The organism is Pannonibacter sp. I15F10I1 (assembly GCF_900185665.1).
Lineage (GTDB): Bacteria > Pseudomonadota > Alphaproteobacteria > Rhizobiales > Stappiaceae > Pannonibacter > Pannonibacter indicus.
In genome coordinates this window covers 1-56115 of record NZ_FYAN01000017.1, presented here as the reverse complement: position 1 = coordinate 56115, position 56115 = coordinate 1, and the positions used below count along the sequence as shown (strand labels likewise).

Annotated in this window: 53 protein-coding genes (1 of these 53 only partly in view); 28 read left to right on the top strand and 25 right to left on the bottom strand. The window is 64.0% G+C overall.

The genetic code is table 11. The annotated features are described in order from the left end of the window. The 6 genes from IF10I1_RS12000 to IF10I1_RS11975 form a co-directional block, all read left to right on the top strand. A protein-coding gene (locus IF10I1_RS12000; RefSeq protein ID WP_186424514.1) for a DNA translocase FtsK crosses the window boundary here: on the top strand, window positions 1–1890 show its 3' portion. The gene continues 993 nt to the left of window position 1, outside the view; only the last 1890 of its 2883 coding nucleotides appear in the window; the start codon falls outside the window, past its left edge; it ends in the stop codon at window positions 1888–1890. Between the two features lie 163 nt (window positions 1891–2053). Beyond that, entirely contained in the window at window positions 2054–2659 is a 606-nt protein-coding gene (locus IF10I1_RS11995; protein ID WP_208994275.1) for an outer-membrane lipoprotein carrier protein LolA, read from the top strand. Window positions 2660–2704: 45 nt separating this feature from the next. Beyond that, window positions 2705–3760 (top strand): ATP-dependent carboxylate-amine ligase, encoded by a 1056-nt coding sequence (locus IF10I1_RS11990; RefSeq protein ID WP_186393135.1) that lies wholly within the window; start codon window positions 2705–2707, stop codon window positions 3758–3760. Then, on the top strand, window positions 3757–4401 hold the full coding sequence (locus IF10I1_RS11985; protein ID WP_186393134.1) for a DNA-3-methyladenine glycosylase: 645 nt from the start codon (window positions 3757–3759) through the stop codon (window positions 4399–4401). Before IF10I1_RS11990 ends, IF10I1_RS11985 begins: the two co-directional genes overlap by 4 nt. 83 nt (window positions 4402–4484) lie before the next feature. Beyond that, entirely contained in the window at window positions 4485–5255 is a 771-nt protein-coding gene (locus IF10I1_RS11980) for an energy-coupling factor ABC transporter ATP-binding protein (protein ID WP_186415060.1), read from the top strand. A gap of 7 nt (window positions 5256–5262) precedes the next feature. Further along, a complete protein-coding gene (locus IF10I1_RS11975; RefSeq protein WP_186424512.1) occupies window positions 5263–5895 on the top strand; it encodes an energy-coupling factor transporter transmembrane protein EcfT in 633 nt (210 codons plus the stop codon). A gap of 225 nt (window positions 5896–6120) precedes the next feature. Here IF10I1_RS11975 and queF read toward each other — a convergent pair whose 3' ends face one another. From queF to queC, 4 genes are read right to left on the bottom strand one after another with little or no spacing between them, the layout of a single operon-like run. Further along, on the bottom strand, window positions 6121–6588 hold the full coding sequence (gene queF, locus IF10I1_RS11970) for a preQ(1) synthase (RefSeq protein WP_186415058.1): 468 nt from the start codon (window positions 6586–6588) through the stop codon (window positions 6121–6123). Between the two features lie 2 nt (window positions 6589–6590). Next, window positions 6591–7319: a 7-carboxy-7-deazaguanine synthase QueE gene (gene queE, locus IF10I1_RS11965; protein ID WP_186415057.1), complete on the bottom strand. Its 729-nt coding sequence runs from the start codon at window positions 7317–7319 to the stop codon at window positions 6591–6593. Next, window positions 7316–7702 (bottom strand): 6-carboxytetrahydropterin synthase QueD, encoded by a 387-nt coding sequence (gene queD, locus IF10I1_RS11960; protein WP_186393129.1) that lies wholly within the window; start codon window positions 7700–7702, stop codon window positions 7316–7318. Before queD ends, queE begins: the two co-directional genes overlap by 4 nt. Continuing rightward, the gene (gene queC / locus IF10I1_RS11955) at window positions 7695–8384 is read right to left on the bottom strand and encodes a 7-cyano-7-deazaguanine synthase QueC (RefSeq protein ID WP_186393128.1); all 690 of its coding nucleotides are present in this window, start codon (window positions 8382–8384) and stop codon (window positions 7695–7697) included. The genes queD and queC overlap by 8 nt, the downstream gene beginning before the upstream one ends. Window positions 8385–8639: 255 nt before the next feature. Here queC and IF10I1_RS11950 point away from each other — a divergent pair, with 255 nt between their 5' ends. Then, window positions 8640–9086: a hypothetical protein gene (locus tag IF10I1_RS11950; protein WP_186393127.1), complete on the top strand. Its 447-nt coding sequence runs from the start codon at window positions 8640–8642 to the stop codon at window positions 9084–9086. Window positions 9087–9460: 374 nt separating this feature from the next. On the opposite strand, the gene ftsY is transcribed toward IF10I1_RS11950, so the two are convergent. The 4 genes from ftsY to IF10I1_RS11930 all read right to left on the bottom strand — a co-directional run bounded on the left by ftsY (window position 9461) and on the right by IF10I1_RS11930 (window position 13610). Further along, window positions 9461–10702, bottom strand: coding sequence for a signal recognition particle-docking protein FtsY (gene ftsY / locus IF10I1_RS11945; protein ID WP_186393126.1), 1242 nt, complete (start codon window positions 10700–10702; stop codon window positions 9461–9463). Window positions 10703–10735: 33 nt separating this feature from the next. Next, window positions 10736–12004 carry a tRNA (N(6)-L-threonylcarbamoyladenosine(37)-C(2))-methylthiotransferase MtaB gene (gene mtaB, locus IF10I1_RS11940; protein WP_186393125.1) on the bottom strand — a complete coding sequence of 423 codons (1269 nt, stop codon included), beginning with the start codon at window positions 12002–12004 and terminating at the stop codon, window positions 10736–10738. Next, a complete protein-coding gene (gene dapF / locus IF10I1_RS11935) occupies window positions 12001–12921 on the bottom strand; it encodes a diaminopimelate epimerase (protein ID WP_186393124.1) in 921 nt (306 codons plus the stop codon). Before dapF ends, mtaB begins: the two co-directional genes overlap by 4 nt. Before the next feature lie 146 nt (window positions 12922–13067). Next, window positions 13068–13610 carry a L,D-transpeptidase gene (locus IF10I1_RS11930; protein WP_208977204.1) on the bottom strand — a complete coding sequence of 181 codons (543 nt, stop codon included), beginning with the start codon at window positions 13608–13610 and terminating at the stop codon, window positions 13068–13070. Between the two features lie 192 nt (window positions 13611–13802). Here IF10I1_RS11930 and IF10I1_RS11925 point away from each other — a divergent pair, with 192 nt between their 5' ends. After that, the gene (locus IF10I1_RS11925) at window positions 13803–14486 is read left to right on the top strand and encodes a response regulator transcription factor (protein WP_050474100.1); all 684 of its coding nucleotides are present in this window, start codon (window positions 13803–13805) and stop codon (window positions 14484–14486) included. A gap of 67 nt (window positions 14487–14553) precedes the next feature. Further along, a complete protein-coding gene (locus IF10I1_RS11920) occupies window positions 14554–15012 on the top strand; it encodes a Crp/Fnr family transcriptional regulator (RefSeq protein WP_208977203.1) in 459 nt (152 codons plus the stop codon). Window positions 15013–15015: 3 nt separating this feature from the next. Here IF10I1_RS11920 and IF10I1_RS11915 read toward each other — a convergent pair whose 3' ends face one another. From IF10I1_RS11915 to IF10I1_RS11900, 4 genes are all read right to left on the bottom strand, one after another. Beyond that, window positions 15016–15906: a sulfite oxidase heme-binding subunit YedZ gene (locus IF10I1_RS11915; protein WP_186393121.1), complete on the bottom strand. Its 891-nt coding sequence runs from the start codon at window positions 15904–15906 to the stop codon at window positions 15016–15018. A gap of 161 nt (window positions 15907–16067) precedes the next feature. Then, window positions 16068–16673: a 3-isopropylmalate dehydratase small subunit gene (gene leuD / locus IF10I1_RS11910; protein WP_186393120.1), complete on the bottom strand. Its 606-nt coding sequence runs from the start codon at window positions 16671–16673 to the stop codon at window positions 16068–16070. A gap of 55 nt (window positions 16674–16728) precedes the next feature. Then, window positions 16729–17679: an N-acetyl-gamma-glutamyl-phosphate reductase gene (gene argC, locus IF10I1_RS11905; RefSeq protein ID WP_186393119.1), complete on the bottom strand. Its 951-nt coding sequence runs from the start codon at window positions 17677–17679 to the stop codon at window positions 16729–16731. 103 nt (window positions 17680–17782) lie between these two features. Next, window positions 17783–18352, bottom strand: a complete 570-nt coding sequence (locus tag IF10I1_RS11900; RefSeq protein ID WP_122522624.1) for a peroxidase-related enzyme — start codon at window positions 18350–18352, stop codon at window positions 17783–17785. 86 nt (window positions 18353–18438) lie between these two features. On the opposite strand from IF10I1_RS11900, the gene IF10I1_RS11895 reads away from it, so the two are divergent. Continuing rightward, window positions 18439–23256: an NAD-glutamate dehydrogenase gene (locus IF10I1_RS11895; protein WP_122522626.1), complete on the top strand. Its 4818-nt coding sequence runs from the start codon at window positions 18439–18441 to the stop codon at window positions 23254–23256. A gap of 73 nt (window positions 23257–23329) precedes the next feature. Beyond that, window positions 23330–24196, top strand: coding sequence for a tRNA glutamyl-Q(34) synthetase GluQRS (gene gluQRS / locus IF10I1_RS11890; protein WP_186393118.1), 867 nt, complete (start codon window positions 23330–23332; stop codon window positions 24194–24196). A 2-nt stretch (window positions 24197–24198) separates the two neighbouring features. Here gluQRS and IF10I1_RS11885 read toward each other — a convergent pair whose 3' ends face one another. Further along, on the bottom strand, window positions 24199–25164 hold the full coding sequence (locus IF10I1_RS11885; protein ID WP_058898480.1) for an AEC family transporter: 966 nt from the start codon (window positions 25162–25164) through the stop codon (window positions 24199–24201). Window positions 25165–25400: 236 nt separating this feature from the next. Here IF10I1_RS11885 and IF10I1_RS11880 point away from each other — a divergent pair, with 236 nt between their 5' ends. Continuing rightward, the gene (locus IF10I1_RS11880; RefSeq protein WP_186393117.1) at window positions 25401–26546 is read left to right on the top strand and encodes a hybrid sensor histidine kinase/response regulator; all 1146 of its coding nucleotides are present in this window, start codon (window positions 25401–25403) and stop codon (window positions 26544–26546) included. A gap of 272 nt (window positions 26547–26818) precedes the next feature. Here IF10I1_RS11880 and acnA read toward each other — a convergent pair whose 3' ends face one another. After that, a complete protein-coding gene (acnA, locus tag IF10I1_RS11875; protein ID WP_186393116.1) occupies window positions 26819–29497 on the bottom strand; it encodes an aconitate hydratase AcnA in 2679 nt (892 codons plus the stop codon). 517 nt (window positions 29498–30014) lie between these two features. Between acnA and IF10I1_RS11870 the strand changes: the two genes are divergently transcribed. From IF10I1_RS11870 to IF10I1_RS11845, 6 genes are all read left to right on the top strand, one after another. Beyond that, window positions 30015–32807: a bifunctional aconitate hydratase 2/2-methylisocitrate dehydratase gene (locus tag IF10I1_RS11870; protein WP_186393115.1), complete on the top strand. Its 2793-nt coding sequence runs from the start codon at window positions 30015–30017 to the stop codon at window positions 32805–32807. A gap of 199 nt (window positions 32808–33006) precedes the next feature. Beyond that, complete coding sequence (gene ccmA, locus IF10I1_RS11865; protein WP_186393143.1) at window positions 33007–33672, top strand: heme ABC exporter ATP-binding protein CcmA; 666 nt, start codon at window positions 33007–33009, stop codon at window positions 33670–33672. After that, complete coding sequence (ccmB, locus tag IF10I1_RS11860) at window positions 33669–34340, top strand: heme exporter protein CcmB (protein ID WP_058898483.1); 672 nt, start codon at window positions 33669–33671, stop codon at window positions 34338–34340. Before ccmA ends, ccmB begins: the two co-directional genes overlap by 4 nt. 143 nt (window positions 34341–34483) lie before the next feature. Next, complete coding sequence (locus IF10I1_RS11855) at window positions 34484–35251, top strand: heme ABC transporter permease (RefSeq protein WP_050474115.1); 768 nt, start codon at window positions 34484–34486, stop codon at window positions 35249–35251. A 7-nt stretch (window positions 35252–35258) separates the two neighbouring features. After that, on the top strand, window positions 35259–35444 hold the full coding sequence (ccmD, locus tag IF10I1_RS11850) for a heme exporter protein CcmD (RefSeq protein ID WP_186393114.1): 186 nt from the start codon (window positions 35259–35261) through the stop codon (window positions 35442–35444). Continuing rightward, a complete protein-coding gene (locus IF10I1_RS11845; RefSeq protein ID WP_186393113.1) occupies window positions 35441–36058 on the top strand; it encodes a DsbE family thiol:disulfide interchange protein in 618 nt (205 codons plus the stop codon). The genes ccmD and IF10I1_RS11845 overlap by 4 nt, the downstream gene beginning before the upstream one ends. A 98-nt stretch (window positions 36059–36156) precedes the next feature. Here IF10I1_RS11845 and IF10I1_RS11840 read toward each other — a convergent pair whose 3' ends face one another. The 8 genes from IF10I1_RS11840 to IF10I1_RS11805 all read right to left on the bottom strand — a co-directional run bounded on the left by IF10I1_RS11840 (window position 36157) and on the right by IF10I1_RS11805 (window position 44352). Next, complete coding sequence (locus tag IF10I1_RS11840) at window positions 36157–37131, bottom strand: 2-hydroxyacid dehydrogenase (RefSeq protein ID WP_186393112.1); 975 nt, start codon at window positions 37129–37131, stop codon at window positions 36157–36159. A gap of 44 nt (window positions 37132–37175) precedes the next feature. Next, window positions 37176–38216 (bottom strand): L-idonate 5-dehydrogenase, encoded by a 1041-nt coding sequence (locus tag IF10I1_RS11835; protein ID WP_186393111.1) that lies wholly within the window; start codon window positions 38214–38216, stop codon window positions 37176–37178. A 16-nt stretch (window positions 38217–38232) separates the two neighbouring features. Further along, entirely contained in the window at window positions 38233–38994 is a 762-nt protein-coding gene (locus tag IF10I1_RS11830) for an SDR family oxidoreductase (protein ID WP_186415056.1), read from the bottom strand. Window positions 38995–39028: 34 nt separating this feature from the next. Continuing rightward, complete coding sequence (locus tag IF10I1_RS11825) at window positions 39029–40228, bottom strand: mandelate racemase/muconate lactonizing enzyme family protein (RefSeq protein ID WP_186415055.1); 1200 nt, start codon at window positions 40226–40228, stop codon at window positions 39029–39031. A gap of 19 nt (window positions 40229–40247) precedes the next feature. Continuing rightward, window positions 40248–41555 carry a TRAP transporter large permease subunit gene (locus tag IF10I1_RS11820; RefSeq protein WP_186415054.1) on the bottom strand — a complete coding sequence of 436 codons (1308 nt, stop codon included), beginning with the start codon at window positions 41553–41555 and terminating at the stop codon, window positions 40248–40250. A 7-nt stretch (window positions 41556–41562) separates the two neighbouring features. Further along, the gene (locus IF10I1_RS11815) at window positions 41563–42072 is read right to left on the bottom strand and encodes a TRAP transporter small permease subunit (RefSeq protein WP_058898492.1); all 510 of its coding nucleotides are present in this window, start codon (window positions 42070–42072) and stop codon (window positions 41563–41565) included. Between the two features lie 143 nt (window positions 42073–42215). Continuing rightward, entirely contained in the window at window positions 42216–43244 is a 1029-nt protein-coding gene (locus tag IF10I1_RS11810; RefSeq protein WP_094462516.1) for a TRAP transporter substrate-binding protein, read from the bottom strand. Window positions 43245–43590: 346 nt separating this feature from the next. Next, entirely contained in the window at window positions 43591–44352 is a 762-nt protein-coding gene (locus IF10I1_RS11805) for a GntR family transcriptional regulator (RefSeq protein WP_050474124.1), read from the bottom strand. Window positions 44353–44633: 281 nt separating this feature from the next. On the opposite strand from IF10I1_RS11805, the gene IF10I1_RS11800 reads away from it, so the two are divergent. Beyond that, the gene (locus IF10I1_RS11800; RefSeq protein ID WP_186415064.1) at window positions 44634–45377 is read left to right on the top strand and encodes a thioredoxin family protein; all 744 of its coding nucleotides are present in this window, start codon (window positions 44634–44636) and stop codon (window positions 45375–45377) included. A gap of 135 nt (window positions 45378–45512) precedes the next feature. Continuing rightward, the gene (locus tag IF10I1_RS11795; protein ID WP_050474126.1) at window positions 45513–46400 is read left to right on the top strand and encodes a cation diffusion facilitator family transporter; all 888 of its coding nucleotides are present in this window, start codon (window positions 45513–45515) and stop codon (window positions 46398–46400) included. Window positions 46401–46403: 3 nt separating this feature from the next. Here the strand turns inward: IF10I1_RS11795 and IF10I1_RS11790 are convergent, their stop codons facing one another. Further along, window positions 46404–47015 carry a 2-hydroxychromene-2-carboxylate isomerase gene (locus tag IF10I1_RS11790; RefSeq protein WP_186415053.1) on the bottom strand — a complete coding sequence of 204 codons (612 nt, stop codon included), beginning with the start codon at window positions 47013–47015 and terminating at the stop codon, window positions 46404–46406. A 193-nt stretch (window positions 47016–47208) separates the two neighbouring features. On the opposite strand from IF10I1_RS11790, the gene IF10I1_RS11785 reads away from it, so the two are divergent. Beyond that, window positions 47209–48066: a phosphatase PAP2 family protein gene (locus IF10I1_RS11785; RefSeq protein ID WP_186393106.1), complete on the top strand. Its 858-nt coding sequence runs from the start codon at window positions 47209–47211 to the stop codon at window positions 48064–48066. 6 nt (window positions 48067–48072) lie between these two features. Here IF10I1_RS11785 and IF10I1_RS11780 read toward each other — a convergent pair whose 3' ends face one another. After that, window positions 48073–48537, bottom strand: a complete 465-nt coding sequence (locus IF10I1_RS11780; RefSeq protein WP_186393105.1) for a low molecular weight protein-tyrosine-phosphatase — start codon at window positions 48535–48537, stop codon at window positions 48073–48075. 181 nt (window positions 48538–48718) lie between these two features. Between IF10I1_RS11780 and IF10I1_RS11775 the strand changes: the two genes are divergently transcribed. Next, window positions 48719–49018 (top strand): 4a-hydroxytetrahydrobiopterin dehydratase, encoded by a 300-nt coding sequence (locus IF10I1_RS11775; RefSeq protein WP_163001444.1) that lies wholly within the window; start codon window positions 48719–48721, stop codon window positions 49016–49018. On the opposite strand, the gene IF10I1_RS11770 is transcribed toward IF10I1_RS11775, so the two are convergent. Continuing rightward, a complete protein-coding gene (locus IF10I1_RS11770; RefSeq protein ID WP_186393104.1) occupies window positions 49019–49282 on the bottom strand; it encodes a sulfurtransferase TusA family protein in 264 nt (87 codons plus the stop codon). 141 nt (window positions 49283–49423) lie between these two features. On the opposite strand from IF10I1_RS11770, the gene IF10I1_RS11765 reads away from it, so the two are divergent. The 6 genes from IF10I1_RS11765 (at window position 49424) to IF10I1_RS11740 (ending at window position 55498) form a co-directional block, all read left to right on the top strand. Further along, complete coding sequence (locus IF10I1_RS11765; protein ID WP_186393103.1) at window positions 49424–49996, top strand: DUF924 family protein; 573 nt, start codon at window positions 49424–49426, stop codon at window positions 49994–49996. 401 nt (window positions 49997–50397) lie between these two features. Further along, window positions 50398–50736, top strand: a complete 339-nt coding sequence (locus IF10I1_RS11760) for a P-II family nitrogen regulator (RefSeq protein ID WP_026355689.1) — start codon at window positions 50398–50400, stop codon at window positions 50734–50736. 12 nt (window positions 50737–50748) lie between these two features. Next, a complete protein-coding gene (locus tag IF10I1_RS11755; RefSeq protein ID WP_050474132.1) occupies window positions 50749–52125 on the top strand; it encodes an ammonium transporter in 1377 nt (458 codons plus the stop codon). A 205-nt stretch (window positions 52126–52330) separates the two neighbouring features. Then, a complete protein-coding gene (locus IF10I1_RS11750) occupies window positions 52331–52891 on the top strand; it encodes a biotin transporter BioY (RefSeq protein WP_050474133.1) in 561 nt (186 codons plus the stop codon). Next, window positions 52888–54327 (top strand): AMP-binding protein, encoded by a 1440-nt coding sequence (locus IF10I1_RS11745; RefSeq protein ID WP_186393102.1) that lies wholly within the window; start codon window positions 52888–52890, stop codon window positions 54325–54327. The genes IF10I1_RS11750 and IF10I1_RS11745 overlap by 4 nt, the downstream gene beginning before the upstream one ends. Before the next feature lie 4 nt (window positions 54328–54331). After that, window positions 54332–55498, top strand: a complete 1167-nt coding sequence (locus IF10I1_RS11740; protein WP_186393101.1) for a thiolase family protein — start codon at window positions 54332–54334, stop codon at window positions 55496–55498. Window positions 55499–56115: the final 617 nt, after the last annotated feature.

Sequence of the window (56115 nt, the reverse complement as noted above, 5' to 3'; positions counted from 1 at the left end):
GAGGCACCGCGCCGCGTGACCTCGCGCGGGCCCGTGATGGGCCGTGCGCCGGAAATGGAAGAGGAAGAGGACTATTACGACGGCGAAGAGGAAGCTTCTGCCTATGACGAGCCGCCGTTCGACATGGACGATGACGGCTACGGCATGGAAGAGGCTGTGCCTGTTGCGCCGCGTGGCCGTGGCCGGGCGCGGGAAGAGGCGCCGCTGGACCGCCCGCCGCTGGGCCGTCCCGTTGGCATCGCCAGTCCCGATCAGGGCCGCGCCGTCCCGGGTGCCCCCGCTCAGGGTGCTGCCCGTGTCGTGCCGCAGGCTCCGCGTCCGCAGCCGGGCCGCCGGGTTCAGGCCGAGGCTCAGCCTTCGCTGCTGGAAGCGCCCGATGTCTATGAACTGCCGCCGCTGCGGCTTCTGGCCGAGCCCAAGCCGGCCGGCAAGACGCCGGGCCTGTCCGCCGATGCACTGGAGCAGAATGCCCGCATTCTCGAAGGCGTGCTGGAAGACTTCGGCGTGCGCGGCGAGATCATCGAAGTGCGCCCCGGTCCGGTGGTGACACTTTATGAGCTGGAGCCCGCTCCCGGCATCAAGTCCTCGCGTGTCATCGGCCTTGCCGATGATATCGCCCGCTCGATGAGCGCGATTTCCGCCCGCGTTGCCGTGATCCCCGGCAAGAATGCCATCGGCATCGAACTGCCAAACCAGAAGCGCGAGACGGTCTATCTGCGCGAGCTGCTGGCGGCGGAGGATTTCGAGAAGTCGAAGGCGAAGCTCGCCATGGCGCTGGGCAAGACGATCAACGGCGAAAGCGTGATCGCCGATCTTGCCCGCATGCCGCATCTGCTCGTTGCCGGTACCACCGGTTCGGGCAAGTCGGTGTCGATCAACACCATGATCCTGTCGCTGCTGTACCGGATGACGCCGGACCAGTGCAAGATGATCATGATCGACCCGAAAATGCTGGAACTGTCGATCTATGACGGCATCCCGCATCTTCTTACCCCGGTGGTGACCGACCCGAAGAAGGCGGTCGTGGCGCTCAAGTGGACCGTCCGCGAGATGGAAGAGCGCTACAAGAAGATGTCGAAGATGGGCGTGCGCAACATCGACGGCTACAACATGCGTGTGAAGCAGGCGCTGGAAAAGGGCGAAAGCTTCTCCCGCACCGTACAGACGGGCTTCGACCGCGAGACTGGCCAGCCGATCTACGAGGAAGAGGATCTGCCGCTGGAGCCGATGCCCTTCATCGTGGTCATCGTCGACGAGATGGCCGACCTGATGATGGTGGCCGGCAAGGACATCGAAGGCGCGATCCAGCGCCTGGCCCAGATGGCCCGTGCCGCCGGCATCCACATCATCATGGCCACGCAGCGCCCGTCGGTGGACGTGATCACCGGCACGATCAAGGCCAACTTCCCGACGCGCATCTCCTTCCAGGTGACGTCGAAGATCGACAGCCGCACCATTCTGGGCGAGCAGGGCGCCGAGCAGCTGCTGGGCATGGGTGACATGCTTTACATGGCTGGCGGCGGCCGCATCCAGCGTGTCCACGGCCCCTTCGTCGCCGATGACGAGGTGGAGCAGATCGTTGCGCATCTGAAGCTTCAGGGCACGCCCCAGTATCTGGAGGCGGTGACCGAGGAAGAGGAGATGCAGGACAACCCCTATGACGCGGTGTCCGGCTCCGACGAGGGTAATGATCTCTACGACCGTGCCGTGGCCGTGGTGCTGCGCGACAAGAAGGTCTCGACCTCCTATGTCCAGCGCCGTCTTGGCATCGGCTATAACCGCGCAGCCTCGCTGATCGAGCGCATGGAACAAGAAGGCGTGATCAGCGCCGCCAACCATGCCGGAAAGCGCGAAATTCTGGTGAAAAACGGGGTGGACGAGGACTATTGAACCGCCCCGTCCGCCGCAACCTTGCCACAAGCGGGAACTAGAACGGCTATCAGACATTGAGGGAAGCGGCTGCAGGATTTCTGCCGGGCCGCCTCGAAGGAGCCCTGAGCATACCATGAAGCCCAACTGTTCGCATCGCTTCCTGTCCTGGACTGCGGCCGTCATGCTGAGCGTGGCAGCCGCCCTGTCGCCTGCCACCGCGCAGCAGAAGGCGCCGCTGAGCCCGCAGGACCAGGAAACGCTGAACGAGGTCAACACCTACTTCAACTCGGTGCGGACCATGCATGGCGATTTCGTGCAGTTCGGCCCCGAGGGCGGGCAGGTGGAAGGCAAGTTCTATCTGGAGCGTCCGGGCAAGATCCGCTTCTACTACAACCCGCCCGCACAGCTTGACATCATCGCCGATGGCAAGTCGGTGTCCGTGCTGGACCGCAAGGTGCAGACGCAGGACATCTGGCCGCTGAATGAAACGCCGCTGCGCTTCCTGCTGGCCGAGCAGATCGACCTGACCAAGGACACCAATGTGGTGGGCGTGGTGGTGGAGCCCGATCTCGTGACTGTTGTGGTCGAGGACCGCACCACCTTCAATTCCGGCAAGCTGACGCTGATCTTCGATGCCCAGACCTTCGATCTGAAGCAGTGGACCGTGACGGATTCGCAAGGCATGGACACGTCGGTGGCAATCTATAATGTGACCGCGAACGGGCCTTCGAATCCGAAGCTCTTCGTCATCGACTATCTGGCAGCCGCCCGCCAGAGCCGGAACTGATCCGGCCGCGCGCAGCGGCTGCCCGCTTCAGGGCGCCGCTGCAGCATGACTTCCGATCCTTCCCGCCGTGAGCCTCTGGCGCTGGTGCTTCTGCGGCGCCATGCGGCAGAGCATGGGCTGACCGTTTTTGCCGAACCCGCCTACGGATATGCTGGCTACGTGGAGGCACCGGGCGGGCGCCGCGCCTTCTTCAAGGGGGCGGGCTTTGATCTCAATCCCGCCGCCGCCTCCGCCATCGCCCGCGACAAGGCCTATGGCGCCTTCTTTCTGGAGGCGGCCGGCCTCCGTGTGCCGCGCGGAGTGCTGATCAGTTCGCAGCGTTTCATCCGCGACATCGAGGTGAAAAACCCGGCCGTTGCCGCAAGGCTGAACGGGGAGACGCAAGCGCTCGCCTTTGCCCGGGAGACGGGCTTTCCGCTGTTCGTGAAGCCGAATGATGATTCGGAAGGGCGCGGCATCCTGCGGGTGCAGGACGAACAGGGGCTTTCCTCCGCGTTGACCGTTCTGGGCGCCAGTTATGACCGGATTCTGGTGCAGGAAGAGGTGAGGGGGCGGGATTACCGGGTGCTGGTTCTGGATGGGGAGGTGCTGGCCGTGTTCGAGCGGCGGCCCTTCTCGGTAACCGGTGATGGCGTTTCTTCCCTCCGGGCGCTGATCACGCAGGCAACGCAGGGCTTTGCCGCGGGCGGCAAGGGCTCGAAGATTGCGGCGGATGATCCGCGCATTCTCGCCTTTCTCGCCACCAGCGGCCTTGATCTCACCCACGTGCCGCAAGCCGGCGCAGCCGTGGCGCTTCTGCCCAACGCGAACCTTTCTTCCGGCGGCAGTGCAGTGGATGTGACCGGTGCGATCAGCCCGTATTTTTCTGAGATAGCCCGCAAGGCGGGCGAGGCCGTGGGCTTGCGGCTCTATGGTCTTGATCTCCTCTGCCCGGATATCTCCTCATCTTCCGGCTCCTATGCCATTCTTGAGGTGAATGCGGCGCCGGGCCTCAGCCATTTTCACCGGCTCGGCCCGCAGGAGGCGCTGCGCGTGGAAGAAATCTATGCGAAGATCTTCGACGCGCTGACACGGGGGATCAGGGCAGGAACGAAGCCATGAGCGTGATCATCGAAACGCCGGAACATATCGCTGCTGGCCTTGCAGCCCTTGCCGCCGCCGATCCGCGCCTGCCTGCCGTCATTTCCTTTGCCGGCGAAGTGCCCCTGCGCCGCAGGCCGCCAAGCTTTGCAGCATTGGTGCAGATCATCATCTCGCAGCAGGTGTCCGTTGCCAGCGCCAATGCCATCGGCGCAAGGCTGGCCGCCCTCGTTGATCCGCTGGAAGCGCATGTTTTGCTTTCCCATACGGAAGAGGCGCTGGGCGGCGCGGGGCTGTCCCGGCCCAAGATCCGCGCCGTGCGGGCGCTGGCGGATGCCGTCGGTGGCGGGCTGGATCTTCAGGCACTGGCAAGCGTTCCGGCCGATGTGGCGCGGGAAGAGCTGTGCCAGGTCAAGGGCATCGGCCGCTGGACGGCGGATATCTACCTGCTCTTCTGTGCCGGCCATCCGGATATCTTCCCCAGCGGCGACATTGCCCTGCAGAATGCGGTGCGCGATGCCTTCGCTCTGCCGGACCGCCCCAGCCCCCGTGCGCTGGATGAGCTGGCGGAGACCTGGGCTCCCTGGCGCGGCGTCGCCGCCCGCCTGTTCTGGGCCTGGTACAAGGCCGCCCGCGAGGGCCGCGACAGCCAGCCGCTTTAGAAGCGGGAACTGGTATCAGCCTTTGACATTGCCGCAGCGGCGGGGAATATGCAGGCCGCAACAGAGGGAACGGATCACCGCCCATGGCCTTTTGGCGCCTCAAATCCGGCAGCGGCAAGACGGAGACGGCTTGCGACCCGCGCCGGGCTGACTATGCCGTGTTTGATCAGGTGAGCCTGAAGCGCGGGGACAAGACCGTGCTGGACGGGCTGAATCTCACCTTGAGCGAGCGCCGGATTGCGCTGATCGGGCTGAATGGGTCTGGCAAGAGCAGCTTTGTGCGCCTGCTCAACGGCCTGCTGCTGCCGGACAGCGGCACCTTGCAGATTTACGGCGCGGACACGCGGCAGGCGCGGGCGAACCTGCCGCGCCATGTGGGCTTTGTCTTCCAGAACCCGGACCATCAGGCGATCTTTCCGACGGTGGAGGAGGAGATCGCCTTCGGCCTGACCCAGCTTGGCCAGTCCCGGCAGGACGCCCGGCCCAATGCCCGGCGCTTTCTGGAGGCTCATGGCTGTGCCCATCTGGCGGAGCGGCCCTTCCTCGATCTGTCCGAGGGACAAAAGCAGCTCATCTGCATTCTGGCGGTGCTGGTGATGCAGCCGGGGCTGATCGTCTTTGACGAGCCCTTTTCCAGCCTCGATGGCCTCGCCACCCGTCAGATCATGTCGCTGATCCGGGGGCTGGAGCAGAAGCTGATCATGGTCAGCCATGATCTGGAGCTGATCCGTGATTTCGACCGGGTGCTGTGGCTGCAGGACGGCCAGATCCGCATGGACGGTGAGCCCGGCGCGGTGCTGCCCGCCTATGTGGATGATATCGAGCGGCGGGCCGCCGTCTCCGGCATGTTGTGAGGCACGCGTGATCTCGCTCTATCTGCCCGGAACCAGCCTTCTCCACCGCCTGCCTGCCGGGGTGAAGCTCATCGGTCTGGCCGCCGCCAGCCTGATGTTCTTCCCCGTGGACAGTCCTGTTGTTCTTGCGGCTGGCGGCTGCGCGGTGCTGGCCGTCTATGCGGCGCTGGGCCGGACCGCGCTGAAGCAGCTCTCGCTCCTGCGCCCGCTGCTGCCGCTGTTTGCCGTGCTGCTGGCGCTGCACTGGCTGTCCGGCTCGCTCATGGGCGGCGTCATCGTGCTGCTGCGGCTCTTGCTGCTGGTGATGCTGGCCAATCTCGTCACCATGACAACGCGCATGGATGACATGCTGGAGGCGATTTCGCCCCTGTTCCGGCCGCTGGCCTTCTTTGGTGTTTCGCCGCGCCGCCCGGCGCTGGCCGTCACGCTGGTCCTGCGCTTTGTGCCGGTGCTGCTGGCGCTGAGCGCTGCCCAGCGGGAAGCCTATCAGGCCCGCACGGGCAAGCGCAGCAGCTGGCGGCTTCTTGCTCCCTTTGCCCTTCAGGCCCTCGCCATGGCCGACCACGTGGGCGAAGCCCTTGTTGCCCGGGGCGGTGCCGACGGGTTCGGTGCGGTGGAACGGGGGAAGAGGCGGGGGTAGTGGTCCGCATTCCGCTCCGCCTGCCTTGTGGTATTCCTCTCCGTATTCGTCATGCCATGACTTGATCATGGCATCCATTCCCTAGCCTGTCCGCGCAGTAGTAGCTTTGATAACGCCTTATATTATCTTGGTTATTTCCAGTTCAGGAGCGTAACGGCGTGGATGCCATGATCAAGTCATGGCATGACGGAGTGGGAGGTGTTCAACGTACCCTCACCCTCACCCTCACCCCCGCCCGCGGTAGGGCTGAACGCCCTGATCGGGGATCCACACACCCTCAGGTGCCGGGCCGGTCTGGTAGAACACATCAATCGGGATGCCGCCGCGCGGATACCAGTAGCCGCCGATGCGCAGCCACTGCGGTGAGAGGAATTCCACCAGCCGCTTGCCGATCGACACGGTGCAATCCTCATGGAAGGCGCCGTGGTTGCGGAAGGAGCCGAGGAATAGCTTCAGGGACTTGCTCTCCACCAGCCAGTCTGCGGGCACATAGTCGATGACGAGATGGGCGAAATCCGGTGCGCCGGTGATCGGGCAGAGCGAGGTAAACTCGGGCGCTACGAAACGCACCATGTAGCCGGTGCCCGCCTGCGGGTTGGGAACGCGCTCCAGCACGGCCTCTTCCGGGCTCTGGGGCAGGGCGGTGGAGGACCCGAGCTGGGTCAGGTTCTGATAGATGGTCTTGTCACTCATGGTCACACTCCGCGAAGGTTGCCCCAGATGAGGGTATGAAGCTGCGGCAGGATGCTGGCCTCGAACCAGCGGTCATTGGCGGCCCGGTCGATCAGCCAGCGCAGCCGCGCCATGATGCCGGGAATGTCGATCACCGCATCCTCCTGATCCGCAGGCGGCGGTGTGTGGTTGCCGGGCTGCAGATAGACCGGCAGATGCGGATAGGCGCGCGCCACCTCTCTGGCAAAGCCGTAATCTGCTTCGTCAAAGACGACGAATTTCAGCGCAATTGCCGTATTGGGGCCAGCGGCCGCCACCGCATCCGCCAGCGCCTTGCGGTCAAACGCCATGCCGCTGGACGGCGGCTTGGGGCTGAGGCTGAGGACGTCAAGGCACGCAAACCAGTCCCGCGACAGGCTGCCCTGCGTTTCCAGTGCGAAACGGTAGCCCTCGCGCTTGCCCAGCTCAATCAGCCGGCCCAGCGGCTGGATGGCCGGGTTGCCGCCCGAAACGGTGACCATCAGCGGCTCGCCGCCGGACAGGCGCCGCACCTCGTCCATCACGGCGTCCGCGCTCATGGGCGTCCAACTGTCCCGGTAGGCACTGTCCACCGCGTGCAGCGTGTCGCACCAGGAGCAGCGGAAATCGCAGCCGCCGGTGCGCACGAAGACGGTGGCCATGCCGATCAGCGCGCCTTCGCCCTGGATGGTGGGGCCGAAGATCTCGCTGATGCGCAGGGTCTCGCCGCTCATGCGCCGCACCCGCAGCCGCAGCTGCCTTTCGGGCGGTATTCGGCCATGGTCTTGGGTGTCTCGCGCACGCGCACCGCGCTCACCTCCGGCCAGCGCGCCTTGCACCAGTCGTAGAAGAGCCGGGCCATGCGCTCGGCGGTGACATTGTCGTTGCCCAGCACATCGTTGAGGTGGCGGTGGTCGAGAGTGTCATCGAGCCAGGCCTTGAAGGGGCCAAGCTCCCGGTAGTCCCGCACGAAGCCAACGCTGTCCAGCGTTTCGGACATCAGCTCCACCTCGACCACATAATTGTGCCCATGCAGCCGGGCGCAAGGGTGGTCATCGGGCAGGCCGAAGAGCTGGTGGGAGGCGGAGAAGTGAAACTCCTTGGCGATCCTAAACACCGCAGGCCTCCTTCCAGAAATCCGGGTCGGCATAGGTGGTGGGATCTTCCGCGCCCGCCAGATGGAAGGCCTCGCGCCGCTCCACGCAAGTGCCGCAGCGCCCGCAGTGGATCTCCCCGCCCTTGTAGCAGGACCAGGAGCGGGTGTAGTCGACGCCAAGCCGCACGCCTTCGGCCGCAATGGCGGTCTTGTCCGTGTGGACATAGGGCGTGTAGAGCCGCACATCCGCGACACCCGCCAGCGCCTGGCGCTGCATGGTCTCGAAGGCTTCCGTAAAGCCGGGGCGGCAGTCGGGATAGATGAAGTGATCCCCGCCATGAACGGCAGTTGCCACGGCGTCTGCACCGCGCGCGGCGGCAATGCCGAAGGCAATGGCCAGCATGATGGCATTGCGGTTCGGCACCACGGTGATGCGCATGGTTTCTTCGGCATAGTGGCCATCGGGAACGGCCACGTCATCCGTCAGGGCCGAGCCGGAGAGCTGGCGGCCGATGCCGGAAATGTCGATGACGATATGCTCGACGCCCAGATCATCCGCACAGGTTCTGGCAAAATCCAGCTCCTTGAGGTGTCTCTGGCCGTAGTTGAAGGAAACGAGCCCGATCAGCTCGTGTTCTTGCGCAACCTTGTGCGCAAGGGTGACGGAATCCATTCCGCCGGAACAGACGACAAGCGTTTTCAAAGATGTGTCCCTTGTTTTCGCTGGAACCGGGTAGGCTGCGACCGGTTGACCGCCCAAAGGGCGAACGGGGCCTTTTAGCAGCAGTTCTGCAAAAGGGAAGGGCAAAGCGCCCGGTTTTTGCCGTTTACCTTGCGTAAAGAATCGTTAACTCTTTGTTGAGATGATTCGGCCATGTCCCGTTCGAAACGGGACAGAGACGGAGGGCCAGAAGGCCCGGCAGGCCGCCACAGGCAGCAGAAAGGCCAGGAGGGCCCCATGTCATCAGGATTGGAACGGGTGTTACCGCCATCCGGTATCGTTCATGCCACCGAGCATAGCGATCAGCGCCGCCGCGAGCGGGAACACGAGCAGCACAACGACCAGCAGTCCGGCGAGCAGCCGTCTGGCGAGGGCTTTGAAGGGGCTCTGACGGGCGAAGGCAATCTGCCGGCTGGCGCCGATGCGGGACCGCAGGCCGAGGAACCGGCCGTTCTGGTCGAGACAAATCAGGAAGTCAGCCATACGCTGGATGGCATTGCGGCCTACAGGGCCGCCGCCGAACGGGCCCTGCGCCAGCCGGCCGGGCCGCACAGCGCTCTTCCGGCCAGCCGCTCCCTGCCGCAGCGCGCCACCCGCGACCATCAGCCCCCCGCCGTCGTCCGCCATGCCTACGAGGACCACGGCGGCCAGATCGAGCATCACGCCGTCACCGTAGCGACGTGAGGGTTCAAACATCAACTGCCAGCAGAAGCCCGCTGTAATGCATCTGGCTTCTGGCGGGGCGTTTGCGGTCCTCAGCCTCCCGAAGGGGCAGTGTTTGCATCAGACGCAAGGAGGAGGAACGCACTCTCCTTTTGCCGCAGCGCCCCTCTCCCCCCTTGAGGGGGAGATGTCTGCGTCAGCAGACAGAGGGGGGGCAGCGCCTCATTACGGCAGGATCTCTCTCACAAGCGGACAGTCCGTTACCCCCCTCTGCCCCCTGCCGGGGGCATCTCCCCCTCAAGGGGGGAGAGGAGTTGGTGCCCGGCTGGCAGTCCGATGTAGACACTTTCCCCCTGACGGGCAGAGGCCGTGCCGGAGCGGTCAAACTTCCGTCCTTACCGCGCCAGTCCGGCAATCGCCTCGGCGAAGTCTTCGGCTGAGAAGGGTTCGAGATCGTCGATGCCTTCGCCGACGCCGATGAAATGCACCGGCAGCTTGTGCCTTGCGGCGATGGCGACGAGGATGCCGCCGCGGGCGGTGCCGTCCAGCTTGGTCATGACGAGGCCGGTGACGCCGGCCACCTTGCCGAAGATTTCCACCTGGTTCATGGCGTTCTGGCCCGTGGTGGCGTCCAGCGTCAGGATCACGTCATGCGGGGCATCGGGGGTCTGCTTGCGGATGACGCGGACCACCTTTTCCAGTTCCGCCATCAGCTCGGCCTTGTTCTGCAGCCGGCCGGCGGTGTCGATCAGCAGCACGTCCACGCCCTTGTCCTTCGCTGCCTGCAGGGCATCAAAGGCAAGTCCGGCGGCATCTGCGCCGGCTTCCCGGGCCACCACTTCGGCGCCGGTGCGCTGGCCCCAGATCTTCAGCTGTTCGACAGCGGCGGCGCGGAACGTGTCGCCCGCCGCCAGCATCACCGTCTTGCCTTCGGCGGAGAGCTTGGCTGCCAGCTTGCCGATGGTCGTGGTCTTGCCGGTGCCGTTGACACCCACCATCAGCACCACATGCGGGCGGTGGCCCCGGTCAAGGTCCAGCGGTCGGGCGGCAGGCTCCAGCACCTTGCGCACTTCTTCTGCCAGAATTTTGCGGACTTCCTCCGGCGAGATTTCCTTGTCAAAGCGCCCTTCCGACAGGCGCTCCGTGATGGCGCCGGCCGTCTCGAGACCCAGATCCGCCTGAAGGAGAATGTCCTCCAGATCCTCCAGCATCCCCGCATCCAGCTTGCGCTTGGTGAAGATCGCCGAAATGCCTTCGGTCAGCGCCGAAGACGAGCGGGCGAGGCCCTTGCGCAGGCGCTGGAACCAGGACAGCTTTTCCTGCGGCTCAGTCATGGCAACCGGCGCAGGAACGGGGACGGGAGCGGAGGGCGCTGCCTCTTCCGCCGGCTCATCCTCAAGCTCATCCACCAGTTCGGGTTCTGTTGCGGCGGCTGCCTCAGGTTCCGGCTGTTCTGCGGGAAGCGCCGTCTCGATGGCCACTTCGGCAGCGGCTTCCGGCTCAGCCTCAGGGGCTGGTGCGGCGGTATCCTCGCCTGCCAGGATTTCCGTTTCCGGCTTCAGCTCTTCGGCAGCCGTGCCGGCGCTGTCCTTGCCGCCGAACAAACGGCCCAGAAAGCCGCGCTTCTTCTCGCTCATGAACCTGTCCTGCCGCTGAAGTCTGTCCCGCCCTCAGGCGGCCTGTGAAAGAAGCGCGCCGAGAAGATGGCGCCCGGTGTGGCCGGTGATGCGGGTTTCGATGATCTGCCCGGCCTCGCCGCCATCCACCTCGACCTGTGTGAACTGCTCGGTCCGCCCCAGCCCCTCGCGCTCCAGCAGAATGGGGCGCAGCAGGCCGACTTCGGCGCTGAGATGAGCCGCAAGCGCCGCCTCGCCCTTGAGGCGCAGCCGGGCGGCGCGTTCCTTGATGAGGCCCTTGGCCAGCTGCGGCATGCGCGCGGCCGGGGTGCTCGGACGGGGTGAGAAGGGGAAGACATGCAGATGCGTCAGCCCGCATTCATCGACGATGGCCAGCGTGTTGGCGAACATCTCTTCCGTCTCGGTCGGGAAACCGGCGATGATATCGGCACCAAAGACCACATCCGGGCGCAGGCGCCGCACCTCATCGCAGAAGCGGATGGTGTCGGCCCTCAGGTGCCGCCGCTTCATGCGCTTCAGGATCATGTCGTCGCCTGCCTGCAGCGACAGGTGGAAATGCGGCATCAGCCGTTCGTCTTCGGCAATGACGCGCATCAGCTCATCATCGGCCTCGATGGAATCAATGGATGACAGCCGCAGCCGCTTCAGCTCCGGCACCAGCTTCAGGATCTTGGCCACCAGCGTGCCAAGCCGCGGCGTGCCGGGAAGATCCGAGCCATAGGACGTGATGTCCACCCCGGTGATGACGATCTCGCGGTAGCCGTTTTCCACGAGGCGGCGCACCTGATCGACGACGACGCCCATGGGCACGGAGCGCGAATTGCCCCGGCCATAGGGAATGATGCAGAAGGTGCAGCGGTGGTCGCAGCCGTTCTGCACCTGCACGAAGGCGCGGGCACGGCCTTCCAGCCCGTCGATCAGGTGACCGGCGGTTTCGCGCACGCTCATGATGTCGTTGACGCGCACCTTCTCGCTGGCATCAAGGCCGAACTGGGCGATGCGGCCATAGGAGGCGCGCTCCAGCTTTTCCGAGTTGCCCAGAACCAGATCCACTTCCTCCATTTCGGAGAACTTGGCCGTTTCGGTCTGGGCGGCGCAGCCGGTGACGATGATCTTGGCTTCCGGATTGTCGCGGCGGGCCTTGCGCACCGCCTGCCGTGCCTGACGCACCGCTTCGGAGGTGACGGCGCAGGTGTTGATCAGGATGGCATCCTTGAGGCCCGCAGCTTCCGCCTCGCGCTTCATCACTTCCGATTCATAGGAATTCAGCCGGCAGCCGAAGGTGACGACATCAATGCTCACAGTGCGGTCTCCATGGCGGGGGCAGCGGCATCCAGCTCTGCATCCCCCGGTCCGGTGCGGGTGAAGGTCATGGCCTCGAAGTCCACTTCACCCTCGTATTCAACTTCAGTCATGCCGGTCATCAGCACGTGATTGTCGCTTTCGCGCCAGTTGATCGTCAGCGGCCCGCCCGGCAGATGCACGGTGGAAGTGCGGTCCGCGCGGTTGTCACGGGCAGCGGCCACGGCGACGGCACAGGCGCCGGTGCCGCAGGCGCGGGTGAGGCCTGCGCCACGCTCCCACACCCGCACGCGGATTTCCTTGCGGGAAATCACCTGCGCCAGCGAAATATTGGCCCCTTCCGGGAACAGCGGATGATGCTCCAGCAGCGGGCCGATGCGGCCAAGATCGTAGGCGTCCACATCGGACACCCAGAAGACCGCATGCGGATTGCCCATGCTGACCACGGCGGGCGTGTGCAGGATGGGATCATCAATCGGGCCGATCTGCAGTTCCACCGCACGGGTGTCGGCAAATTCCTCGGCGAGCGGGATTTCGGTCCAGCCGAAGCGCGGCTCGCCCATGTCGACGGTGATTGAGCGCGGGCTGTCTTCCGCCTTGCGGGCCAGCAGCAACCCGGCGCGGGTCTCGATGCTCACCGCATCAACGCCCTTTTCCTCCATCAGCAGGCGGCCGATGCAGCGGGTGGCGTTGCCGCAGGCAGAGACTTCCGATCCGTCGCAATTGTGAATGCGCATGAAGGCATCTGCGCCGGAGGGCGAGCGCTCGACGGTGATCATCTGGTCAAAGCCGATGCCGGACGTACGGTCCCCCAGCGCGGCAATTACCTCAGGGCTCAGCCGCAGCGGTGCCTCGCGGGCATCCCAGACAACGAAATCGTTGCCAAGGCCATTCATCTTCAAAAACGGTCTGCGCATCGGCGCTGTGCCTGTCAGGTTCTGCAAGCCGTGCTGCAGAAGGTTTGTGCCGGGAGGTCCAGGGTCAGCGGACCCCGTTTCCCCCTATATGGCGGAAATGGCGGCGGATTGCCAGAGTTTCGACCTGGTGCTTCGCCCAACAGGGCTTAACGGCGGATCTCCATCACCGCGCCGGGTCGCAGGGCCTTCAGCAGGCGGCGCATGTGAGGTTCTGCCACCGCCACGCAGCCCTCGGTCGGCGTGTAGCCGGGCCGGGCGAGGTGAAAGAAGATGGCGCTGCCCTTGCCTTTCACGGCGGGGCTCAGGTTGTAATCCAGCATCACAACGATGTCATAGACCCCGTCCTGCCGCCACATCTTCTCGTGGCTCGCGGCAAAGGGCAGGCGGACGGGGGCGTTGTAGCGCGGGTGGCGGGGGTCATCGCACCAGCCATCGTCCGGGCTCAGTGCCGTGACGGGCAGGGCCGTTTCCGGCCGCCGTCCCCGGTCGGGCCGGTAGAACACGTCCAGCACGGCAAAGCGGCCGATGGGCGTTGCGCCGTCGCCTTCGCGCTTGCGCAGCGTCAGCCCCCCTTTGCCGAGAGCGCAGGGCACGGTCAGGCTTCCCAGCGTCAGCGTGCCGCGTGAAGGATGGCCCGGCAGGGGACGCACGGTGAGCCGCTTGTCCGCAGAGGAGGCAGGAGAGGTCATGGTCAGTCCCGATTGCATAACGTACCGTTGATCCAGTGCCATCAACCGGATGTAAAGTGGATGTGAAGCAGAATTGACGGCAGAGACTAAAAATCACGATGATTTTTTCCCACCTATCCGTCATTGCATGAAAAGCACATAGGGGCCGCAACCGATCCGGCCCAAAATGCTGCAAGGGAACGAGGACTGCAAATGAACGCACGCACCATTCTCATCGTGGATGACGACAATGACCTGCGCGAGGCGCTGGTCGAGCAGTTCTCGCTCTATGACGAATTCACCACCCAGCAGGCCTCCACCGCCTCGGATGGCATTGCCGCAGCCAAGGCCGGGCAGGTTGATCTGCTGCTGATGGATGTGGGCCTGCCGGATCTCGACGGGCGCGAGGGGGTGAAGCTTCTGCGCAAGGCCGGGTTCAAGGCGCCTGTGATCATGCTCACCGGGCATGACACGGACAGCGACACGATCCTGGGCCTTGAGGCCGGGGCCAACGATTATGTGCCCAAGCCCTTCAAGTTCGCCGTGCTGCTCGCCCGGGTGCGCGCCCATCTGCGCCAGCATGAGCAGAGCGAGGACGCGACCTTCACCATCGGCCGCTATTCCTTCCGCCCCGCCGCCAAGCTGATGGTGGATGACCGTGGCAGCAAGGTGCGGCTGACGGAAAAGGAAACCTCGATCCTGAAATTCCTCTACCGGGCGGGCGAGCGGGCGGTAACCCGCGACGTGCTGCTGCATGAGGTCTGGGGCTATAATTCCGGCGTCACCACCCACACGCTGGAGACCCACATCTACCGTCTGCGGCAGAAAATCGAGCGTGACCCCTCCAATGCCGAGCTTCTGGTGACGGAAGCCGGTGGATATAAGCTTGTGCCGTGAGCCATTTGCGGCATAACACTGAGGCATGAGCCTCGTTCAGGACATCGCGATTCTTCGGCAGATTCCCATGTTGTCGGATTTTTCCGACGACCAGTTGCGCCTGCTTGCCTTCAGCGCCGAGGGCATGGACCTGATTTCCGGGTCCTTCGTCTTTGACGAGGGCGAGCGGGCCGACAGCGGCATCGTCATTGCCAAGGGCAATGTCAGCCTGCAGCGCAAGAGCACCCACGGCTTCATGGAAGTGGAAATGGCGGGTCCCGGCGTGCTGCTGGGCGAAACCGCCATGCTGGTGGAAACCCGCCGCCCGGCACGCGCCGTCTGCATCGGCCCGGTGCGCGTCATCCGCATCCGCCGTGCCCTGTTCAAGCGCATGGTGCAGGAGTTCCCCGAACTCGCCCGCCGCCTCTTCGACAGCTATGCCGCGCGTTTCCAGACCACCGTCGCCGGTCTCGCCCCCATCGGCGAGAAAATGGCCGAGCTGAACACCATCATGGATGAGCTGAAAGCCCGCCATAAGGGTGAATAATTTTCAGCGCTGCCGGCGCGCCGGTTGCGGCAGCAGCCTTGCGCTGATCAGCGGCAGAAGCGCCGTGATCAGGCCGGCCAGCACCACCCACCAGGACGGCCGGATTTGAGCGGGCATGGTGAAGAGCTGCCAGTTGAAATTGGCGAGGAACACCCGCTCCGCCGGAACGCCCGTGGCAAGGTGATACCAGAGATATTCGATGCCCGCCGTCCCAAGGCCAGCCAAGAGGCCAAGCCCCGCCAGCACCAGCGGTGAGGAAAGCGGCAGTTTCAGGCGTGCGGCCCCCCGGTAGATCATCACCAGCAGGAACAGCCCCGCCAGCAGGGTGGCCTGGCTCACATCTGATTTGGATTGCAGAAAATAATGAAAGGCGGCCAGCGCAGCCGCCGGATAGACCAGCTTGTGCAGCCTGTGCCAGCGTGGTCCCATGCGGCGGATGGCGCCATCGGTGGAGGTCACTCCCAGCGCCACGAGTGCCGCCAGCGCGGCAAAGCCGATGGTGAGATAGAAGCGCAGCACGATTTCCGATGTGACGCGCCACAGGTCAAGATTTTCGCGGATCACATAGAGCGTCAGATGGGCAAGGCCATAGGCCAGAGCCGTCAGGCCCAGCATGCGGCGGATGCCCGCCAGCTTGCCCCAGCCGGTGATGCGCCGCAGCGGCGAAACGGCCAGCGTTGCCACGAGAAAGCGCATGGCCCAGTCGCCGCTGACAAAGACGAGCTGGCGCGCCGGTTCCGGCTGCACCAGCCCCATGGCGGTGCGGGTGAGATACCAGAGCGCCGGAGCGATGGCGATGAGGAAGACCGCAAGCTTCAAACTCGAAAGGCGCCCCTGCCGGTCCGTCCAGGGCAGAAACGCCGCCACCGGGCGGAGGCCTGACACATTGTTCATTTCGTCAATCGCTCCGGAAAATCCTGATGCAGCCTTGTATCTCTTTACGAGGTGCCTGCGTTTCAGGATTTTTCAAGCCTGCGTGAAAGAGGCAGGGGCTGCAAGACAAAAGGCCGCCCTTGCGGACGGCCTTCCGGATCATCTTGCCATGCTGCGGGCGATTATGCCCAGGGGCGGCTTTCGGAGGTGGCGCCTTCGAAACGGTCGATCGACGGAGCCTTTTCCATGGTCAGGCCGATGTCGTCGAGGCCGTTCATCAGGCAGTGCTTGCGGAAGGGGTCGATCTCGAAGGAGATGACGCCGCCATCCGGGCCGCGGATTTCCTGGGCATCCAGATCCACCGTCAGGGTGGAGTTGGCGCCGCGCGAGGCGTCATCCAGCAGCTTGTCCAGCTCCTCGCGGGTAACGACGACCGGCAGGATGCCGTTCTTGAAGCAGTTGTTGTAGAAGATGTCGGCGAAGCTCGTGGAGATCACGCAGCGGATGCCGAAATCGAGCAGCGCCCAGGGGGCATGCTCACGCGAGGAGCCGCAGCCGAAGTTGTCGCCCGCCACAAGGATCGTCGCACCCTTGTAGGACGGCTTGTTCAGCACGAATTCGGTATTGTCCGAGCCATCCTCGTTGTAGCGCAGTTCCGAGAACAGCGCGGTGCCGAGGCCGGTGCGCTTGATTGTCTTCAGATACTGCTTCGGGATGATCATGTCGGTGTCGATGTTGATGATCGGCAGGGGCGCCGCAACACCGGTGAGGGAGGTGAACTTCTGCAAGGCGGTCTCTCCAAAGGCTCTCTGAATATGTTGTTGTTCTTGTGCCCTGCCGCGCTCAGGCGGCAAGGCTTTCTGCCGGGTCTGCGCCCAGCATGATGTTGAGGTTCTGGACGGCAGCGCCCGAGGCGCCCTTGCCCAGATTGTCATAGACGGCGATGACCACGGCCTGCGCGCGCGCGTCATTGGCAAAGACATAGACGCGCATCATGTTGGTGCCGTTGAGGGCCTGCGGGTTCAGCTCCGACGCCCTGTCGAGCGGCGACAGCGGCGCGACCTCGACAAAACCCTTCACCTGACCGGCAAAGTGATCGGCAATGGCGGCATGCAGCTCAGCGCCCGTGGGCACCTTCGGCAGGCGCGCCAGATTGAGCGGCACGCTGGTGATCATGCCCTTGTAGTAGTTGCCGACCGCCGGAACGAACAGCGGCGCATCGGCAAGGCCCGAATAGGTCTTCATCTCCGGCAGATGCTTGTGGCCAAGCGCCAGCCCATAGGGCAGGAACACGTTGGCCGCATCGCCCTGGGCCTCATAGTCGGCAATCATCGACTTGCCGCCGCCGGAATAGCCGGAGATGCCGTTGACCGTGACGGGGAAATCCGCCGGAACGAGCCCTGCGGCCACCAGCGGGCGCAGCGCGGCAATGACGCCCTGCGGCCAGCAGCCGGGATTGGTGACAAAGCGGGCGGCGGCAATCGCCGCGCTCTGGCCCTTGTCCATCTCGGCAAAGCCGTAGGTCCAGCCGTCCGCCACGCGATAGGCGGTGGAGGCGTCGATGACGCGGGTGGTGCCGTTGGTGATCAGCGACACGCTTTCCTTCGCTGCATCGTCGGGCAGGCAGAGGATGGCCACATCGGCGCTGTTCAGCATGTCCGCGCGGGCGGACATGTCCTTGCGCTGTTCCGGGGGGATGGACAGCAGCTCGATGTCGCGGCGCACGGCGAGGCGCTCGCGGATCTGCAGACCCGTCGTGCCGGCTTCGCCATCAATGAAAATCCGCGCCACCATTGCGCCCGCTCCCTCATTTGCAAGGACAGAAGAATGGAGCGGGTTTTACACACATTCCGCCAGCCTGTCACGGGCAAGCGGGGCCTGGCCGCCGTCCACGTTCTCAACGGGCCATTGAGTGATACTCATCATTCGGCCGCATCTCGGTGGCTGCGGCCATGCGGTTGGACATGTTGTAGAAGGCCGCAAGGGCGGCAATGTCCCAGATGTCCCGGTCGGTAAAGCCCGCATCTCTCAGCCCCTGCCGGTCGGCTTCCACCACTTCGGCGGGGCGTTCGGTCAAGAGTACGGCGAAGTCCAGCATGGCCCGCTGCTTTGCCGTCAGATCCGCAACCCGGTAATTCATCACCAGCATGTCGCCGAGCACCGGATCGCCGGACAGCTGGCGCACGGCGGCGCCATGGGCAGCGAGGCAATAGAAGCAGCGGTTCACGCTCGACACGGCCACGGCAATCATCTCCCGCTCCAGCTTGGAGAGGCTTGAGGGGCCCAGCATCAGATCGTTATACATGTCGGTGAAGGCGCGCAATTTTGTGTCGTTGAAGGCGTAGGCGCGCAGCACATTTGGAATAAATCCTATTTTTTCCTCACACTTTGCAAAGTATCCCTGCGTCGCTTCGCTCAACTCGCCTTCGACCGGCAAATTTAGCGCCATTACATCTTTGTTCGTCATTTTAGTGAATCCTCCCGAATGCCATTTTTTTAGCGGCATTGGCAGCCTAGCATGCCGCCGCTGATTCGCGGGTCAGGAGGACAGAGATGGCGCAAGCACGGGAAATCCAGAAGGCAAAGCTCATTGAAGAGGTGAGCAAAATTCTGACGTCAAAGGCGGAGACGGCAGGGGCCGGCCTCGCGGATTTTGCCGCTGAACTTTATCAGCAGGGCGCTGCAGAAGATCTTGTCGCCTACTCGGCGGACGAGTTGGCCGCTTTCGCGCGTGCCACGTTCCAGGACTTCAGGTCCCACCCGAGGGGCACCAGCCGCATCAGCGTGACGAACCCGTCCTTCAAGACCAAGGGCAAGATGGCCGGTGAGGTGACGGTCATCGAACTGGTCAATGACAACATGCCCTTCCTGGTGGATTCGGTCATGGCTGAGCTGCATGACAGCAAGCTGACCGTCCATCTGGTGCTGCACCCGATTTACAACGTGGAGCGCGGGGCGCAGGGCGAGCTTGTCTCCTTCAGCGGCCACAAGGGCGGCGCCGCGCGGGAAGACCATCAGGAAAGCGTGATCCATATCCACGTCAGCCGCATCGTCAATGAGGAGGCCCGCGCCGGGCTGGAGCAGCGCCTGACACGCATCATGGATGACGTGCGCGCTGCTGTTGCCGACTGGAAGGCCATGCGCAAGCGCCTGACCAAGGCGGTGAACACCTACAAGACCGCGCAGGCCGACGGCTCCAGCAACGAGCTGTGGGAAGCGATCCAGTTCCTTGAATGGATGGCCGATGACAATTTCATCTTCCTCGGCATGCGCGAATATACCTTTGACGGCGGCGCGGGCGAGGGCGAGCTGACGCCGATCGACAGCACCGGCCTCGGGCTTCTGGCCGATCCGGACATGCGCGTTCTGCGCCGCGGTGGTGAATTCGTGCAGATCACCCCGGAGATCCGCGAGTTCCTGATGCGCCCGGACCCGCTGATCATCGCCAAGGCCAATGTGAAGAGCCGTGTGCACCGGCGCGTCTACATGGACTATGTCGGCACCAAGATGTTTGACGCCGCCGGCAAGATGACCGGAGAGCTGCGCATCGTCGGCCTGTTTGCCTCCACCGCCTATAACGAGCCGACGGGCACGATCCCCTTCCTGCGGCGCAAGGTGAGCAGCGTTCTGGCCAAGGCGGGCTTTGATTCCGACAGCCACTCGGGCCGCGCCCTCACCAACGTGATGGAAACCTTCCCGCGGGACGAGTTGTTCCAGATCGATCACGAAACGCTTTACGACTTCGCCATGGCGATCCTGCAGCTGGATGAGCGCCCGCGCATCCGCGTGCTGGCCCGGCCGGAGAAGTTCGACCGTTACGTCTCGATCCTCTGCTACGTGCCGCGTGACCGCTACACCACGGAAGTGCGCCTCAACATCGGCACCTATTTTGCCCATGTCTTCGATGGCCACCTGTCCGCCTGGTATGTGACCTATCCGGAAGGCCCGATGGCTCGGGTGCATTTCATCATCGGCCGCTCCAGCGGCAAGACGCCTTCGGTGGCGCAGGACGAGCTGGAAAAGGCCGTCGCCTCCATCATCCGCACCTGGCCGGACGGGCTGATGGATGCCTTCAAGGAACACTTCAGCCCGGAAGTGGCCGAACGCCTGTCGGACCGCTATGCGCTCGCCTTCCACGGCGGCTACAAGGAAGTCTACAACGCGGAAAACGCGCTGGCGGACGTGCAGAAGATCGAGAGCCTGTCGGAGGGCCGCCAGGCGACGATCACCTTCTTCCGCAGCTCCGGCGCGCCGGATACGCGCCTGTCGCTGAAGGTGTTCCATCTGGAAGCTCCGATCCCGCTGTCGGCCCGCGTGCCGCTGCTGGAAAACATGGGCTTCAAGGTCATCAACGAGCGCACATACCGGATCACGCCGGCCGGAATGCCCTTCTGCTACCTGCATGAAATGACGCTGGAAGCGGCCAAGGGCGGCAGCATCGAGCTTTCGGCCGATCTGAAGGGCCGTCTCGAAGCCTTGTTCATGGCCGTGTGGCTGGGGCAGGCGGAAAGCGACGGCTACAACGCGCTGGTGCTGACGGCCGGCCTCGGCTGGCGCGATATTGCCATGGTGCGCGCCCTGTCGAAATACCTGCGCCAGGTGGGCATCCGTTATTCCGAAGACTACATGTGGACCACGCTCAACAACTACCCGGCCATTGCCGCCAAGCTGGTCGAGCTGTTCCATGTGCGCTTCAATCCGGCGCTCAGCGAGGCAGACCGCACGCTCAATGCGGCGCGGATCGAAAACGAGCTGTCGTCCGAGTTCGACGCGGTCGTCAGCCTGGATGATGACCGCATCCTGCGGCGCTTCCAGAATGTCATCGATGCCATCCTGCGCACCAACTTCTTCCAGCTGGATGCGGACGGAAAGCCGAAGCCGACCTTCGCCTTCAAGATCGATTCCCGCCGCATCGACGACATGCCGCAGCCCAAGCCCTTCCGGGAGATCTCGGTCTACAGCCCCCGTGTCGAGGGCGTGCATCTGCGCTTCGGCAAGGTGGCGCGCGGCGGCCTGCGCTGGTCCGACCGGCCGCAGGATTTCCGCACCGAAGTGCTGGGCCTTGTGAAGGCGCAGCAGGTGAAGAATGCGGTGATCGTGCCGGTTGGCTCCAAGGGCGGCTTCGTGCCCAAGCGTCTGCCTGTGGGCGGTGACCGTGAGGCGGTGTTCGCCGAAGGCACGGAAGCCTACAAGATCTTCGTCAGCTCGCTGCTGGACGTGACCGACAACCTCAAGGGCGACCAGATCCTGCCGCCGCTGGAAGTGGTGCGCCATGATGAGGATGATCCCTATCTAGTGGTGGCCGCCGACAAGGGCACGGCAACCTTCTCCGACACGGCCAACGGCATTTCGACGAGCCGGGATTTCTGGCTGGGCGATGCCTTCGCCTCGGGCGGTTCGGCCGGCTATGACCACAAGAAGATGGGCATCACCGCACGCGGCGCCTGGGAAGCGGTGAAGCGCCACTTCCGCGAAATGAACCGCGACATCCAGAGCGAGCCCTTCACCGTGGCGGGTGTGGGCGACATGTCGGGCGACGTCTTCGGCAACGGCATGCTGCTGTCGAAGGAAATCCGGCTGGTGGCCGCCTTCGATCACCGCGACATCTTCATTGATCCCACGCCGGATGCGGCCTCCAGTTTTGCCGAGCGCAAGCGCCTGTTCGACATGGGCCGCTCGTCCTGGGCGGACTATGACAAGAGCCTGATTTCCGCCGGGGGCGGCGTGTTCTCGCGCCAGCTGAAGTCCATTCCGCTCAGTGAGGAGGCCCAGCAGCTGCTTGGTATTCCGAGGGCCAAGGCCACGCCGCAGGAGGTGATGACCGCCATCCTGAAGCTCAACGTTGATCTGATGTGGTTCGGCGGCATCGGCACCTATATCCGCGCCAGCACGGAAACGGATGCGGATGCGGGCGACAAGGCCAACGACGCCATCCGCGTCACCGCGCGCGAGATCCGAGCCAAGGTCATCGGCGAGGGCGCAAACCTCGGCATGACCCAGCGCGCCCGGATCGAGTTCGGCCGCCGGGGCGGGCGCTCCAACTCGGACGCCATCGACAACTCCGCCGGCGTGAATTCGTCGGACATGGAAGTGAACATCAAGATCGCGCTGGGCGCGGCCGTCCAGTCGGGCAAGCTCGACATTCCCGCCCGCAACGTGCTTCTGGCGCAGATGACGGACGAGGTGGCGGAGCTGGTGCTGCGCAACAACTACCTGCAGTCCCTCGCCATCTCTATGACAGAACAGCGCGGGCTGGAGGACTTCGGCTATCAGGGCCGGATGATGCGCCAGCTGGAGCAGGCGGGCCATCTCGACCGGCAGGTGGAATTCCTGCCCGATGATGCCGCGCTTGCCGAGCTGGAAAAGGCCGGGCTGTTCCTCACCCGCGCCGAGCTTGGCGTGCTGCTGGCCTATGCCAAGATCACGCTCTACGACGCGCTGCTGGAAAGCGGCGTGCCGGATGACGATTATCTGGCGCGCGAACTTTTCCGCTACTTCCCGGACCAGATGGCGGACGCCTATGCCGAGGAAATCCGGGGCCACCGGCTGCGGCGGGAAATCATCGCCACGATGCTGGCCAACTCCATGGTCAACCGCTGCGGGCCGACCTTCATCACCCGCATCGCCGACCAGACGGGCGCCAGCGCTGCCGAGATTGCCTGCGGTTTCGTTGCCGTGCGCAACAGCTACGGCCTGACGGAGCTCAACGAGGAAATCGACGCGCTCGACACCAGGATCGACGGCAAGGTGCAGCTCGATCTTTATGCCGAGGTGCAGAACATGTTCCTGGATCAGGTCGTCTGGTTCCGCCGCCATGTCTCCTTCAAGGACGGTATTGCGGCGGTGGTAGAGCGGTTCCGGGCCGGGATTGACGCGATGCGGCCGCATCTGGAAAAGGCCGTCACGCCCGCACAGGCAGCGCTTCTGGCCGCCGCGGTGGAGGAGAACGTGTCCAAGGGTGTGCCGGAGCCGCTGGCCCGCCGCATCACCTGGCTGCCGGTGGAAGCAACCATTCCGGATATCGTGCTCATCGCCGGTGACACGGGTGCGGAACTGGATGCGGCTGCCTCCACCTTCTTCGAGGTGGCGGCGCATTTCGGTATTGCCGAAATGGCTATCCGGGCACGAAACCTGGTGGTCGCGGATTATTACGACGGGCTGGCGCTCGACCGGGCCCTGGCGACCCTCTCCGATGCGCACCGCCAGCTGACGGCGGCAGCGCTGAGGGCCGGTGGCTTTGCCCATTGGCTGGCCGGGCATGAGGCCATCGTTGCCCGCACCACCCGCTCGGTGGGCGAGATTCTGGAAGGCACGATCAGTGTCTCCAAGTTCTCGGTCGCTGCAAGCCTGCTCGCGGAAATCGCGCGCTAAGCTAAACTTCGCCGGTTCGGGCTATCTGCCCGGACCGGCTTTTCCCGGTTCGGCATCCCTGCCATAACGCGTCATGACCGCCGTTTTCCGCTTCGCGCCTTCCCCCAACGGGTATCTGCATCTGGGGCACGCCCTGTCGGCGCTGCTCAACCGGCAGCTTGCGCAAGCGGCGGGCGGGCGGATGCTGCTGCGGATCGAGGACATCGACACCGCCCGCTGCACGCCTGCGCTGGAAGCGGCGATGCTGGAGGATCTCCACTGGATCGGCTTTGCCTACGAAGAGCCGCCGCGCCGCCAGTCCGGGCATTTCGGCGAATATGCCGCAGCTCTTGCCCGGCTGCAGGGGATGGGGCTGATCTATGAGGCCTATCTGACCCGTGCCGAGATCCGGGGCTTCGTTGCAGAGACGGAGGCGCAGGGAAAACCCTGGCCGCGGGATCCGGACGGGGCGCCGCTCTATCCCGGCGATGCAGCCTTGCTGGATGAGGCGGAGATTGCCCGCCGCCGGGCATCCGGCGCGCCCTTTGCGCTCCGGCTCGACATGCGCAAGGCGGTGAGCCTTCTGACGGGGCCGTTGTTCTGGCAGGAAGAAGGGCAGGAAGGGCTGGGCCGCACGGTTGCGGCTGATCCGGCTGCCTGGGGCGATGTCATCCTTGCCCGCAAGGACACGCCGACGAGCTATCACCTTTCCGTCACGCTGGATGATGCCCTGCAAGGGGTGACGCATGTGGTGCGGGGGCAGGATCTGTTCCACGCCACTGCCGTGCACCGGCTGCTGCAGGTTTTGCTCGGCCTGCCGGAGCCGCGCTATCACCATCACCGGCTGATCCTGGGGGCGGACGGGCGCAAATTGTCGAAATCGGAAGGCCATACGGCCCTGCGGGAATTGCGCGCTGCCGGGTGGACGGTGGACGACGTGCGCCGCCGGATCGGCATCTGAAGTCAGATCAGTCCCAGCATGTCCAGCGCCAGCACCCACAGCCCGCAGGTGACGACGGCTGCGGCGGTGGTGAGGGTGATGGAATTGGCCGACATGGCGTGTCCCGTGCCGTAACGGGTGGCGAAGATGTAGACATTGACGCCGGTCGGGCAGGCGGCCGTCAGCGTCATGGCCGCTGTCCAGACCGGCGGCAGGGCGAAAACATAGGCACAGAGCACCAGCACGATGGCGGGCATCACCAGAACCTTCAGCACACTCAGGATGATGCCGGGGGCCAGATTGCCGCGGATGCCATAGAGCACCATGCTCATGCCCAGCGAGAACAGGGCGACGGGCAGGGCGGTGGAGGAGAGCCGGTTGATCACATCCGCCGGGATGCCCGTGAGCGGCAGGGAGAACACCCGCCACACCAGCGAGGCCAGGATGGCGATGACGATCGGGTTCGTCATCAGGCTGGCGAGGATCTTTTTCAGAAGTACCGGGAGTGACTGGGACCCGCCTGCGCCATCGGCGGCGGCCGCCCGCTCCATCAGCACGGCGATGACGATGGTCATCACCGGCAGATGCACGGAAATCAGCAGCACCAGCGGCAGCAGGCCATCCGGGCCCAGTACGGAAGACACGAGCGGAATGCCGACCATGACGGTGTTGGCAAAGGCGGCGGAAACGCCGGCTATCACACCAGCGCGCGAATCACGGGCGAAAATCTTGCGCACGATCAGCGTGGCGATGGCCCAGGTGAGGGCAACGCCGCTGAAATAGGCGGCCCACAGCGCCCAGGGAAAGCCGTGATCCATCGAGACCGTTGCCAGCGTCTTGAAGATGAGCGAGGGAATCGCCACCACGAAGACGAACTGGCCGAGCCCTTCGCCCACGGACTGGGACAGCAGGCCCGTGCGTGCTGCCAGATAGCCGAGCCCGACAAGCACGAAAACGGGGACAACGATGGTCAGGATCTGCTCGAACATGGCGGGTTCCAGAATGCATCCGGGACGGATTTCAGAGCGGCGCGCAGCAGAGGGCTGCGGACAAGGCAGGACGGTGGGTGCACGGCGCATGGACCAGCCCAAGGCACCGTGACACAATGGGATGATACAGCGCGATTCAGGCGGGCGGCGCAGCCGCATCACAAGCACAACTGTAGAAGAGGCACGGCTTGCCGGTCAACCGGAAGCCCTTATGAAGCTGGCAGCAGGGGAACAGCATGACGGGTAAGGAGAAGGGCAGTCCGGAAAGCCAGCGGCTCGCCCTGATGGCCCATGACCTGCGCACGCCGCTCAATGCCATGCGGCTGACGGCGGAGCTGATCGGCATGGAGCCGCTGAGCCCCCTGCAGCAGGTGCGTCTGGCAACGCTCATTGCCGCCATCGATGGCCTCGCAGACATGACCGCCGGAGTGCTGAACGAGGGCCGCGCCGCTGCAGGCCTTACGCCTTTGCCAAAGGCTGTGCGGGCCGAGCCGGAGGGTGCAGATGCCGGGCGGATGGTGCTGGAAGTCGCCGGTCTGTTCGAGCCTCTGGCCAAGGCCAAAGGCCTGCCTCTTGCCGTCAGCGTGCCGGAGGCGCCGCTTTTCTGTCCGCCGGAGCTGCAGATGGCCCTGCGCCGTGCGGCAACCGTGCTCCTCGACAATGCCATCCGCTACACCCCGCGCGGGCAGGTGCGGGCGGTGCTGCGTGAGGAGGCCGGTACTCTTTTGCTGGAGATCACCGACACGGGGCCGGGGATCGGCGTGATGGAGCGCCGCCGCCTGTTCCGCCCTTTCACGCGCGGGACGGCCGGACGGGCGGGGGATGGCAGCAGCTCGGGCCTTGGCCTTTGGGGGGCTGCGGAGGTGGTGAAGGCTGCTGGCGGGCGGCTGGATCTGGATGACGCGCCGGGCGGCGGCTGCCGTTTCTCCGTGCATCTGCCGCTGCCGGGCGGGAGCGGGGCTCCGGAGGGCGGCACTGCCCAGCCGGGGCCGCATGTGCTGATCGTCGATGACAACGAAACCAACCGGCGCCTGCTGGCCGCGCTGCTGGAATCCTTTGCCATGACCAGTGACGCGGCCGGCACCGGCCAGCAGGCCGTGAACATGGCGGCAGCAACGGCCTATGACGGTGTGCTGCTGGATCTGCACATGCCCGGCATGGACGGCATCGAAACCGCCGCCGCCCTGCGCCTCGGGCCGGATGGCACGCGTCTGCCGCTGATTGCCGTGACGGCCGCGCTGGAATCGGTGGGCGACCGCAAGCTGCGGCAGGCCGGGTTCGATGACGTGCTGCCCAAGCCTATCTCCCCCTCGCAGCTCTACCAGACCCTCAACCTCGCCCGCACCCGGCATAAGCTGCGGCTGGAGGAGAGGGCGGGGTAGGGGGGAGTGGTACCATTTCTCTCCATCGTCATCCCGGCCAAGCGAAGCGCGAGCCGGGACCGGTGAGCCGGGATGCAAGTTGGCTTGGCTGGCGGGTTGAGCCTTTCACCGCATAAGGTGTTCGCATCCAAGTTTGCGTTCGAACCGGTAGACCTCGGCTCACCGGTACCGGATCTCCGCTTCGCTGCGTCCGGTATGACGATGGAGAGGCGGCGCAAAGATAAGGGCCGCCCCATGCGGAGCGGCCCTTTCTGTTTTGCGTTTACGCCATATCAGCTGCGCACGAGGTTGCGCAGGACGTAGTGCAGGATGCCGCCAGCCTTGATGTATTCCAGCTCGTCCAGCGTATCGACACGGCACAGGCACTCGATGTTTTTCACCGTGCCGTCCTCGTAGGTCACTTCCACGTTCATCATCTGGCGCGGGGTGATGTCTGCGATGCCCTTGATCGTCACCCGCTCCTTGCCGGTGATGCCATGGGACTGCCAGCTTTCGCCCTCCTTGAAGGTCAGCGGAATGACGCCCATGCCGACAAGGTTGGAGCGGTGGATGCGCTCGAAGGACTGGGCGATGACGGCGCGCACGCCGAGCAGCGTGGTGCCCTTCGCAGCCCAGTCACGCGACGAGCCGGTGCCGTATTCCTTGCCCGCGAAGATCACCAGCGGGATGCCGGCTTCCTGATATTCCATGCAGGCGTCATAGATCCACTTCTGCTGGCCGTCCTTCATGGTGACGCCGCCTTCCACGCCCGGAACCATCTGGTTCTTGATGCGGATGTTGGCGAAGGTGCCGCGCATCATCACCTGGTGATTGCCGCGCCGCGCGCCGTAGGAGTTGAAGTCGGTAACGGCAACCTGATGCTCGGACAGGTAGGTGCCCGCCGGGCTGCTGGCCTTGATGTTGCCGGCCGGAGAAATGTGGTCGGTGGTGATGGAATCGAGGAACAGGCCCATCACGGCGGCGCCCTCGATGTCCGTCAGAGGCTTGGGCTCCATGGTCATGCCCTCGAAATAGGGCGGGTTGGCCACGTAGGTGGAGGAGACCGGCCACTTGTAGGTCATGCCGCCTTCCACCTTGATCGCCTGCCAGTGCTCGTCGCCCTTGAACACGTCCGAATAGCGCTTGCGGAACATGTCATCGTCGATCGAGGCACGGATGATCTGGGTGATTTCTTCCGTCGAGGGCCAGATGTCCTTGAGGTAGACCGGCTTGCCGTCCTGATCCTCGCCCAGCGGGTCCGTGGCAACATTGACGTTCATGTTGCCCGCAATCGCATAGGCCACGACGAGCGGCGGCGAGGCCAGATAGTTGGCGCGCACATCCGGATTGACGCGGCCCTCGAAGTTGCGGTTGCCCGAGAGCACGGCGCTGACGACGAGGTCATTGTCCGAGATGGCCTTCGACAGTTCCGGCGCCAGCGGCCCGGAGTTGCCGATGCAGGTGGTGCAGCCATAGCCGGCGAGGGTGAAGCCGAGGGCGTCGAGATCGTCCTGCAGCCCGGCCTTGAGGAGGTAATCCGTCACCACCTGAGAGCCGGGTGCCAGCGAGGTCTTCACCCAGGGCTTGACCTTGAGGCCCTTCCTGCGGGCGTTGCGGGCGACGAGGCCCGCGCCGATCAGCACGCTCGGGTTCGAGGTGTTGGTGCAGGAGGTGATGGCGGCGATGACCACATCGCCATGGCCAAGGTCATGGCTGCGGCCTTCGACGGGCACGCGGCGCGACAGCTCGTCCGCCTTCTTGAACTCGTCGGCCATGGTCTTGGCAAAGCCTGCGGCGACGGCATCGAGGTTGATGCGGTCCTGCGGGCGCTTGGGGCCGGAGAGGGCGGGCACGACGGTGGAGATGTCGAGCTCCAGCGTGTCGGTGAAGACCGGATCAGGGGAAGCCGCATCGCGGAACATGCCCTGTGCCTTCGAATAGGCCTCGACAAGAGCAACGCGCTGCGGATCGCGGCCGGTGGCCTTCAGATAGCCAAGGGTTTCGCGGTCGACGGGGAAGAAGCCGCAGGTCGCGCCATATTCCGGGGCCATGTTGGCGATGGTGGCGGCATCCTCAAGGCTGAGGTTGTCGAGGCCGGGGCCGTAGAATTCAACGAACTTGCCGACCACGCCCTTCTTGCGCAGCATCTCGGTGACGCGCAGCACAAGGTCGGTTGCGGTGATGCCGTCATTGAGCTTGCCGGTCAGCTTGAAGCCGATGACTTCCGGGATCAGCATGGAAATCGGCTGGCCGAGCATGGCCGCTTCCGCCTCGATGCCGCCGACGCCCCAGCCGAGGACCGCAAGGCCGTTGACCATGGTGGTGTGGGAATCGGTGCCCACCAGCGTGTCCGGATAGGCGATGGTTTCGCCGTTCTCTTCCCTGATCCAGACGGTCTGGGCCAGATATTCGAGGTTCACCTGATGGCAGATGCCGGTGCCGGGCGGCACGGCGCGGAAATTGTCGAAGGCGGACTGGCCCCAGCGCAGGAATTCATAGCGCTCGCCGTTGCGCTGGTATTCCAGCTCCACGTTCTTCGAGAAGGCATCCTTTGTGCCGAAATAGTCGATCATCACCGAGTGGTCGATGACGAGATCCACCGGCACCAGCGGGTTGATCTTCTTCGGATCACCGCCCAGCTTCACCGCCGCATCGCGCATGGCGGCAAGATCGACCACGGCCGGAACGCCGGTGAAGTCCTGCATCAGCACGCGGGCCGGGCGGTAGGAGATTTCGTGTTCGGAAGTGCGGGTGACGAGCCACTGCGCCACCGCGCGGATGTCATCGGCGGTCACCGTGCGGTTGTCTTCAAAGCGCAGCAGGTTCTCCAGCACCACCTTCAGCGAATTCGGCAGGCGGGAGACGCCCTCAAGGCCGTTCTTCTCGGCGTCCGGAATGGAGAAATAGGTGTAGGTCTGGCCGTTGACTTCAAGGGTTTTCCTGGACTTGAAGCTGTCGAGGGATTGGGTCACGTCGAGCACTCTCCTCTCAAGACCGGGCGCGGCGGGGGGATGGTGCCTGCCCGGAGGATTAAAGATCTCTGGTCCCGGCCGTTGCCGGATCTGACTGGCCTCTTGCCGGGCCTCGCCTTTGGTGCCGCACAGTCCCCGCCGCTGCCCGCAGGCGGGCAGGCCGGAGGCTGCTGCATGCTGCCCCTATAGCCGGTTTTGGCTTTTGCGGCGAGTCATGCCCGCAGCATCTGCAACTGGAGCCGGTCTGCTGGCGTTGTTTCAACCCTTTGGGCCGACCTTCGGGACGCCTCGCAGTGAAAGGCTTTGACATCAGATATTGGGTTTATTTTTCAAAGGGCAACAGGGGTCAAGGACAAAGGCCCGCATTCAGTTTATGGGTGATGGAAAGCGCTTGAATGACATTGCATACTATTGTATACCGCGCTGAAAAATAACACTCAGCCCGCTTGCCCCGGCCCGCCAGAAGTGACCGCGATCCGGAGGTTGGCACTGACCAACAAGGGATTCCGGGATCACCATGAGCCTTTACACCGACTATCTCGCCGAGATCGAAGCCCGCAAGGGTCAGGGCCTTCACCCCAAGCCGATCGAGGATGCCGCGCTCCTCGCCGAGGTGATTGCCAATATCAAGGACACGGGCAGCGCGCACCGCGCCGATTCGCTGCAGTTCTTCATCTACAACACCATTCCCGGCACGACGAGCGCTGCTGGCGAAAAGTCCCGGTTCCTGAAGGAGATCATCCTGGGAACCGAGGTGGTGCCGGAAATCTCCCGCGCCTTCGCCTTCGAGCTGCTGTCCCACATGAAGGGCGGCCCGTCCATCGCCGTGCTTCTGGATCTGGCGCTGGGCGAGGATGCCTCCATCGCCCGTGACGCTGCCGAAGTTCTGAAGACCCAGGTCTTCCTCTATGCCGCCGACACCGACCGTCTGAAGGCCGCCTTCGAGGCCGGCAATCCGGTCGCCAAGGACATTCTGGAGAGCTACGTCAAGGCCGAGTTCTTCACCAAGCTTCCCGAGGTCGAGGAAGAGATCAAGGTCGTCACCTATATCGCCGCGGAAGGCGATATCTCCACCGACCTGCTGTCGCCGGGCAACCAGGCGCATTCGCGCTCGGACCGCGAGCTGCACGGCAAGTGCATGATCTCCGAAGCCGCCCAGGCCGAGATCCGCGCCCTGCAGGCGCAGCATCCGGACAAGCGCGTCATGTTGATCGCCGAAAAGGGCACGATGGGCGTCGGCTCCTCGCGCATGTCGGGCGTCAACAACGTGGCGCTGTGGACCGGCAAGCAGGCGAGCCCCTATGTTCCCTTCGTCAACATTGCCCCCATCGTGGCCGGCACCAACGGCATCTCGCCGATCTTCCTGACCACCGTCGACGTGACGGGCGGCATCGGCGTCGACCTGAAGAACTGGGTCAAGAAGCTGGATGACGAGGGCAAGCCGGTCATCGACAATGCCGGCAACCCGATTCTGGTGCAGAAGTACTCGGTCGACACCGGCACCGTGCTGAAGATCAACAGCAAGTCCAAGAAGCTCTACAGCGAAGACGGCAAGGAAGAGCTGGCCGATCTGTCCGCGTCCTTCCGTCCGCAGAAGATGGAATCCATGCGTGCCGGTGGCTCCTATGCCATCGTTTTCGGCAAGAAGCTGCAGACCTTTGCGGCCGAAACGCTGGGCGTTGAAGCGCCGCTGGTGTTCTCTCCGGCCAAGGAAGTCTCCCATCCGGGCCAGGGCCTGACGGCGGTGGAGAAGATCTTCAACCGCAATGCGGTTGGCGTTGCGCCGGGCAAGGTGCTGCATGCCGGTTCCGACGTGCGCGTGCGCGTCAACATCGTCGGCTCGCAGGACACCACCGGTCTGATGACCGCACAGGAACTGGAAGCGATGGCGGCCACCGTCATTTCGCCGCTGGTGGACGGCGCCTATCAGTCCGGCTGCCACACGGCTTCGGTCTGGGATCTGAAGGCACAGGCCAACATCCCGAAACTGATGAGCTTCATGCACAAGTTCGGCCTGATCACCGGCCGTGACCCGAAGGGCGTCTATCACTCCATGACGGACGTGATCCACAAGGTGCTGAACGACATCACCGTGGATGACTGGGACATCATCATCGGCGGCGACAGCCACACCCGCATGTCCAAGGGCGTCGCCTTCGGCGCTGACTCGGGCACCGTGGCGCTGGCTCTTGCCACCGGCGAAGCCACCATGCCGATCCCCGATTCCGTCAAGGTGACCTTCAAGGGCTCCATGAAGGATCACGTCGACTTCCGCGATGTGGTGCATGCCACCCAGGCCCAGATGCTGAGCCAGTTCGGCGACAACGTCTTCCAGGGCCGCGTCATCGAAGTGCATATCGGCACCCTGCTGGCCGACCAGGCCTTCACCTTCACCGACTGGACCGCAGAAATGAAGGCCAAGGCCTCCATCTGCATCTCCGATGACGAGACGCTGATCGGCTCGCTGGAACTGGCCAAGTCGCGCATCCAGGTGATGATCGACAAGGGCATGGACAATGACGCTCAGGTTCTGAAGGGCCTGATCGCCAAGGCCGACAAGCGCATCGCCGAAATCCGCTCCGGCGAAAAGCCGGCGCTGGCTCCGGACGAGAACGCCAAGTACTTCGCCGAAGTCGTTGTCGATCTCGACCAGATCGATGAGCCGATGATCGCCGACCCGGATGTCAACAACCCGGATGTGTCCAAGCGCTACACCCACGACGCCATCCGCCCCGTGTCCTATTACGGCGGCGAGAAGAAGGTCGATCTCGGCTTCGTTGGCTCGTGCATGGTGCACAAGGGCGACATCAAGATCGTCGCGCAGATGCTGAAGAACCTCGAAAAGGTGCATGGCACCGTCGAGTTCAAGGCTCCGCTCGTGGTGGCAGCCCCGACCTACAACATCATCGACGAGCTGAAGGCCGAAGGTGACTGGGAAGTGCTGCAGAAGTACTCCGGCTTCGAATTCGACGACAGCGCGCCGAAGAACAAGGCCCGTACCCAGTACGAAAACATCCTCTATCTGGAGCGTCCGGGCTGCAACCTCTGCATGGGCAACCAGGAAAAGGCCGAGAAGGGCGACACGGTTCTGGCCACCTCCACCCGCCTGTTCCAGGGCCGCGTGGTGGAAGACAGCACCGAGAAGAAGGGCGAATCCCTGCTCGCCTCCACCCCCGTGGTGGTGCTCGCCGCCGTTCTGGGCCGCACGCCCAACGTGGACGAGTACAAGCAGGCCGTGGAAGGGATTGACCTGACCAAGTTCTCCCCGCCGGTCGAAAAGCTGGCAACGGCGCGCTCGGTTCACTTCTGAGCCGCCAGAGGCATCTGAGCCTCTGATGGCCTGACTTTCAGCGGCCGCCCGTCCGGTGAGGATCCTATCGGATCTGACCCAGACGGGCGGCCGTTGTGTTGTGAGGCACAGCTCTGCCCTCTCTCTACGCAGTTCTAGCTGCTTGCCATCGTCCGGGGGGCATCCTAACAAGGACCGGAATGAAGCGCGGAGCTGTCCCCTGAAACTGATTGCCGACAAACTTGCCGTGGACCGGGGCGGGCGCCGGGTGTTTGCCGGGTTGGGCTTTGAGCTTGAGGCGGGCCGGGCGCTGGTCATCACCGGGGCCAATGGTGTCGGCAAGTCGACGCTGCTGCGCACACTGGCGGGCCTTGTGCCGGTAAGCGAGGGCAAGCTGACGCTGGAAGGCGGTGCCAGCGAGCGCAGCCTGGCCGAACACGCACATTATTTCGGCCATGAAAGCGCAGTGAAGCGTGCCCTGAGCGTGCTGGAAAACCTTGAGTTCTGGCGCAGTTTCATGGCCCCGGCCCGGCCGGAGGGCTTTGACGGCGAGGTGCTGGAGCCGCTGGATATTCTCGACCGGCTCGGCATCGGCCATACGGCGAACCTGCCCGCGGCCTATCTGTCGGCGGGCCAGACCCGGCGGCTGGCGCTGGCGCGGCTGTTCGTGACGCCGCGCCCCATCTGGCTGATGGATGAGCCGACCTCGGCCCTCGACAAGGCCTCCGAAGCGCAGCTTCTCGGTTTCATGAACGCGCATCTGGCCGCAGGCGGTCAGATCATCACCGCCACCCATTCCGAGCTTGCGCTGCATCCCGCCGATGCGCTGCATCTGGCTGCGCCAGAGCAGGGTGATGAGACCGCAGATGAGGGAGAAGAGGCATGAGCGGCTGGTTCCTTGCCCTCGTTGCCCGTGAATTCCGCCTGGCCATCCGGGTTGGCGGCGGGGCGCTGATCGGCGTGCTGTTCTTTCTGGCCGTGGTCACGGTCATTCCCTTTGGCGTCGGGCCGGATCTCAATCTCCTGTCCCGCATCGGCCCGGCGATCCTGTGGATCGGCGCGCTGCTGTCGGCGCTGCTGGGGCTCGACCGGCTGTTTCAGGCCGACCGGGATGACGGCTCGCTCGATCTGATGCTGATGGCCGGCCAGCCGCTGGAACTGGTGGTGCTGGGCAAGTGCCTTGCCCATTGGGTGGCGACCGGCCTGCCGCTGGTGCTGGCGGCGCCCGTGCTGGCGGTTTTCCTCAATCTCGGGCCGGTGGCCATGGGGGCGGTGACGCTGACGCTGCTGGTAGGCACTCCCGCTCTGACCCTGATCGGAGCCATCGGCGCGGCGCTGACCGTGTCGCTGCGCCGGGGCGGGCTGCTGCTCGCGGTGCTGGTGGTGCCGCTGACGATCCCGGTGCTGATCTTCGGCGTGAGCGCGGCGGATGCTGCCGTGAATGACCCCGTGCCCTTCATGACGCCGTTCCTCATTCTCTGCGCGCTGACGCTGTTCTCCGCCGTTCTCGGGCCGGTGGCGGCTGCGGCCGCGCTGCGCTTTGCGGCGGATTGAACCCGTCAGGGCATGACGCTTTCGTGATTGCGGTCAGATGGGGGCTTGACCCAGCGCAAGGCAATGCGAAAACCCTTGAGGCATAGAGAGCGGACCTGCGGCCTTGCATTGCAGCGGCGGGTGAGAGGGATTAGAACCATTCCATGGCACTTGTTGATCTGGCGAACCCGACCCGTTTCATGAGCCTTGCCCGGGCTATCCTGCCTTGGGCAACGGGCCTGTGTGTGCTGCTGTTTGCCATCGGGCTCTACATGACCTTCTTCGTGGCGCCGGAGGATTACCAGCAGGGCGACACGGTGCGGATCATGTATATCCACGTACCGGCCGCCTGGCTGTCGATGATGTGCTATTCGGTCATGGCCCTGTCTGCCCTCGGCACGCTGGTGTGGAAGCATCCGCTGGCCGATGTCTCGGCCAAGGCGGCAGCGCCACTGGGGGCTGCCTTCACTTTCATGGCGCTGATCACCGGCTCGCTCTGGGGCAAGCCCATGTGGGGCACCTATTGGGTGTGGGATGCGCGCCTGACCTCGGTTCTGGTGCTCTTCATCATGTATCTGGGTCTCATGGCCCTGTGGCGGACGATGGATGATCCGATCCGGGCGGGCAAGGCTGCGGCCGTGCTGACGCTGGCCGGGGTCATCAACCTGCCCATCATCAAATTCTCCGTCGACTGGTGGAACACGCTGCACCAGCCGGCCAGCGTCATCCGCATGGACGGGCCGACGATCCATCCGGATCTGCTGTGGCCGCTGATGGTGATGGCGGCAGCCTTCACGCTGCTGTTCCTGGTGCTGCATGCCCATGCGATGATCAACGAAATCTTGCGGCGGCGGGTGCGGGCGCTGCGCATGCGGGCTGCCGCCGTGCGCCCGGCGGGCGCCAGCGCCGCAACCCCTGTCGCGGCGGAGTGAGGTGAGCATGGCTGCCTTCGACCTTGGCCCCCACGCGGGCTTCATCATTGCCTCCTTCGTCATTTGCCTTGGCGTTGTGCTCGGCCTCACCGGCTGGGTGTGGCTGGACCGGCGGCGGCTGAATGCGGATCTCAGGGCGCTGGAGGCGCAAGGGGTGCGCCGCCGCACGGCAGCAGGGACGCAGGGCCAATGAGCGCGCCGGACCAGTCTTCCACCGTCAAGCCGGATGCGGGCCCGCGCCGCCGCATTCCCGTTTTCGCACTGCTGCCGCTGGTGGTCTTCGCCGCGCTGGCGGTGCTGTTCCTGTTCCAGATGTTCTTCGGGCGCGATCCGTCCGAACTGCCTTCGGCCCTGCTCAACAAGCCGGCCCCCCGCATGGAACTTCCTGCGGTGGAAGGCCTGATGGACAAGGGCGTGCCCGTGCCCGGCATCGCGGCGGCTGATCTGGATGGCGGCGTGTCCGTGGTCAATGTCTTCGCCTCCTGGTGTGTGCCCTGCCGTCAGGAGCACCCGGTGCTGGAGGAAATGGCGAAGGATGGCCGTTTCCGGATGTACGGGATCAACTACAAGGACCAGCCCGAAAACGCCCGCCGCTTCCTCGGCGCGCTCGGCAACCCTTATGACAAGGTGGGCGCCGATGCCGGTGGCCGCGCGGCCATCGAATGGGGCGTCTATGGTGTGCCGGAGACCTATGTGGTCGATGGCAAGGGCGTGATCCGCTACAAGTTCATCGGCCCGCTTTCGCCCGAAAGCTACGAACGCGTGTTCCTGCCGCAGCTGGAACGGATTCTGGCCGGCGGCAGCTGATTTCAGGGTTCTGATTACAAGAACGCCGCCCGCTGCCGGTTAGCAGGGGCGGCGTTGGTGTGTCCGCGGCGGGGAACGCAGGTTCTGCTGCCTCTGTCTCACCGTATAGGGATGGTGTTTTCCAGCGGCTTGCCTGCGGTCAGCCGGTTGATGTTGTCTGCCATGGCCACGCGGCGGCGGTTGACCGTGCCATGGGTCCAGCCGGACATGTGCGGCGTCATCACCACGTTAGCCAGCTCATGGAACGGATAGGCTGAGGGGTGTGGATTGGGCGTGCTGCCGTCCGGATAGACATACCATGTGTCGATGATGGCACCGCCGATTCGCCGTTCCGCGAGGGCGTCATAGAGAGCCTTTTCGTCAATGACCGGGCCACGCCCGACGTTGACGATCACTCCCTCAGGCCGCATCGCGCCAATGACGGACGCATCGACCAGACCTGCCGTCTGTGGTGTGAAGGGCAGGGTGTTGACGATCACATCCGCCGCGCCTGCAAACTCAGCCAAGGCGGACAGGGGATAGTGGCGGCCGAACAGGTCCGTGTCCTGCGGTGTGGACCGGTTGGCGACGATGACCTCCATGCCGAAAGCCTTGGCGCGGGCGGCAATCGTCTTGCCGATGTGGCCGAAGCCGATCAGGCCGATGGTCTGATCGCCGAGCTCGGTGCGCAGCGCATCTGTCCCGCCGGAGCGGTAGGCCCAGTCCCCCTTGCGCAAACGCTGGTCCGCATCGGCCAGCGGCACATGGCGCAGCAGCAGGGCGGCCATGACATATTCCGCGATGGCCGCATCATGACCGAAGCAATTGCACAGGGCCGCGCCTTCCGGCACATGGCCCCGGTCGATGCCGTCATAGCCTGCGCCCGGCAGCTGATAGAGCTTCAGCGATGCCGGAACCGGCATGTCCGCCGTCAGCTGCACGCCGATGATCACATCGGCGGAGGCATAGGCCTGCCGGTCTGCCTCTGCCGCCAGTGAATCCGGCAGCTCGATGATCTCATGCGTTTCAGAGAGCAAATTGGTAAAGCCCGGGACGAAACTGCAGGCATTCTGGCCGTGGAACACGATTTTCATGGGAAGCGTCCATTCTTGGCGGATAGGCAGTGGCAAGGGGCTGGTCAGTTGTTGAAAGCCAGTTGCACTTTCATCGACTGACTGCGGTCGGAGGCCAGTCTGAAGGCGGCATCGGCCTCTCCGGCGGGAAGTGTTGCGGAAATCAGCGGGGACAGATCGACCGCGCCGCTGGAGATGAGCTGCACGGCCCAGGCAAATTCCGCATCAAAGCGGAAGCTGCCCTTGAGGATGACTTCCTTGGCCACAACGAGGTTGAGCGGCAGCGGGATATCGCCGCCAAGACCAACGGCGATCAGTGTGCCGCCCGGACGGACAACATCCAGCGCCGTGGCCAGCGCTTTGGCGCTGCCGGAGCATTCGAACACCACGTCGAACAGGCCCTTGCGTTCCGCAAAAGGGGCAAGAGCCTCCGGTGCTGCGGCAAGGTTCAAGGTCCGGCTGGCGCCAAGACTTGCCGCGATTGCAAGCGGGACACCGGCAAGGTCCGCAGCCGTGATTTCTGCCGCTCCGGCATGCCTTGCGGCGGCAATCACCAGATTGCCGATCGGGCCGCAGCCGGAGACGAGCACGGATTTCCCGAGGAGCGATCCGGCCCCTGCGGCCGCATGCAGGCAGACGGCAAACGGCTCGGCACAGGCGGCAAGGCCGGGGTCGAGCGCTGCCGGAACCTTGAAGACCTGCTCTACCGGCAGCGTCACTTCGTCCCGGAAAAGCCCCTGCACATGCGGAAAGCGCATGGCACTGCCGAAGAAGCGCATGTCGAGGCACTGGTTGCGCTGGTCCCTCAGGCAGAAGTGGCAATGTCCGCAAGGCATGCTGGGATTGACCGCCACCTGATCGCCTGCTGCCACACAGGTTATCCCGCTGCCTGTCTCAACGATGCGACCGGCAACTTCGTGGCCGAGGATCATCGGTTCCTTCAGCCGGACCGTTCCGAACCCGGCATGGTGATAATAATGCAGGTCGGAGCCGCAGATGCCGCCCCGGGTGATCTGCACCCGAACTTCGCCCGGTCCAGGCCTTGCTGCCGCAGGCCGCTCCTCGATGCGAAGGTCATGGGGCTGATGAGCGACGATAGCGCGCATGATGATTTTCCTGGCTCTAGAGGACCGAGATCATGCCGCCATCGACATAGATGATCTGGCCGCTGACGTAGTTGGACGCCGCAGACGCCAGATAGACGGCGGTGCCGGCCAGCTCCTCGGGCTTGCCCCAGCGGCGTGCTGGCGTGCGGCCCTTCACCCAGCCGTCGAATTGGGGGTTGTTGATCAGAGCCTCGTTCATGTCGGTGAGCATGTAGCCTGGGCCGATGGCATTGACCTGAATGCCATGTTCGGCCCATTCCGCTGTCATGGCGCGGGTCAGCATCTTGATGCCGCCCTTGGCCACCGTGTAGGGCGCAACGGTTGCCCGGGCCAGCTCACTGGTCAGTGAGCCGATGTTGATGATCTTGCCGCTCTTGCGCGCGATCATGCGTTTTGCCGCTTCCCGGCCCACCACGAAGGCGCTGGTGAGGTTGGTGTCCATCACCTTCTGCCATTCCGCCGTGGAGAGCTCGACGATCGGCTTGCGCAGCTGGATGCCGGCATTGTTGACGAGAATGTCTATCGCAATCCCGTCGCGGTCGAAGGCCTCGAAAGCAGCGGTGACGGCTGCCTCATCCGTGACATCGAATGCGGCCGTGCGGACAGAGTGCCCGGCGGCCCGCAGCGTTTCGGCGGTGGCCTCAAGACGGCCTGCGTTAACCCCGTTCAGGATCAGCGAAGCCCCGGCCTGCGCAAGACCGGTTGCGATTGCGAGCCCGAGGCCGCGGGAAGAGCCGGTGACGAGGGCTGTACGCCCGGTCAGGTCAAAAAGGGTCATGGCAGGTTCCGTGTTGCAACGCTGGCAGTCAGGCTCAGAGGACCGAGGTGCGGCCGCTCAGATCCGGGCGGTTGAAGAAGGAAGGCAGCAGCTCGACGCCAAGCCCCGGCCCTTCCATCGGATAGACATAGCCGTTTTCGATTTTCGGCACGGCGGTGACGAGCTCGTTGTACCAGCCGCGATAGAAGGCGCGGACGGACTCCTGAATGAGCGTGTTGGGCTGGCTGAAGGACATGTGAATGGCAGCCGCGAAGCCGACAGGGCCGATGCAGTCATGCGGGGCGAAGGGGCGGTGCCAGGTTTCGGCCAGTGCTGCGATCTTGCGGCCTTCCGTCAGGCCGCCCGTCCAGCACAGGTCAACCATGACCACGTGAGTGGCGTTCTGGTCGAGCATGTCCTTGTAGGGCCAGCGAGAGCCGAGGGTTTCGCTGGCGCAGGTCCACACGTCCGTGGATGCGGCGAATTCGCCGAGCGCCTGGGCGGAGTTCATCCGGATCGGGTCTTCGTACCAGGTCGGGGAATAGGGCTCGAGCGCCTTGGCGATCTTCTTGGCGGTGGGCAGGTTCCACAGCGAATGGAACTCGACCATGATCTCCATCTTGTCGCCAACGGCCTTGCGGATCCTCTCGAAGGGCTCGATGGCGGCCTTCATCTGTTCGGCGGTGATGTACTGGCCGCGGGTTTCCTGGGCATGGGGATCGAACGGCCAGATCTTCATGGCCGTGATGCCCTGTTCCAGCAGGTTCTCCGCCAGGGCGTCCGCCCGGGTCATGAAGCCGACGAGATCCTCATAGGGGCCTTCGTCATCGCCAAGGTTCCAGTTGGAGACCGGCTTGATGTTGTTGGTCCGCACATAGCGGTAGCCGGCGCAGGTGTTGTAGACGCGGATCTTGTCCCAGCACTGCCCGCCCAGCATCTGGTGCACCGGCAGGCCGCAGACCTTGCCGAAGATGTCCCACAGGGCAATGTCGATGGCAGAGGCTGCCCGGTACTCGGCGCCGGTCGAGGACTGGGCCATCGGCAGCGACACCATTTCCTTGTGCAGGGCTTCGATGTGCAGCGGGTTTTTGCCGAGCAGGCGGCCGGCCAGGGTGTCGTGAATATGGGCTTCGACGGCACCCGCGCCATAGAAGGTTTCACCCAGGCCCGTGATGCCCGCATCCGTTTCGACATGAACCCACAGGACGTTGGCAAACTCTTCGAGGCGGTAGGTCATGATCGCAGTTATTTTCATCGGAAAGCTCCGCAGCACATCAGCGTGCGAGATTGGGAAGGAGAAGCGAGATCCCGGGGAAGGCCAGCAGCAGGCCCAGCATGAACAGCTGGATCAGGATGAATGGCCACAGAGCCCTGTAGATCACGGGGAGGGTGATGCCGGGGGGAGCGACGCTGCGCAGATAGAAGGCGGCCGGCCCGAAGGGGGGAGACAGGAACGATACCTGCATGGTGACGGAGAAGAGCACGCCGAACCACACCGGATCGTAGCCGAGCGCAGCAACGATTGGCACGAAGATGGGCATGCACAGCAGCAGGATGCCGATCCAGTCCATGAACATGCCGAGCACGATGAAGATCGTCATCATCAGCAGGATGGTGAGAAGCGGAGAGATGTTCAGCCCAAGGATCAGCTCCGTCACGAACCTCTGTCCGCCGGACAGATTGTAGATCGCGACCATGACGGCGGCGCCAAAGGTGACCCAGAGGATGATGCCGCAGGCGCGCAGCGTCTGGGTGAGGGCTTGCGCCAGCATGGGCAGGCTCAGCTCTCCGCGCACCGCAATGATCACCAGCGTCATGCCAACGGCGATGTTTGCCGCCTCGGTGATCGAGGTGATGCCGCCGTAGATGCAGCCGAAAACGGTGAAGATGAGGATGGCGGTGGGCAGGACGCCGCGCAGGAAGACAGGCCAGGAGAACGGAACCTGTCTGGTTTCCGCGGGCTTGGGCGCTGCCGAAGGATCCAGCCAGCAGCGGATGGCGATATAGACGAGATAAAAGGCCGCCAGCAGGAAGCCGGGCAGGAATGACCCAAGGAAGAGCTGGTGAACCGAAACATTCGCGGTCAGTCCGTAGACGATCAGCACAATCGACGGCGGGATCATGGTGCCGAGTGATCCGCCCGCGCAAACGATGCCGATGGCAAGGTTGCGGTCGTATTTGAGGCGCAGCATCTGCGGCAGGGCAACAAGCCCGAGCAGCACGATCTCGCCACCGATGATGCCGCTGATCGCCGCCAGAAGGACGGAAATCACCAGAGTGACATAGCCGATGCCGCCGCGGATCCGGCCGAAAATACTGTTCAGCGCATCATAGAGATCGCGCGCCAGCCGGGACCGTTCCAGCAGCGATGCCATCAGGATGAACATCGGCACGGAGAGGAAACTGTATTCGGTCGCAAGGCCGTAGACGGTCTTGTGCGCAATGGCGAGCACCGGCAGGCCGAACTTGAGATAGGCAACCACCATGGCCAGCGAGCCGGCGGCAAAGGCCAGCGGCACACCCACGGCCATCAGAGCGAAGATGCCAAGGAGCAGGATGATCGAGATTGTCAGAATGGTCATGGCAGCCTCAATCGATCCGGCCGCTGCCGGGCCGGGGGTGCCGGCTGGCGCGCAGGAAGTTGATGATTGCAAGGACAGCCATCAGGGCCGCCGCGACGACGACAAAGGGTTTGACGATGGCCGGAATGGGCGGGTTCCAGGCGGTGCCGAACCGCTCGAAGGTGACGAGGGCCCGCCAGGCCGTCGGTGCGCCGAAATAGGCAAGGCCACCGCAGAAGACCAGAGTTGCGGCCAGGGTTATGACATCGAAGACGCGGCGGACGGGGCGCGGAACAGCGTCATAGATGACCGAGATCCGCAAATGGTCATCCAGCGCCATGACGTAGACGCCCGCCACCAGATAGACGAGCGCGGACAGGAACAGGGCCATTTCATTGACCCAGGCCGTGGGACTGCCGAAGAGATAGCGCGCCGCCACCTCGTAAAGCGTGATGGCAACGATCACGAGCAGGGGAGAGGCCAGCAGCGCCGCCTTCGGGGAGAACTTTGGATCAGGATTTTCGGATGGAGCCGGCATGATATCCTCGTCTGGCTGAAGGCAAAGAGCGGCCGCAAAGGTCTGCCTGAGCCTGTGCAAGGCCTGGGCAGAACCGGATGAGGCGGGCTGGGCGGCAACTGTGAAACCGCCAGCCCGCTTCTTCTGAGGCAGTCAGCGGCGGATCAGTCGAGGATGCCGAGCGACTTCATGTAGGCCACGTGGGAATCATATGCAGCCTGAGCTTCGGGACTGCGGGTTGCCCAGTCTGCCCAGACTTCCTGAGCCACCTTGCGGAAGGCCAGGCGGTCGGCTTCGCTCCAGTCCTGAAGGGTGACCCCGGCGGCGGTGAGTTCGGCAGCGGCCTTCTTGTCATTGATTTCCGACTGGGTGGCCACCTCGATGGCAATCGTGTCGATTGCCGACTGCAGGATCTGCTTCTGCTCGTCCGTCAGGGAGTTCCACTTGTCGAGATTGATCGTCACATGCTCGATCGGCATGGAATGGAAGCCGGGGTAGGTTGCGAACTTGCCGACATCATAGAGGCCGAGCCCCTTGTTGACGGCCAGGGTCGAGGCATCGGCACCGGACACGGTGCCCGAGGTCATGGCGGTGAACACTTCACCGAATGGCATGACCACGGGAGCGGCGCCCAGCTTCTGGAAGATTTCCGATTCCATGCCCGGGGGCGAGCGGAACTTCCAGCCCTTCAGATCTTCAATGCCGGCGAGCGATGTGGTCGAGCCCAGCGACTCCGGCGTGGCGACGAAGGTGCCGATCAGATGCATGTTGAACTGTTCGTAGAGCTCGTTGGCAAGCTCCAGCCCGCCGGCATTCTTGTACCAGCCGAGGATCTGGTAGGGCGTGGAATAGCCGCCCATCACGTCGCCATAAAACTGGAATGCGGGGTTCTTGCCGGTGACATAGCCGGCGCCGGTTGCATCTCCGTCGATAATGCCGGTTGCCGCTGCCTCGAAGGCTTCCGATGCCTTCACCACGGAGGAGTCCGTGAGCATGTTAACCTGCAGTGTGCCGCCGGACATCTTGTTTGCAAGGTCGGCGAAGCGCAGCAGCGCCTGGCCCTGAAGCGATGATGCACTGTGGTGCGTCTGGAATTGCAGTGTCGTGGCGTCTGCGGCCTGGCTGGCTGCTGGCGCTATTACGGTGAGGCCAAGCGCAACTGCTCCGGCAAGACCGGTGCGGAAAATAGTCATTTGATTTCCTCCCATTTCAACAAGACCTCCCTCCCGGAGGCCTGATTGATATGTCGTGAAATATCACAAAATTTCAAATGCTGCAATCTGCAGATCCGGTTCCGGCCAAACTGCATCCCGAGACCGGTTCAAGTGATTGAAAATATTAAGCTATGTCTTCTTCCTGCTGCAGGGCTGCCGCGTCTGGAAAGGCTCTGCCATCTGCGCGCCGCAGTGACCGGCATCCAGCGCCAGAGATGGCCGGGAAGGCGGGGCGAAGGAAAGGGGGTAGTTGTCTTATGCCAAATCCCATGCGGGGTCTGGGCCTTTTCAAGGCGTGGTGCGCCGGTGTCTCAGTGCCTTGATATTACGCAGGTATGAGCGGCTCGATGCTGCAGTCGAGCAGGGTGGGATCAATTTCCTTTTCCATCACGTCAAACATCGAATTGACGAATTCGATGAGCGCGTCAGAGGCGGCCACCGCCTGTTCGACATGGCGGTTTGCCACGGCATTGAGCACCGCAAGATGGTGGTCAACCGTTCCATCGAGACTAAGGCTGCCTGAGGTGTGATTGTGATGAATCCAGCCGATCCGCCGGAAGATCGTATGCAGGGGCCTCAAGGTGTGGACGAGAAAAGGCTCGTTGCCGGCGGCCAGAATGAGCGTGTCGATGCGCCGGTCGAATGTGTTGAAGTCGTCGATCGAAATCGTCGCACGGCGCTCCCGGATGACCTTGGCCAGATGCAGCATCTGGTTTCGCTGTGCCGGGGAGGCATTCTCTGCCGCAAGCTTGATGACGAACCGCTCCAGATCCCGCCGCAGCCGGAGAAGCACCCGCTCGCGGGCCAGATCAATGGGCGCAATCTGAAGACCATGGCGCGGGCGGATATGGATCAGCGTATCTTCGGCCAGGCGGCCTACAGCCTGATGCACGGGTGTCCGGCTGATGCCCGTCAGGGTCTGCAGGTCCTGGATCGACAGGAACCGGCCGGGGCTCAGTTCGCATCTGACGATCAGGTCTTCCAGCCGCTCATAGGCCAGTTCAAACAGATTGACCGAATTGCGCCGCTTCGCCTGATCGGGCTCCACGTCACCGGTCTGTCCGGAGCCTTTGGGTGCACGCGCCATCTTCCGACGTTTCCTCTTTCGGCAGCGGTGCACGCTGTCCGCGCATGTTCTGCTCTTCATGAAATGTCGTGATATTTTATAGCTGCGTGCCATCATCTGTCAAAATGGCATTGTTTCCTGCCGGTCAAAGCCAATTGGCATCATTTTCCGGCTGAGGACACGTTCCGCAGTTGCTCTGTCTCACCGCGACGTGACTCGCGCGGCGGCGCAGAATATGTATTTTGGACGAGAGCAAGATCCGGAAGACAAGAGTGAGTTCCCCGGCCATGGGCCCTGTGCGAATGCTGATTTCACGGCTGGCGGCTGCGGTTTGCCTTGCCGTCATGGCTCTGCCGGTGGCAGCGGCTGCCAGGGATGGCAAGGCGCCGCCGGTCGTGGTGGAGCTCTTTACCAGTCAGGGCTGCTCATCCTGTCCGCCAGCCGACAAGCTGCTGCAGAATCTTTCCAAAGACGCCGGCGTCCTCGCGCTTTCCCTGCCGGTCGACTACTGGGATTACCTGGGCTGGAAGGACACGCTTGCCACTCCGGAAAACTCCGAGCGCCAGCGGCTGTACTCGGCCCGCCGCGGCGACAGATCGGTCTATACACCGCAGATCATCATCAATGGTGGCGAGCATGTGGTGGGGGGCGACGAGCCGGCGGTGAAGGCCGCCCTTGGCCGTGCCACGAAGATGACGGCCTCGGTGACGCTTCATTCCACGCCGGACATGCTGGAAGTCACCATCGACGGAGCATTGCCCGAAGGGGCGAAGATGGCGACCGTCTACCTGCTCCATGTCATGCCTTCCAAGACAGTGGAGGTCGGCCGCGGTGAGAATGAGGGGCGGCAGGTCACCTATGTCAATGTGGTGAAGCGGCTGGAAGCGGTGGGCATGTGGTCCGGCGGACAGCTGGAGCTGAACCTGCCGCAGCATCCGATGAAAAAGGGCGGAAAGCGCTGCGCGGTCATTGTCCAGCTGGAGGATGACAGCGGGCCGGGGCGCATCATCGGCGCCGCCTCCAACCTGTGGGATACGGGAATCTAGCGCTTCTCCTCGCGCACCGCCCTTGCGTTCAGCCTGAAACATGCCTAAGGCCTTGCCCGAACGGGACGGCGCGCCAGCAAGGCCGCCTCCTGACCGGGCGTGCGGAGTGCCGCGCCCTCAATCCGTGAGGTAGCCATGAGCCTGCGTCTGCGCGTTGCCTTCGGCAGCGTCATCGTTGGGGCCGCCGTTCTGGGGCTGAAGTATCTGGCCTTTGTGCTGACCGGGTCCGTGGCGCTCTATTCGGATGCGCTGGAATCCATCGTCAATGTGGCCTCCTCCTTCGCCACCCTTCTGGCCGTCTGGTATGCGTCCAAGCCGGCCGATTCCAATCACCCCTATGGCCATGACAAGGCGGAGTATTTCGCTGCGGTTCTTGTGGGCGTGATGATCGTGCTGGCGGCGCTGTCGATCTTCAATGCGGCCTGGGAAGGCTATCACGCGACAGAAATGCCCGATTACACGGTGAAGGGCCTGGCCGTGAACGGTCTTGCCAGCGTGCTCAACTGCGGCTGGGCCGTGCTGCTGATCCGTTTTGGCCGCAAGAACGGCTCCCCGGCGCTTGAGGCTGATGGCCAGCATCTGATGACGGATGTGGTGACATCCGTGGGCGTTCTCGTAGGCGTGATTCTCGTGTTTCTGACCGGCTGGCGGCAGCTGGATTCGCTGCTGGCGGGGCTTGTCGGTCTCAACGTGCTGTGGTCCGGCTGGACCCTGATGAAAGCCTCCGTCAGCGGCCTGATGGATGAAGCGGCCTCCACCGATGTGCAGGACATGCTGCGCGGGCTGATCTCCGAACACGGGGAAGGGGCCATCGAGGCCCATGACCTGCGCACCCGGCTGGCGGGGCGGCTGACCTTCGTGGATTTCCATCTGGTGGTGCCGGGGGAAATGAGCGTCGATGCCGCCCATGACATCTGTGACCGGATCGAACAGGCCATCGGCAAGTCGCTGCCCGGCGCCAGGGTGACGATCCATGTGGAGCCCGAGCACAAGGCCAAGCACTCGGGCATCGTGGTTCTCTGAAGGTTAGCGGGTGAGGCGCAGGGCGCATTCGACGGCATCTTCCAGCCGGTCGTTGCCCCAGTAAAGCTCTCCGTCTTCCGTCACAAAGCTGGGTGCTCCGAAAACTCCGGCAGCTTCCGCTTCTGCGACCGCTGCACGCAGGCCGATCTTCACTTCGATGCTTTCCGCTTTGGCAAGCAGCGCCTTGGCATCCAGCCCCAGCTCCAGCAGGATACCGGCCAGAAGCCCGGTGTCGCTTATGTCGCGCCCCTCGCCAAATTCCGCCATGTAAACAGCGCGCACGAAGCTGCCGATCCAGGGTTCCAGCCGTCCGGCATGGGCAATGCGCGCCGCCATCAGGCCGTTCTGCGGAAAGGGATCGGGCACGGTCAGCGGCAGGCCCATGTCCTCGCACAGGCGCTCCATCTCGCGCCACATGTAGCGGCCCTTGGCCGGAAACAGGTTGAAGGGCGAGGTGTCCCAGCCCTGCCGGGCGAAGATGGGGCCGAGCAGAAATGGCCGCCAGACCAGATCGATGCCCCGGTCCTTGGCGACGGTCTCGATGCGCATGGCGGTGAGGTAGCTGTAGGTGGAGGCAAATTCGAACCAGAAATCGAGCCTCGGCCGTTGCTGCATGGAAAATTCCTCTTATATCAAGGCGTTGAGATGCTGACGTATCACGCCTTGAAATTGCTCAGGCGCCGCACAGGCTTGACCAACTCTTGATGAGGCAAGCTCATCGAGAGTTGGTATGACATCTGGTCCGTTCACAGCGCCCGCCGTTACGCAGATATTGGCCGAGCTTGAGAAAATAGGCTAGAGAGCCCGAATGACTGATCACGCAGCTCCTTCCGCCCTCTCCCGTTCCCGCACTCTGATCTGCACCAGTGTGCGCTGGTGCCGCGCTCATCCGTTCGGAGCAGCCTTCACGTTCATTGGTGTGGTGTCGCTGGTGTTTCTGGCCGTGCCGGGGCTCGATCTTCTGGCCAGCGGCCTGTTCTACACGCCCGGCGAAGGCTTTATGGCGGCGTCCTCGCCCTTCCTGCAGAAGCTGCGCTATCTCGGCCCCTATCTGGTGCAGACGGTGGCCGTCATCTGCGGGTTTGTGCTGCTTCTCAAGCTGCTGCTGCCGGAGCTGCCGCCGCTGGTGCCGCTGCGCAAGCCGGTGTTCCTGCTCTCCACGCTGGTGCTGGGCCCGGGCATCCTGGTCAACACCATCCTGAAGAACAACTGGGGCCGTCCGCGCCCGGTGATGGTGGAGCAGTTCGGCGGAGATCTGCCCTTCATGCCGGTGTGGCTCAAGACGGACTGGTGCAGCACCAACTGTTCCTTTGTCTCGGGCGAGGGCTCGGCCAGCATGTGGCTGATGGCACTGGCCTTCGTGGTGCCGAAAAGCTGGCGCCCGGCGGTGGTTTTGACCATTCTGCCGCTGATGCTGGCGTTGTCGGTGAACCGGGTGGCCTTCGGCGGTCACTTTCTCTCCGACACGCTGCTGGCCTGGGGACTGACCTTCCTGGTGCTCCTGTCGGTCTACTGGCTGCTCTATGTGAAGACGCCGCGCTGGGCGGGCGACGCACAGCTTGATGCCGGACTGTCTGCGGCGGGCTTGCGCCTGCGCCGCGCCGTGCCGCCGCTTCTGGCTGCAATCGGCCGGGCGCTGCGGGCTTTTGTGGCGAAGTTCCGCTGACGCGCGTCAGCGCCTGCGCCCAAGCCCCAGTTCTGCCGCAAGATCCTCCGCGCCTCTCATCACCATGCGGAAGACGGTCTCGAATCCGGCCTGACCGCCGTAATAGGGATCGGGCACATCCATTCCCTCTGCTTCCAGAAACAGCCGGAGGCGGGCTGGGGCCTCTGCCGGGCTCAGCTTGCGCAGATTGGTGAGATTGCTGCTGTCCATGGCCAGGATGTGCTCGAAGCGGCTGAAATCGGCCTTCACCACCTGCCTTGCGCGCTGGGCGGAAATGTCGATGCCGTTGCGGGCCGCCACGGCGATGGAGCGCGGGTCCGGCGCCTCGCCCTGATGCCAGCCGCCGGTTCCGGCCGAATCGATCAGCACCCGGCTGCCCGCACCCAAGTCTTCCACCGCCTTGCGGAACGCGCCTTCTGCCAGCGGTGAGCGGCAGATGTTGCCAAGGCAGACGAAGAGGACAGAGGTCATGGCTGGGCTCCTGTGTGATCCAGATTCTGATGAGCCTGACAGACCGGGATCCGGTCAAGCCCGTGCGGCGTCTGAGCCTTGGTATGATGCAATGCTGGCCAGAGTTGCTGTCCGGCCTATATTCGGTTGGACGCGGGAGAAAATGCCCGTGACGCGGCGGATTTCAAGACGGGAGATGCAGATGGCGGCACGTCTGACGGACGACGAGCGCGGGAAAGCGCTGGACCAGCTCACCGGGTGGCGGCTGGTGGAGGGGCGCGACGCCATCACCCGCCGCTTTGTCTTTGCCGGTTTCGTCGAGGCTTTCGGCTTCATGGCGCAGGTGGCGCTGGTGGCGGAGCGGATGAACCATCACCCGGAATGGTCGAACGTCTACCGCACGGTGGAGGTGACGCTGTCCACCCACGATGCAGGCGGGCTGACGGCTCTCGACATTGCGCTGGCCACGGAAATGGACCGTATCGCCGCGCGGATGACCTGATCAGCCGGCGTTTTTCTGTGCGCCCCGGCGGATGGTGAAGCGCAGGGCGTCATCATGCTTTTCCTGGGCCAGCAGCGAGTGCCCATCCTCGTTGCACATATGCGGAATATCGATCACCGACATCGGGTCGCTTGCCTCGACCACAAGCACTGCACCGGGCTTCAGACCCGCCAGCACCTTGCGGCTGCGCAGCACCGGCAGCGGGCACTTGAGGCCCTTCAGGTCGAGATGCTGTTCCGGTTCCGATGTGTCTGGTGCCGTCATGATGCCCTGCGCGGTTTTTTGTCCGGCTTCAGCTCTTGTCCCGCCGTGAACACTGCGTCAAGCCGCAAAGGCTTGAAACACCGCCGAAATGGCCGACATTGGAAGAGACCTGAAAGATTGCAAACAAGAAGGAAACCACCCGTGACCGGCGCCCCCACTCCCACCCAAGCCTCCGCCGCTGATCCCGTTACCATTCTTGACTTCTGGTGGGAGGCCGGCAGCGAGGCCTGGTTCACCCGCAGTGATGCTTTTGACGCGGAGATACGCAGCCATTTCGTGCCGCTGATGGATGATGCGGCCTCGGGCGCACTGGATCACTGGCAGGAAACACCGCATGGCACGCTGGCCCTGCTGCTGCTGCTCGACCAGTTCCCCCGCAATGTCTACCGGCAGGACAAGCGCGCCTTCGCAACGGACGCAAAAGCCCGGATCATCGCCACGGCCGCACTGGCCAGGGGCTTCGACAAAGCCTTTCCCAAGGATGCCCGGGCCTTCTTCTACCTGCCGTTCGAACATGCGGAAGATATGGCCGAGCAGGAGAAATCTGTCGATCTGTTCCGCCGCCTCGGGGACAAGGAGTTCTATCTCTATGCCCTCGTCCATCTCGACGTGATCCGCCGCTTTGGCCGCTTCCCGCACCGCAACCATGTGCTCGAGCGCGAGACGACAGCGGAAGAGGCGGCCTATCTGGCCGATGGCGGCTTCTCGGCCTGAGATCAGGGCCCGCCTTTCTGCTTCCATCCAGGAGTTCTCTCCTCAAACAGGACGCCACCGCTGCCTTAAAAAGCAGCGGTGGCGTTTCTGTTTTTCAGTTTTGCTTACGTTGTGTGCAAATTTTGAGATTTGAATAGAAAATAGGCATCTCTGCTGCTCCGCATTTGCCTCCTGAACGGTCAACTGCCCGTCTCCCCCGCGTCCCCTTCCATGAATCTGGCGGAAATCGGGCATTTTCCTGCCCCCGGCCAAAGTTGGCACGGTCCTTGTTTAAGAGAAGGGGAAAGCCGGCCCGGTCCGCCCTCAGCGCAGGTTCCACCTGAAGCGCAGAGGATGCGGACCAGGTGGCCAGACCGGTCCAGCCCCGGACCGGTGACAAGCAGGGGAAACGGGTAACGAGCATGAAAATTGTGATGGCCATCATCAAGCCGTTCAAGCTCGACGAGGTGCGTGACGCCCTCACGAGCATCGGCATCCAGGGACTCACCGTCACCGAGGTCAAGGGCTACGGCCGCCAGAAGGGCCACACCGAGATCTACCGCGGCACCGAATATGCGGTGAGCTTCCTGCCGAAGCTCAAGATCGAAGTCGCTGTTTCCAGCGAGTCCGTCGACAAGGTCGTGGAAGTCATCTCCGGCGCCGCCAAGACCGGCCAGATCGGCGACGGCAAGATCTTCGTCTATTCGATCGATCAGGTGGTTCGCATCCGCACCGGCGAAACCGACACAGAAGCGCTTTGAGGGGTGAGTAACATGAAGAAGTCTTTCGCTTATGCCGCAATCGGCATGGCGGTCCTCGGTCTGATGGCCGATCCGGGCCTTGCCCAGACCGCTGCACCGGCTGCAGAAGCTGCCACTGAAACCGCCGCTGCTGCCGCCGAGGCGCCGGCTTATGCCCTGGCCGCCGACACGGCCTATATCTTCAACACGCTGCTGTTCCTTCTGGGCGGCTTCCTCGTCATGTGGATGGCGGCCGGCTTTGCCATGCTGGAAGCGGGCCTCGTGCGGTCCAAGAACGTGTCGATGCAGTGCCTGAAGAACATTGCGCTCTATTCCATCGCCGGCATCCTGTTCTGGCTCACCGGCTACAACCTCATGTACACCGGCGTCGACGGCGGTTTCATGGGTTCCTTCGGCCCCTATTCCTTCGATCCGGTCGGCGGCAATGCGCTGGACACCGGTTATTCGACGGCCTCCGACTGGTTCTTCCAGATGGTCTTCGTCGCCACCGCTGCCTCGATCGTCTCCGGCACCCTGGCCGAACGCATCAAGCTGTGGCCCTTCCTGCTGTTCACGGTCGTCCTGACCGGCCTGATCTATCCGATTGCCGGATCCTGGCAGTGGGGCGGCGGCTGGCTGTCGGTGATGGGCTTCTCCGACTTCGCCGGTTCCACGCTGGTGCATTCCGTCGGCGGCTGGGCGGCTCTCGCCGGTGCCATCGTCCTCGGCGCACGCAAGGGCAAGTACACCTCCAGCGGCCAGGTCATCCCAATGCCGGGCTCGTCCATTCCGCTGGCCACCCTCGGCACCTTCATCCTGTGGCTCGGCTGGTTCGGCTTCAACGGTGCTTCGCAGCTCGCCATGGGCACCATCGGTGACGTGACCGACATCTCCCGCATCTTCGCCAACACCAACATGGCTGCTGCCGGTGGTGTGGTCGCCGCCATGGCCCTGACCCAGATCCTCTACAAGAAGGTCGACGTCACCATGGCCCTCAACGGTGCGCTGGCCGGTCTCGTGTCCATCACCGCCGAGCCGCTGAACCCGACTGTTGCACAGGCGATCTTCATCGGTGCCGTTGGCGGGGCGCTGGTCGTCTTCGTGGTGCCGCTGCTCGACAAGCTGAAGATCGACGACGTTGTCGGCGCCATCCCGGTCCACCTCGTCTGCGGCATCTGGGGCACTCTCGTTGTGCCGCTGTCCAATGGCGAGACCTCCTATGTGACGCAGCTGATCGGCGTTGCCGCCTACGGTGCCTTCGCCTTCGTTGCCTCGCTGGTCCTGTGGGTGATCCTCAAGGCCACCGTCGGCATCCGCGTCAGCCCCGAGGAAGAGGCTCTTGGCCTCGACAAGGTGGAAATCGGCGTCGAAGCCTATCCGGAATTCGGTCAGGGCTCCCAGCGCCTCTGATCCGGACCAGCTCTCCCAGGAGCAGGCCATATGGCCAAACCTCAAGCCCGGGGCACGTGCCCCGGGCTTTTTTGTGAGCATTCCTCATCCTCCGGCATGCAATCCTCTCTTCTGCGGATTTGCGCTGGCGCCGCCGCCGCATTAAAAAGCCCGTCACTGGGTGGTGAGTGAATAAGCAGTTTTGACGGGCAGAGGAGCCAGGATCATGGCAAGCAAAGACTATGCATTGGTGCAGATCGCCTTTTATGCGGCGCTGATTGCGGTGCTGGGGCAGTTTCCGCCCTTCGCCATTCCGTTCCTGGCAGGTGTGCCCATCACCGCGCAGACCCTTGGCGTGATGCTGGCCGGCGTGATGCTGGGCTCCGTGCGCGGCGGCCTGTCCATGCTGCTCTTCCTCTTCGTCGTGGCGCTGGGCGCACCGCTTTTGGCTGGCGGGCGCGGCGGGCTTGCCGTCTTTGCCGGACCTTCCGCAGGCTTCCTCATCGGCTGGCCCATCGGCGCTTTCGTGGCCGGCTTCATCATGGAGCGCAGCCGCAATCTGCCGGTGCTTGCCGCCGCTGCCCTCTCGGCAGCTGTGGGCGGCGTTGGCGTTGTCTATCTCTTCGGTATCCCGGGCCTGATGATCCTGGCCGATCTGCCCTTCGCCAAGGCCTTGGCCGGCACCGCCATCTATCTGCCGGGTGACCTCATCAAGGTCGCGATCACCGCCGTGGTGGCGCAGACGGTTGCCCGCGGCCTGCCGCGCGCTCTGTTGAGCCGGCCATGAGTTTCACCGGGGCGGCGCTGGCGCATCACGCGGCCACCCGCCCCGGCCAGACCGCGCTTGTCTGCGGCGGGGCAAGTCTCACTTTCGCCGCGCTGCAAGCCCGGGTCGAAGCGCTGGCCCTTCAGCTGCACCGGCGCCTGCCTGCTGCATCCTCCCGTCAGCCGCGCATTGGTATCTTTCTGGAAGATCCCTTGCAGGCCCTGCTGGCCTTCTTCGCTGCAGGCCGCGCCGGGGGCATTGCCCTCATGCTCGACACCACATGGCCCGGTGCCCTGTGCGATCAGATCCTTGCCGCCTCTGCGCCTGATCTTGTCACTGATGCTGCCGCTTTTCCGGCGCTGACGGCAGGGGCGGAGGAAGCCGCTTCATCCTTGCTGCCCTTTCCCGCGCCGGAAGATCTTTTCTACGCCGGCTTCACCTCCGGCTCGACGGGTGTGCCCAAGGGCTTTGCCCGCACCCACCGCTCCTGGACAGAAAGTTTCCGCCTGAGCGCTGCTGCCTTCGGCACCTCACCTCAAGACAAGGTGCTGGTCTGCGGCGGGCTGGTGCATTCGCTGCATCTCTATGCGGCGGTCGAAGGGCTGTGCGCCGGAGCGGGCGTTGAGGTCATGCCGCGCTTCCAGCCGAGGGTCGTGGCCCGCCGCCTGGCGCAAGGCGGCACCACCATACTCTATGCGACGCCGACCCAGCTGCAGCTGATCTTGCGCGAAGTGGAGGCCGCGCCGTCCTTGCGGCTTGTCCTGTCGAGCGGCGCCAAGCTGCAGCCGGAGGACCGGCAGATGCTGACCCGCCGTCTGCCCGGCGTGCGGACTTGTGAGTTCTACGGCGCCTCCGAAATGAGCTTCATCTCCCTGCAGGAGGGCACGGCGCCGGAAGCGTCCGTCGGGCGCCTCTTTCCCGGAGTGGAGGTCGAGATCCGCGATGGGCAGGGCCGCGTCCTGCCACAAGGAGAGACCGGGCATCTGTGGGTGCGCAGCCCGCTGCTGTTCGACCGCTATATCTGCGGCGGCGGGGAAGAAGTGCGCTGGCAGAACGGCTGGCTGACCATCGGCGACCGGGGCTGGCTTGATGAGACGGGCTTTCTCTATCTCGCCGGCCGCGACAAGCGGATGATCAACAGCTCCGGCCTCAATATCTTTCCCGAAGAGGTGGAGAAGGTGCTGCGCGCCGTGCCCGGCGTGACGGCTGCCGCAGTCTTCGGCGCGCCGGACCGCCTGCGCGGGCAAAGACTGGTGGCCGCCATCTGGCCGGAACCGGAGGCCGCTGACCGCCTGAAGGACGGCAGCCTGCTGCGGCGCGCCGTGCTGACGGCCCTCGGCCGTGCCCGTTGTCCGCGTGCCTTTCTCCTGTTCGAGGCCTTCCCCCTGACGCCGGGCGGCAAGACGGATCTTCCGGCGCTGGAACGGGCTGTCGACGCCCGGCTGCAGACGAGGTGAGGCCATGACCGGCACAACGGCGCATGACCCCGTGATTGTGGCTGCCCGGCGCTCGCCCGTGGCCCCGCGCGGCGGCGCCCTTGCGCGGCTGGACCTGGCGCAACTGGGCGCGCCCGTGCTGCAGGCAGCCCTCGTGGATGCCGGGCTGCCCGTGGAGGCGGTGGATGAGGTGATCCTTGGCAATGCGCTCGGCGCGGGCGGCAATCCTGCCCGGCTGGTGGCCCTGGCCGCGGGGCTGCCGCACACCGTCAGCGCCATGACCGTCGACCGGCAATGCTGCTCCGGCCTTGATGCGGTGATCCTCGCGGCCCGCGCCATCCGGGCCGGGGAGGCGGATGTGGTCATTGCGGGCGGCGTTGAAAGTTTCTCCCGCGCGCCGGTCCGCATGCACCGCCCGCTGCAGAAGGGCGCCGTGCCTGTTGCCTATGACCGCCCGGCCTTTGCGCCACCGCCGTTTCCGGATCCGGACCCGGCAGAGGCCGCAGCCAGGCTGGCGCTGCATATGCAAATCAGCCGTGAGGCACAGGAAGCCTATGCCCGTGCCAGCCATGCGGCCGCCTTGCGGGCTCAGGCGGCCGGAGACCTTGCAACAGAGACCGTTCCGCTGGCTGGGCTTGCCGCCGATGCCTTCACACGTCCGCTTGATGCAAGGCTGCAGTCCCGGCTTCCCGTGCTTGCGGGTGGGAACACCTATGGGCTGACAGCATCGACCATCGCCGTGGAAGCCGATGCAGCTGCGATCCTTGTGATCATGCGCCGCAAGGAAGCTGAGCACCGGGGTTTGATGCCTCTGGCCGCAGTGGGGCAGGGCGTTATGACCGGCGGCGATCCGGCCAATCCGGCTGCGGGGGCGCATGAGGCGGCGCTGGAGCTCTTCCGCCGCACCGGCATGGGCCTTGAAGACATCTCTGTTGTGGAGCTGATGGAGGCCTTCGCCGTTCAGGCGATGGCGGGCCGCAGGGCGCTCGGCCTTGGCCTTGATGATCTGCGCGTCAATCAGGGCGGCGGGGCGCTCGCACGTGGCCATCCCATTGGCGCATCCGGCGCCATCCTGGCGGTCCGGCTCGCCCATATCCTCGCCAGGGGGCCGCGCAAGGGCATCGGATTGGCTGCGATTGCCGCCGCCGGAGGGCTCGGAACGGCGTTGTTTCTGCAGTCCACACGGGGCTGAGTGCGCCTGCGAAGAATTTTTCGCGGCGCGGCAAGTGCCTGTTGATAAACATTTTTCCCGTTTCACGGCTGATTTCTGCGGCTTTTGCGGGCCTGTAAGCCAGCTTATCCACACGGGAGCCGCAAAAATAATCAGCGGCTGCAAAAAAATCGGACAGAAGGTTGTTGACGGGGGCAGGGGAGCTGCGTATAAGCCTGTTCATCGACGGCGGCAACGTCGCTGGCGGCGGGGACGCTGTTCCCGAGACTTCCCGACAGGGTGGCTTTGGTGGCCGGATGAGAGTTCGGCAGCGGGTTTCTGTTGGGTGATGAACGCTTATGTGTTCAGTTCTTTGACAATTAGATATTTGAAGGAAGGGAAACGCGGCCGGCGTTGACTTTGCGCTTCGGCGGATCTGGCGACGGATTTGCTAAGAAGCAAGGGTTACGGACAGGTACGTTTCTTTTTCGGAAAAGAAGCAAGGAAGACACATTTTGGTCGTGAGATTGAAATGGTCTCTGTCGAGTTTCTGGCGCTGAGAAGTGTCAGGGAACTTTGAGTGCTTTATGCAGCGATTGAGAATTGGTGCCTGTGATTGAACTTTTGTTTAACCTGAGAGTTTGATCCTGGCTCAGAAC

Coding starts and splice junctions, on each gene's coding strand:
- IF10I1_RS11995 (WP_208994275.1), top strand. CDS start 2,054: ATGCTGAGCGTGGCAGCCGCCCTGTCGCCTGCCACCGCGCAGCAGAAG.
- IF10I1_RS11990 (WP_186393135.1), top strand. CDS start 2,705: ATGACTTCCGATCCTTCCCGCCGTGAGCCTCTGGCGCTGGTGCTTCTG.
- IF10I1_RS11985 (WP_186393134.1), top strand. CDS start 3,757: ATGAGCGTGATCATCGAAACGCCGGAACATATCGCTGCTGGCCTTGCA.
- IF10I1_RS11980 (WP_186415060.1), top strand. CDS start 4,485: ATGGCCTTTTGGCGCCTCAAATCCGGCAGCGGCAAGACGGAGACGGCT.
- queF (WP_186415058.1), bottom strand. CDS start 6,588: ATGAGTGACAAGACCATCTATCAGAACCTGACCCAGCTCGGGTCCTCC.
- queE (WP_186415057.1), bottom strand. CDS start 7,319: ATGAGCGGCGAGACCCTGCGCATCAGCGAGATCTTCGGCCCCACCATC.
- IF10I1_RS11950 (WP_186393127.1), top strand. CDS start 8,640: ATGTCATCAGGATTGGAACGGGTGTTACCGCCATCCGGTATCGTTCAT.
- ftsY (WP_186393126.1), bottom strand. CDS start 10,702: ATGAGCGAGAAGAAGCGCGGCTTTCTGGGCCGTTTGTTCGGCGGCAAG.
- dapF (WP_186393124.1), bottom strand. CDS start 12,921: ATGCGCAGACCGTTTTTGAAGATGAATGGCCTTGGCAACGATTTCGTT.
- IF10I1_RS11930 (WP_208977204.1), bottom strand. CDS start 13,610: ATGACCTCTCCTGCCTCCTCTGCGGACAAGCGGCTCACCGTGCGTCCC.
- IF10I1_RS11925 (WP_050474100.1), top strand. CDS start 13,803: ATGAACGCACGCACCATTCTCATCGTGGATGACGACAATGACCTGCGC.
- IF10I1_RS11920 (WP_208977203.1), top strand. CDS start 14,554: ATGTTGTCGGATTTTTCCGACGACCAGTTGCGCCTGCTTGCCTTCAGC.
- IF10I1_RS11915 (WP_186393121.1), bottom strand. CDS start 15,906: ATGAACAATGTGTCAGGCCTCCGCCCGGTGGCGGCGTTTCTGCCCTGG.
- argC (WP_186393119.1), bottom strand. CDS start 17,679: ATGGTGGCGCGGATTTTCATTGATGGCGAAGCCGGCACGACGGGTCTG.
- IF10I1_RS11900 (WP_122522624.1), bottom strand. CDS start 18,352: ATGACGAACAAAGATGTAATGGCGCTAAATTTGCCGGTCGAAGGCGAG.
- IF10I1_RS11895 (WP_122522626.1), top strand. CDS start 18,439: ATGGCGCAAGCACGGGAAATCCAGAAGGCAAAGCTCATTGAAGAGGTG.
- gluQRS (WP_186393118.1), top strand. CDS start 23,330: ATGACCGCCGTTTTCCGCTTCGCGCCTTCCCCCAACGGGTATCTGCAT.
- IF10I1_RS11885 (WP_058898480.1), bottom strand. CDS start 25,164: ATGTTCGAGCAGATCCTGACCATCGTTGTCCCCGTTTTCGTGCTTGTC.
- IF10I1_RS11880 (WP_186393117.1), top strand. CDS start 25,401: ATGACGGGTAAGGAGAAGGGCAGTCCGGAAAGCCAGCGGCTCGCCCTG.
- IF10I1_RS11870 (WP_186393115.1), top strand. CDS start 30,015: ATGAGCCTTTACACCGACTATCTCGCCGAGATCGAAGCCCGCAAGGGT.
- ccmB (WP_058898483.1), top strand. CDS start 33,669: ATGAGCGGCTGGTTCCTTGCCCTCGTTGCCCGTGAATTCCGCCTGGCC.
- IF10I1_RS11855 (WP_050474115.1), top strand. CDS start 34,484: ATGGCACTTGTTGATCTGGCGAACCCGACCCGTTTCATGAGCCTTGCC.
- ccmD (WP_186393114.1), top strand. CDS start 35,259: ATGGCTGCCTTCGACCTTGGCCCCCACGCGGGCTTCATCATTGCCTCC.
- IF10I1_RS11845 (WP_186393113.1), top strand. CDS start 35,441: ATGAGCGCGCCGGACCAGTCTTCCACCGTCAAGCCGGATGCGGGCCCG.
- IF10I1_RS11840 (WP_186393112.1), bottom strand. CDS start 37,131: ATGAAAATCGTGTTCCACGGCCAGAATGCCTGCAGTTTCGTCCCGGGC.
- IF10I1_RS11835 (WP_186393111.1), bottom strand. CDS start 38,216: ATGCGCGCTATCGTCGCTCATCAGCCCCATGACCTTCGCATCGAGGAG.
- IF10I1_RS11830 (WP_186415056.1), bottom strand. CDS start 38,994: ATGACCCTTTTTGACCTGACCGGGCGTACAGCCCTCGTCACCGGCTCT.
- IF10I1_RS11825 (WP_186415055.1), bottom strand. CDS start 40,228: ATGAAAATAACTGCGATCATGACCTACCGCCTCGAAGAGTTTGCCAAC.
- IF10I1_RS11820 (WP_186415054.1), bottom strand. CDS start 41,555: ATGACCATTCTGACAATCTCGATCATCCTGCTCCTTGGCATCTTCGCT.
- IF10I1_RS11815 (WP_058898492.1), bottom strand. CDS start 42,072: ATGCCGGCTCCATCCGAAAATCCTGATCCAAAGTTCTCCCCGAAGGCG.
- IF10I1_RS11810 (WP_094462516.1), bottom strand. CDS start 43,244: ATGACTATTTTCCGCACCGGTCTTGCCGGAGCAGTTGCGCTTGGCCTC.
- IF10I1_RS11805 (WP_050474124.1), bottom strand. CDS start 44,352: ATGGCGCGTGCACCCAAAGGCTCCGGACAGACCGGTGACGTGGAGCCC.
- IF10I1_RS11800 (WP_186415064.1), top strand. CDS start 44,634: ATGCTGATTTCACGGCTGGCGGCTGCGGTTTGCCTTGCCGTCATGGCT.
- IF10I1_RS11795 (WP_050474126.1), top strand. CDS start 45,513: ATGAGCCTGCGTCTGCGCGTTGCCTTCGGCAGCGTCATCGTTGGGGCC.
- IF10I1_RS11790 (WP_186415053.1), bottom strand. CDS start 47,015: ATGCAGCAACGGCCGAGGCTCGATTTCTGGTTCGAATTTGCCTCCACC.
- IF10I1_RS11785 (WP_186393106.1), top strand. CDS start 47,209: ATGACTGATCACGCAGCTCCTTCCGCCCTCTCCCGTTCCCGCACTCTG.
- IF10I1_RS11780 (WP_186393105.1), bottom strand. CDS start 48,537: ATGACCTCTGTCCTCTTCGTCTGCCTTGGCAACATCTGCCGCTCACCG.
- IF10I1_RS11775 (WP_163001444.1), top strand. CDS start 48,719: ATGGCGGCACGTCTGACGGACGACGAGCGCGGGAAAGCGCTGGACCAG.
- IF10I1_RS11770 (WP_186393104.1), bottom strand. CDS start 49,282: ATGACGGCACCAGACACATCGGAACCGGAACAGCATCTCGACCTGAAG.
- IF10I1_RS11760 (WP_026355689.1), top strand. CDS start 50,398: ATGAAAATTGTGATGGCCATCATCAAGCCGTTCAAGCTCGACGAGGTG.
- IF10I1_RS11755 (WP_050474132.1), top strand. CDS start 50,749: ATGAAGAAGTCTTTCGCTTATGCCGCAATCGGCATGGCGGTCCTCGGT.
- IF10I1_RS11750 (WP_050474133.1), top strand. CDS start 52,331: ATGGCAAGCAAAGACTATGCATTGGTGCAGATCGCCTTTTATGCGGCG.
- IF10I1_RS11745 (WP_186393102.1), top strand. CDS start 52,888: ATGAGTTTCACCGGGGCGGCGCTGGCGCATCACGCGGCCACCCGCCCC.
- IF10I1_RS11740 (WP_186393101.1), top strand. CDS start 54,332: ATGACCGGCACAACGGCGCATGACCCCGTGATTGTGGCTGCCCGGCGC.